Raw genomic sequence first — 46612 nt, 5'->3', positions numbered from 1 at the left:
CGTTGGGGGTGTTTTTTATTGTGTGGACGAAAATAGGTAGTGGGAAATAGATTAAAATAAAGAAAATCTTCTACAAATCTTAATTTATGACTAATGTATATATTATTGGCTCTGGTAAATTAGCGAATGAATTACTCAAAGGACTGGATTTTAATCAAGAATATAAAGTCTTCGCTTGGGCTGATCGAAATAATAATGAAGCTGAGATAGCGATTGTCGTACATGCTGGTTCTGGCAGAGAGCTAAATGAGGCAGTTTCTTATTGTAAACAAACAGGTTCTACTCTTATTGAGCTATCAACGGATATTGATTACAAGCAAGATTATTTGAATATCCCAGTAGTTTTATGCCCAAATACCAATATATTAATGCTTAAATTTATGAAAATGATTGAAAAAAGTGGGAAAAATTTCAGCCAATATCAAATAAGTATCATTGAATCTCATCAAGCCAATAAAACATCTGTACCTGGAACAGCGGTGGCGATGGCCAAGTCACTCAGTATGCAGGATGATGCAATCGAATCCGTACGTGATGTGAAAAGACAGCAATTTGAGCTTGGGATTCCTGAACAAAATCTAGCTCGACATGCATATCATCGTATTCAAATATCAGATGATAAATCGTGTTCAATTGTTTTGGAAACAAAGGTTTTAGGTGATTCACCATATGTAGATGGGGTGAAAGACATTATTTGTGCTGTAGGGAGCAATCACTTAGAAAAACGGTTATATGATGTCATGGAGCTCATTGATAATCATTGGATTTAGATAAGGTCTGAAGAGATCATTTGAGCAATACGACAGTACAAGACGTTCATAAATGAATGAAGGTATTTTTCAAACTTAAAATCTAGCATGCTATAACAAATCGTTTTGCCAATATTTTATGCAAGAAAGACCCTACATTCGAGCTGTGAAGTTTAAAGCACCTGAGTCCTTGGATTGGGCCAGTTATCCTTATGTCGTTCCTGCGGTTAATGATTTAGAAAGTATCGAGTTCCATCCAGAAGTCACTTTTTTTGTCGGGGAGAATGGTTCAGGAAAGTCGACCATTCTTGAAGCTTTAGCACTTGCTTTGGGTTTTTCAGAAGAAGGTGGAACGCGGAATGTACAATTAAATACAGCGACAACAGCTTCTGATTTGCATCAGGCGATTCGAACGATAAAAAGCTATAAGAAGCCCCAAGATTATTACTTTTTACGTGCCGAGAGCTTCTATAACGTTGCAACCTATATGAAGCAAGTAAACTATTTGGTGGAGTATGGGGGAGATATACATTTGCGCTCGCATGGAGAGGCTTTCTTAAAATTATTAACAATGAAATTAAAAGGGAAAGGTTTATATCTTTTAGATGAGCCAGAAGCCGCCCTGTCTCCAACAATGTTGATGACAACCTTATCTGTTTTGGATCGTTTATGCCGGGAGCAATCTCAATTTATTATTGCCACCCATTCTCCCATTTTATTGGCTTATCCAAATGCCAAAATTTATCAATTTTCGGATTCAGGGATTAAAGAAATATCTTATGAAGAAACAGAGCATTTTCGGGTAACAAAGGATTTTTTAAATAATTATCAAAAGAGAATCCAGCAGTTGTTAGAGAAAGAATAGATAAAAAGAAGCCCCATCATCCTGACGGGGCTTCTTCATATTCAGTTTATGTCGTTGATATCCTATTAACGACCACGTCCTGTGTGTTTTATTATTCTCAATGAGACTTCCTGTCTCTCTATGGTTCATATATTAGCGACTAAGTCGAAAGTGGAATAGACGTAAATCTACCTAATCAACGTACGCTTAGGCGTACAACTAAGCGATATGATACTTCTGTAATTTGGCAACGAGTGCTGCTAATCCTTTCACTTCAAATTCGTTGGCGTCAAAATTGTCGTCTTTATTACGTTTAAAGATATCGCGAATTTCAATCACAGCATTCGGATCAATTAGACCTAAGCTTGAGGTTACTTGGCGAATTTGACTGATTGAACGTGAGCCATTGGTTGAACCATAGCCGATAAAGGCTGCAGGTTTGCCTTGCCATTCTTTACCCACATAATCCAAGGCATTCTTCAGTGCTGGACTATAGCCATGATTATATTCAGGGCTAATGAAGATAAATGCCTGTGCCTGCGCAATTTTATCTGCCCATTGCTGTTGTTTAGGCTGATCATAGACGCCTGTTGCTGGTGGATGAGAACCTGCAAATAGCGGTAAGTCCCATTCCTTAAGATCAACAACTTCAGTTTGAATATCTTTTAGCGCGAGTTCAGTCGTTGCTTGTTGTACCCAATTTGCGACTTTGATCGCTGTACGACCTTCCCGAACACTACCAACAATAATATAAATGAGCATGTTTAAATTCCTATGTTATTGCTTTGATTTTAAAAATGAATGCCTTTAAATGATCTTATACTTTTTTTTAGCGATAAAAAAAGCTCTCATTTGAGAGCTTTTTTGTTACATCAATTTGATGCCTTGCTGGCCTGCTGGGGTGACTTTGAAGATTTCTACTTCAAAAGTAATATTTTTGCCTGCCAGTGGATGATTAAAATCGATTTCTGTGGTGTCATCATTGACTGATTTTACAACGCCAAACAGTGTAGCTTTGGCCTTGTCTTCAAACTCAATCATATGACCCACGATTGGGCGTTGTTCAAATTTAACCGTATCAAAGATTTGGATATTTTCGGCATTCCAAGGTCCAAAAGCATCTTCAGATGGTAAATGTACAGTACGACGGTCGCCTGCACGTAAACCAAATAAAGCCTTTTCAAACCCTGGTAACAGGTTGCCATCACCAATCACAAGACTGACTGGTTCTTCACGACCACGGGTATTGTCGATTTCAACACCATTTTCAACCGATACAGAAAAATGTAAGTCGACTTTTGAGCCTTCTTGAATACGGATTTCTTCGTTTGGTTGGATAATTTCGTTCATCTTATGCATCCGCATTTTGGTTGCGTTTCTTCTCTAAGAAGAAAGTATCAATCAGTAGTAAAATCGTGCCTAGGGTAATTGAGCTATCCGCAAGGTTGAAGGCTGGAAAATGGCTGTTTTGATAGTAAACATGAATAAAGTCGACCACATAGCCTAAGCTGACACGGTCAATCAGATTGCCAATTGCTCCACCAAGAATCAATGCAATTGCCATCGGTAATACAATCATTTTCTTAGGCATACGCATCAGCCAGAAAACAAAAATTACCGAAACAAAACCTGCTAATGAGGTAAAGAAGTAGCGTTGCCAGCCACCTGCATCCGACAAAAAGCTGAATGCTGCGCCATAATTATGCAGCAGTGTCCAATTTAAAAACGGCAGGACGGGAACAGGGTCCGCATAGTTTAAATGCGAACTTGCAATCCATTTGGTCCATTGATCCAACACAATGGCAAGGACTGAAAGTCCAAGCCAGAGTACGTTGTGCGGGTAAAATTGGAATAAGCCTTTTTTTGTTGGGCTTGTTTGCACAGAATTATGCATATTTTCTCACTTCGCCACTGCCAGTGACATTGATAATACAACGAGCGCATAAACCAGTATGACCAACGTGTGTATTTACATCAGGCAATACATGCCAGCAACGTACACACTTTTCACCGTCTGCCGCTGAAACTTGCACACGCAGACCTTCGAGGTCTGTGCTTTCGCCTTGTTCAGCATAAGGGTGAACGATGACTTGAGAGGTAATCAAGACAAAACGTAATTCATCAGCCAATTGGTTTAACAATGTTTGTAATGCTTCATCTGCCCAAAGTTCAACTTTAGCAGATAGGTTACTACCGATGAGTTTAGCGTTACGTGCTGCTTCAATCTGTTTATTTACTGCTGATTTTACGCTAATCAATGTTTGCCAATCTGCTTCAGACAGTAAGTTTGCTGTTGATGCAGTTGGGATGTCATACCATTCAGCGGTAAATACATATTTTCCAGTTTGTTCTGGAATCAATGGCCAAGCTTCTTGTGCGGTAAAGCTGAGGATAGGTGACATCCAGCGAACAAAAGCTTGCACGATATGATATAGCGCAGTTTGCGCAGAATGACGTGCCTGTGAATCTGCTTTGGTGGTGTACTGACGATCTTTGATGATGTCGAGGTAGAAACCACCCAAGTCATTAATACAGAAGCTTGTTAGCGCATTGGTTACAATGTGAAAGTTCATCTCTTCATAGGCTTGCTGGATGGTTTTTTGAACCTCAGCAGCACGTTGTAAGATGTATTGATCCAATGCAATCAACTGGTCAACTGGTAACGCATCTGTTGATGGTTTGAAGCCATTCAAGTTTGCCAACAAGAAACGTAAGGTATTACGAATACGACGATAACCATCTGACGCGCGGCTAAAGATTTCTTTACCAGCTGTCATTTCGTAACGGTAGTCAGCAGATGCGATCCAGAAACGTAAGCCATCAGCACCCATATCTTTGATAATATCTTGTGGGGTAATGATGTTGCCTAATGATTTAGACATCTTACGACCTTTCTCATCAACCACGAAACCGTGGGTGAGTAGACCTTTATATGGCGCGCGTTCATTGATCGCAATCGAGGTTAACAACGATGATTGGAACCAGCCACGGTGTTGATCTGAACCTTCAAGATACAAGTCTGCTGGATCTTGTAGATCATCACGTTCACGCAGCACAGCGTAGTGTGTAGTTCCTGAGTCAAACCAAACGTCTAGGGTATCGCGGACCGCATTATATTGTTCTGCATCAGCACCGATGAACTCACTCGCTTCACGGTTATACCAACCATCGATACCTTCTTGCTCGATCAGTTTAGCCACTTCTTCGATCAATTCAGGCGTACGTGGGTGCAATGCATTGGTGTCTTTGTGCACGAAAAATGGAATTGGGACACCCCAAGTACGTTGACGCGAGATACACCAATCTGGACGACCTTCAATCATGGATTGAATACGGCTTTGTCCCCAATCAGGTACAAATTCGATATCATTTTCAATCGCATTCAAGGCATTTTGGCGCAGACCATTGGCATCCATGCTGATGAACCATTGTGGTGTCGCACGGAAGATAATTGGAGTTTTATGGCGCCAGCAGTGCGGATAGCTATGTTTAATTGGCTGATGTGCCCATAAACGACCAACTGCACCCAATGCCTCAATGATTTGAGGATTGGCTTTATAAATATGTTCCCCTGCAAAAATTGGCGATGTTGGTAAATAAACACCATTACCACCGACAGGGTTTTCAACTTTTAATTGATACAGCAAACCGACTTTATAATCGTCTACACCATGGCCGGGTGCAGTATGAACGGCACCTGTACCGCTGGTTGCAATCACGTGTTCGCCTAGAATTACAGGTACTTGACGATCTGCCAACAGTGGATGTTGTAAAAGAAGGTTCTCAATTGCAGCACCTTTGAAATCAGCAAGTACAATTGGGTTTTCCAGTTTGTAACGTTCGATCGCTGATTCAACCAAGTCTTTGGCCAAAATAAAGTTTTGCGTACCACGGTCAGTGGTCACTTGAACCAATTGATAGTCGATATCAGCGTGTAGCGCGACCGCTTGGTTGGCAGGCAAAGTCCATGGTGTAGTGGTCCAGATCACGATATCTGTTGCATCTTGAACATCAACATTCAAACGTGCGCTAAGCTCTTTAAGATCAACAACGGTGAAGCCAACATCAATCGCATCTGATTTTTTATCTTCGTATTCAACTTCAGCTTCAGCTAGTGAAGAACCACAGTCCATACACCAGTTCACAGGTTTTAAACCCGGTTCGATATGACCTGCTTTGGCAATGGCGCCAAGCGCACGAACGATGTCAGCTTCTTGCTTGAAGTTCATGGTGAGGTATGGATTGTCCCAATCACCAAAAACGCCCATACGCACAAAGTCTTTCTTTTGTAATTCGACTTGGGTGTAGGCATATTCACGGCAAGCCTTACGGAAAGTTGAGGCATCAACTTTAACGCCTACTTTACCGACTTTTTCTTCGACTTTTAGTTCGATTGGTAGGCCATGACAGTCCCAACCCGGCACATACGGTGCATCGAAGCCATCTAAAACGCGGCTTTTAATAATGATGTCTTTTAAGACTTTATTGACTGCGTGGCCTAAATGGATTTGACCATTGGCATATGGAGGGCCGTCATGCAGTACATATTTTTTCTTGCCAATACGCGCTTCACGAATCTGCTGATAAATGTTGTCGGCATACCACTCTTCTAACCATTTGGCTTCACGCACAGCCAAGTTTGCCTTCATGGCAAATTCAGTCGCTGGCAAATTGAGTGTGGCTTTATAATCCACTGCATTTTCAGGAGTTTGCTTATCGCTCATGCAAGTTTTCTTCCAGTTTGATCAGTTTGTAAACTGACATGTATTACGTTTTAAATTTAAAAAGGAAATTCTGCTGTGCTGCTACGATAATCTCGTAACTTTTGCACATCATCATTAATTCCGGCTTTGAGGGCTTCAAGCGAAGGGTAATTCAGTTCACCATGCAAATAGTGAAGAAAGGTTACCCGCATCAATAAGCCATACAGATTAGCAGAAACATCAGGGAAATGTACCTCTAATCGCCATTCTGGCTGGTCTTGTTTGATGGCTGGGCGTGTCCCCACATGACCTGCACCAAACAAACTGTCAGCTTGATAGCCTGCAATCCCATTGAGGGCAGGGTCTGAATGTTTTACTTTTCCATTCAATGATGCATTTTCACAGACCACATCCACCGCATAAATCCCGTTTAAACAGGGTTTATGACGGTTTAAACGCACATTAATGGTTGGAAAATCAAGGGTACGACCAATCTGATCGCCATATTGCACTCGGCCTGTGATGCTATAAGGACGGCCCAATAGTTTTGCCGCTAATGCCAGATCACCCTGTTGAAGGACCTGACGAATACGAGTTGAACTGACACGTTCATTATTTAAAGCCACCGTATTTAAATTGGTGACATCAAAACCGTAGTCACGTAAGAATTCACTGTTGCCTTGGCGGTCTTTGCCAAAATGGAAGTCATCGCCCAGCACCAAGCTTTGTGCATTGAGTTTTAATTTGAGTAGGTCGGCAAATTCTGCGGCATTTAGACTTCTAAAATATTGGTCAAATTTCGCAACTGCAATGTAGTCCACACCGAGCTCAGTTAAATATTCTACTTTTTCTCTGAGCGAGCTGATGCGCGGAGGTGCATCATAACCTTTAAAGAATTCAAGTGGTTGTGGCTCAAAAATCATCACCAATGTTTTTAAGCCTTGCGCTTCAGCCAAGCTTTTGAGTTGAGCAATCATCGCTTGATGGCCGAGATGGACACCATCAAAATTGCCAATCGTTACCGCAGTTGGGGGTAACTTAAAATCTGGCGATAATGCGTTGAGACGAAGCAACTTCATGGGCGTTAAATACAGTGATTTTGCAAAGGCTATATATTGCCATATTCTCAGCGTTTCGTCTTGTTGTTGTGTTTTTACACAGAAAAATTTCAATATTTAAAGTCTTTATATCAATAAAATTGATTCATTAAATAAAAATAAATCAATTTTTCTTATTTAAAGATTGACCTAAAATAGCTGCATAGTCGCTTGATATTGAGAAAGAGATGAAAAAGCCGTTTTATCAGCTAGAACAGAGCACCGATGTGATTCGCCATTTTACCCCGAACTGGTTTACTGCAACCATGGGAACAGGTGTGGTGGCGATGATTTTAGCACAGCTGCCTTTCGCTTCATCTGTCTTATTTATGCTTGCGACCAAATTATGGCAATTTAATATTTTGTTATTTAGCACCTTTAGCGTGCTGTATATCTTACGCTGGATTTTATTTCCAACTGAAGCCAAGCAGATTTTTACTCACCCCAACATGAGCTTATTCCTCGGTGCGATTCCGATGGGTTTAGCGACGATTGCCAATGGTTTTCTCAGTTTCGGTACCCATTTATATGGCGATATTGCCGTTCAGATTGCCACTTACCTTTGGTATATCGATGTTGTTCTGGCGGTAGTGATTGCTTGGGTGGTGCCATTCTGTATGTTTAGTTGCCAAGATCATCAATTACATCGTATGACTGCGGTATGGTTACTCCCGATCGTGGCCTGTGAAGTCGCTGCCAGCTCTGCGGGGCTGCTATTACAACATTTAGCTGCCGATCAACATGCATTAACCATCTTGATTATAGGCTATGTGTTGTGGGGTATTTCTGTACTGCCTGCTTTTGCGGTCTTAACGATTTTGATGTTACGTTTAGCTTTACACCAGTTACCTGAAAAAGAAGTCGCGATTTCTAGCTGGTTATGTTTAGGGCCGATTGGAACAGGGGCATTAGCGTTATTATTACTGGGTGAACAAGCGCCACGTATTATGCAGGCGATGGGCTTTGAAGGCTTAGCGACATTACTGCCAGCCTTGGGTATTGTGGCAAGTTTGGTGCTATTAGGTTTTGGTTTATGGTGGTTTGGGATTGCGATTTTGACCACACTGCGCCATATGCGTACTGGCATTCCATTTAACTTGGGTTGGTGGGGACTGACTTTCCCATTCGGTGTCTTTATCTTGGCGATCTTCAACTTGGCGCATCAGTTACATATCGACTTCTTACAGTATGCGGCTGTGGTTTTAAGTGTGTTGTTGGTTGGCCTATGGGCATTGGTGATGAAGAAAACACTGGCAGGGGCGTATAGCGGTCAGTTATTTTTCTCTCCCTGTTTAGTCGCCTTACAGCAGAAGATGCAATAATATCGAGGTGTGCCGAAGCACACCTTTTTGTGTCTCTATTTTGATTTGAATGAGTCTTTTTATGAATGCTGATGTTGCTCTGATTATGGCTTTGCCGAATGAATCTAAAGGCTTGTTTGAGCAAGCAGGGATTGACGTTCATTACAGTGGCATCGGCAAAATTAATGCAGCATTCAAGGCATTTGAAGTGATTCAAAAGACGGGATGCAAAACGCTAATCAATTTAGGCAGTGCAGGCAGTTCACACTTTGATGCACATAGTCTGGTTGAGGTGATCACTTTCGTACAACGTGATATGGATGTGTCTCCTTTAGGTTTCGCAGTTGGGGTCACTCCGATGGATGATGAAATTCCTGCGGAGATCCATACTCAGCCTCATTTTGAGATTTTACCCAAAGGGATCTGCGGCACAGGTGATTCTTTTGAAACAGGGATTCCAAAGGTTAGTTGTAACCTCGTCGATATGGAAGCCTATGCTTTGGCCAAAGTGTGTCAAAAGCTAGGAGTACGTTTGATTTCAGTCAAATATATTACAGATGGTGCCAATGATACTGCGCATCTGGACTGGGAAGAAAATCTGTTGCTTGGTGCACAAAAATTATTGGCGCTGTATCAAGCGCATTTTTAAATGCAAAGATCTAACGCTGTAATGTGTGCGGGTAAGCCATTGAAATAAAAAATTGTTGTTTATTTAACTCATATAAGAGGCCATTATATTCAATGTATTCGATGTTAACTGAGTTTAGCCACACTTTTCTTTTTAAAATCAATATTTAAGAATTTCTTATTTTCAATAATTAGTCATTTTTAAATGGTAAAGTATTAGGTTTCTCCGTACACGGAAGTTGAAATAGTATTATTGAGTGTAGCGATGATTGTTTGCAAACTATTAGAGAAAAAATGGCTTTATAGAAAATTTTTGCTCACCATAGACGGTAATTCTTATCATGTGGAATATCTTGGACGAGGAGCTGGGTATGAATATGTTGTGCTTGATGGAAATGCTGTAGCTGGTGGAACAAGTCAGCCTTGGTTTATTCTATCTTTCTGTTTTGACATTGAACAGTATAAAATTGTGTTAAATGTTCGTGTTTGGCCATGGCTTACGATTAGGAGCTTAAACATTACCGTGGATGGAATAGAAGTTTTTACTATTTAAGCTTAGATCATTAAGTTAGAAAATCTACGATTAACATAATACACCTACACGGAAAACTTGATACTTCCTAAGTATCATCACGTTAAGCTAAGTCATTCTAGGGTTGAGCGTACAAGAATGGTTTTTCATCATGTATTGAATAAAAAAGCGACTAACAAGGTCGCTTTTTAGTATATTTCAATCGCTAAAATTCAGGCTTTTAGAAGAAAAATTAACGTGGCAATACGCCGTATAGCATCACATGGATAGTATGTTCGATGGTACGTTGATACATGCTACGGTTACGTAAGGTTTTACCTGTGACCATTTCGATTTGTGTTGAAAAATCGGCATAGTTTTGCGTGATGGCCCAAATGTTGAGAATTAATAATTCTGGATCGACCTCTGCGGACAATTTACCTTGTTCTTGCCAAGTTTGAATCACTTTGGTTTTACGCTTAAATAGCTTTTTCAAAGGGCCTTTTAATATTGGCAAAATATGCGGCGCACCTTGAATAATCTCAAGAGCAAATAAACGTGACGCTTTCGGTTGATCACGTGAGCTTTCAATTTTTTGAATCAAATAGTGAGTGAGGGCTTCAGTTGGCTCAAGCTCAGACTCTAAGGTTTGTAAGGGTGCAAGCCACTTTTGCAACACAGTGGTAAGCACTTCGACATAAAGCGATTCTTTATTTTCATAGTAATAGAAAATATTCGATTTATGCATATTTGCCAGTTGTGCAATCTCATCGAGGCTGGCACCACTAAACCCATAGACGGAAAAAACATCTAGGGCAGCATTCAGCAGTTGATTGCGCTTTTGTGTACTTTTCTTCTGTTCCATCTGCGAGCTTGATTCAAAAAATGTCATTGACATTGTAAGATAAATTGTCGGATTTGTGCACAATTGCGAAAATTTTTTATCGAAAAAAATATACTTTTTAGGCCAATGCAAACGATGTATTTGATAATTATTGAAATCTAAAAAAATGCATACATATTTTGTAAATAATTTTTTTCTGATCAGAGCAAAAGAGCACTAGGTTTTTATTATTTTGGTCACATTTGAGTGCAAATGAATGCGGCTTTAGGTAGCTAAAACCGCATCGAGGACTTGTTGCTCGAGTTGAGCAAAGGCAATACTCTTTTTTCGTGGGCGCGGTAAGTTGACTTGAAAGCTCTGCGCGATATGCCCTTGATCTAGCAGAATAATCCGATCGGCAAGTTGAACCGCTTCACTGACATCATGCGTAACTAAGATGGCGGTAAAACCTTGTTCTTTCCAAAGGCGTTCAATCAGGTTCTGCATTTCCAAACGGGTTAGTGCATCTAATGCGCCGAGCGGCTCATCTAACAGCAAAATACGAGGTGTATGGGAAAGCGCCCGTGCAAGTGCAGCGCGTTGGCGTTGTCCACCTGAGAGCTGAGCTGGCCATTGCGTGGCTTTGTCTTTTAGCCCGACTTTTTCTAGCAATGCTTCTGCAAGTTGATGCTGATTTTTAGGCAACCCCAATTGTACATTTTGTATAATGCTTTTCCATGGTAACAGGCGTGGATCTTGGAACATGACACGAATATCGTGGTTGGTAATGCCTTCACGGAAATTGCGAGCGGATTGGAACTTGATTTCGCCATAACTGGCTTTTTCGAGTTGGGCAATCAAACGGAGCAGGGTGCTTTTACCACAGCCACTACGACCAACGATGGCAACAAACTCACCCGCTTGAATGTTCAGATCAAGGTCTTCAAGGACTTTGACGTCGCCATAAAATTTATATAACTGCTCAATCAGAATATGAGCGCCATTGTCTGGCGAGCTTACGGTTTCTGGTTCAGCAACGGGCTGAATCAGGTTGTTATCGTAGAAGTTTAAATTTAAGTTACTCATCGTTATGTCCTTATTATTTTTGATAACCTGCATGCCAGCGCAGTAGATAACGTTCCAACACTTGAGCCAATACATCTGCTAATTTTCCGAGTAGGGCATACAGTAAAATCCCGACCAAGACGATATCTGTTTGTAAAAACTCTCGTGCATTCATGGTCATATAGCCAATTCCTGCTTGTGCAGAAATGGTTTCAGCCACGATGAGCAGGACCCAAACCAGACCTAAAGAGAAACGTAGCCCAACTAAAATCGAGGGCATCGCACCAGGTAAAATAATGTCTTTATAAAGTTGCCAACGATTGAGTCCGTAACTTTTTCCCATTTCGATCAGTTGTGGATCAACCGAGCGAATACCGTGATAAGTGTTGATATACATTGGAAAAAATACGCCGACAGCCACTAAAAATAGCTTGGCAGTTTCATCAATCCCAAACCATAAAATCACCAGTGGAATCAGGGCTAGCGCAGGGATATTACGGATCATTTGCAAGGTGGTATCTAGTAAAGTCGATGCGATACGGGACGAACCATTCAATAGCCCCAAAACTAACCCTAAGCCACCACCAATCAATAAGCCGAGTAAGGCACGACCAGCACTCACTTTGACATGCTGCCAAAGTTCACCACTGATCAGTAAGTGCCAGAAGGCACTCACGACAGCAGTTGGAGCTGGCAATACTCTGCTTTGCAATAAGCCAGAGCTTGAAGCTGCTTGCCAAATCAGGATCAGCAGAATTGGGAATAGCCAAGGCAGGAGACCTTTGCCTATTTTTTGTGTTCCACGTGAAACATCATTCAAAAAAGGTTTTGCACTCATGCGTCCTCCTTGATCAAGGTTTTTGGTTCCTTGGTCTCAGGGACATAGTTATTGGCAATGATTTCTCCGAAAGGTCCAGTTAAATGTGGTTGTGCCAGCTTTTCACGGGTTTTGAGTGGCAGTAAAGGGAACACCAGTTCGGCAAAGCGAATTGACTCTTCCAAATGTGGGTAACCTGAGAAAATAAAGGTATCAATACCCAAGTCTGCATATTCTTGAATTCGTGCAGCAACGGTTTCTGGGTCACCCACTAGAGCGGTTCCCGCGCCACCACGGACTAAGCCGATGCCCGCCCATAGGTTCGGTGATACTTCAAGTTGATCTTTACGACCACCATGTAATGCAGCCATACGTTGCTGACCCACTGAATCCATTTGTGCAAATTTTTTCTGTGCTGCGGCAATCGTTGCGTCATCTAAGTATTGAATCAGTTCATCTGCAGCGGCCCAAGCCTGTTCATTGGTTTCGCGCACAATCACGTGTAAGCGAATGCCATAATTCAGGGTACGGCCTTTGGCTGCGGCTTTGGCACGTAAATGCTCAATCTTTTCTTTTACGGCAGCAGGAGGTTCACCCCAAGTCAAATAGGTATCAACTTGCTCAGCAGCAAGCTCGGTTGCAGCTTCCGATGAGCCACCGAACCAAAGCGGTGGATAAGGTTTTTGTATAGGTGGATAGAGCAGTTTGGCATCATCCACGCTGAGACGTTCGCCGTGAAAGCTAAACGGTTCACCCGTATGTGAGCGAGTGAGAATTTCGCGCCAGATTTTGACATATTCAGAGGCAGTTTGATAACGGGTACTGTGATCCTCATAGAGTCCATCACCTTTGAGTTCCTGTTCATCACCACCGGTGACAAGGTTGAGCAGAATACGGCCATTGGAGAGACGATCAAAAGTGGCTGCCATGCGTGCAGCAAGTGCTGGTGTGGTTAGCCCAGGACGAAGTGCGACTAAAAACTTAAGCTGGGTAGTTGCATCAATTAAACTGGCTGCCGTAATCCAAGGATCTTCACAAGAGCGTCCTGTTGGAATGAGTACGCCTGCATAACCCAGATTATCCACGGCAACTGCAATCTGTTTCATATAAGCATGATCGACCTGACGAGCACCCTTGCTGGTGCCTAAATAACGACTGTCACCATGAGTGGGGATAAACCAGAAAATATTCATGTCGATGTTCCTTATGAAAATGAAATCAATGTTTATTGGGCAGACCAGACACTGTGCTGAATATCAATGTGCACAGGAATGAGTTGCTCTTGTTTAAATAAATCGGCGATTTGTTGCTGACTCTTTATGACCTCAGCTGTGAGGATGTGCACAGGAGATGGTTTTGGTCGTTTGTCTAAAACACGTTGCGCCACAGGAAGGCTCAGCCCCGTACTTTGTGCGTAAATCTGTAGCGCCTGATCTTGATGCTGCACAATCCACTGATCCGCGATGTTGATGCTCTTAATCAGCTTTGGCGCAGAATCAGGATGCTTTTGAATAAAATCAGGATTACCAATATAAAAAGAATAAGTGGTTGGAAAAGCAGAGCCATCAACCAAGGTTTTGGTATGGCCTTGCAGTTCTGCTGTACCTAAGTAGGGTTCCCAAATTGCCCACGCATCAACGGCCTGTTTGTCAAAAGCTGCGCGTGCATCGGCAGGAGGTAACCAAATCGGTTGAATGTCTTGCCAAGATAGACCCGCTTTCTGCAAGGTTTTTGCCAAAAGTTCGTGCGCACTGGAGCCCTTTTGAACTGCGACACGTTTGCCTTTTAAGTCTTGCAGGGTGCTGATTTTATCGTTGGTATGTACCAAAATAGCTTGGCCTGTTGGTGCAACTACTTCATAAGCCACATAGCTCAATGGTTTAGCTGCGGCTTGCGCAAAGATGGGTGGGGTATTGCCGACATAACCAAAATCGACTGCACCAACGGCCAGTGCTTCAAGCATTTGTGGACCTGCTGGAAATTCTCGCCATTCAATTTTGGCATTTGGAAATTCTTGCTCAAATAGCTTTTGTTGTTTGGCAACTAACAAATTGAGGGAAGATTTCTGGAAGCCAATGGATAGGGTTTTGACAGCCGTATTTTCAGTTACTGAAGTTGCCTTCTCCGTACTCTGCTCTGGCTTCTGGCAACCACTCAGTGAAAATGTAGAGATTAGCAACCCCAAAACAGAAACTTTAGATAGCAATTTCATGGTGATCCTCAATTATTTAACGTCGTTCTTTAATACGGCATCTTGGATCACAAGCTGCTTCGGAATCAGTTTCTGCGCAAAGAAGGCATCAGCGACATATTGCTGCTCTGTTGCGACTTTGGCAGAGATGGGTTGAACCCCGAAGCCCATGCGCGAAATTGAGCTTTTTAAAACATCAAACTCAAGCCCTGTTGGTTTTTCCAGTAATTTGGCTGCATCATCTGGATGTGCTTTGACCCAATCCGTGGTTTGATTGAGTGTGGTGACCAAGGTCGTTAAAACCTGAGGATGGCTTTCAGCAAATTGGCGGTCGGCCAAATAGAATTGATGATTACTGACTAAGTGTTCACCTGTGGCGATCACACGGGCATGTATTTGGTGTTCAGCTGCGGCGAAGAAAGGATCCCAAATCACCCAAGCATCTACAGCACCTTTTTCAAATGCTGCACGTGCATCTGACGGTGGCAGGTAAACAGGTTGAATATCGTTTAAGCTGAGATTGTTCTCTTCTAATAGTTTGAGTAAGAGGTAATGAACATTTGAGCCTTTATTCAACGCGACGCGTTTACCTTTCAGATCTTGGATCGATTGAATTGGCGAATCTTTTTGTACAATTAACGCTTCTGCTGTCGGTGCAGGTGGTTGGTTGGCGACATACACCAAGTTTGGATTGGCTGCTTGAGCAAAGATTGGCGGTGCTTCACCTGCCTCACCAAAGACCACACTGCCAACATTTAAACCTTCTAACAGCTGTGGGCCTGCAGGGAATTCAACCCACTTAACATTAACACCTTGAGCAGCAAGATTTTTTTCTAATTCACCTTTTGCTTTGAGAATCGGCAGGATGCCATACTTTTGAAAGCCGATATTTAATGTTGTGGTTTCTTGTTTTGTTGTCTCTTGCTGCTCTGGTTTTTTTGCACAACCCGCAACACTCATCAGGCTGGCAAGACTTGCTGCGATGATGCTATATGTTGCCCATGAACGATGGATTGAAATGGTCATGTTGGTTGTGCTCCCCGACAAATCAAAAGATTTAAATAAGATGAGCAACTAAACTAAAACTTTTTTTATTGCATAAAAAATAAGTAATCGGGCTTTGCTTATGCTGAAAAGTGCAAAATAGAAAATTGCATAATCTTATCTATGGATTGAATAAGTGCTGAATGTTTTTATTTTGGTAAGATGTTGTTTTAGTTGAGTTAATTTTTTATTTTATCAATTGGTGAATTTATTCTTCATACTCACTTAAGCAGAGATAATGATGAAGCGGAGATATCTTTATCAAAAATAAAAATATCTCCTTTCGTATGCGTTGCGATGACTACAATGCTTTTTTAAAGACGAGAGAATTACGTTGATAGTTATACAGTGCTTGGCGCGCATTGGGTAAATCATCTACGCTGGCAGGACTAAAGCCTTGCTCTAGGAACCAGTGAGCGGTTCTAGTGGTCAGCACAAACAGTCGCTGAATCCCTTGCTGTTTGGCTCTGCTTTCCAAGAATTGCAAAATTTGGCTACCACGATTGGATTTTCGATAGCTTGAGTCCACTGCGACGCAGGCAATTTCAGCAGAACGAATTTCATCTGTTCCCGCCGGAATTGGATACAGTGCTGCACAAGCCAAAATCATACCGTCGCGTTCAATCACTGCAAAATGTTCAATTTCACTTTCAAGACGTTCGCGAGAGCGATACACCAGAATGCCTTCCTGTTCTAGCGGACGTAGAAGATTAATCAAGCCACCGACATCGTGAATATTGGCAATACGCACTTCTTCATAGTGGGCATCGGTGATCAAGGTACCAATACCATCGCGAGTGAATAGTTCTTCAATCAGTGCGCCGTCATAAGCATATGAAATCAAATGTACGCGATGTACGCCAGATAAAGAGGCTTGCTGCGCTTGTTTGAGGTGTAAGGCAAATTCTGGGTATTGTTGTTGGTTTTGTTGAATATAGGGTTCTAGCTGGCGCGGACTTAATTCACGTAATAACTGTTGCTGTTCATTCATCAAGCCTTGTTTTTCGCCTAAGAAGATCAGTTTATCTGCTTTTAAGGCTGTCGCTGTTTTGGTGGCGACGTCTTCAGCCAGTAAATTAAATACTTCACCTGTGGTTGAATAACCTGTTGGTCCAAGCAAAACAATATTGTGATTGTCTAAATGACGTTGAATGGCATCGGTATCAATCGAACGCACTTCTCCAGTGAGCTGGAAATCAATGCCATCGCGAATCCCATACGGTTTGGCGGTGACAAAATTGCCAGAAACGACATCAATGCGAGCACCATACATTGGTGAATTGGCCAAACCCATGGAGAGGAGGGCTTCAATTTCGAGACGAATAGAACCCACCGCATTCATGACACCGCGTAAAGATTCGCGTGTGGTAATGCGACGGCTTTGATGGAAGGGAGTCTCGATATTGCGTTCAAGCAAATTTTGATTAATTTGCGGACGTGCGCCGTAAACCAAAATTAAACGAATGCCCAAAGAATGTAATAGGGCAATATCGTGGATAATATGTTGGAAATTTTCGTGTTGGACTGCTTCACCAGAGAACATCAAAACGAAAGTTTTATCACGGTGTGCATTGATATAAGGTGCGGAGTGGCGAAACCAATGCACATAATCTTTTGTTGTACTATGTGAATTTTCAGTCATTTGCTTCGCCATGTTGATCTCAGATATACAGCACTTGCTCTGATTCTAACGAAAAAAATCAAAAGATAAATCTATTCCTAAAGCAATGATTCAACTTTAATTCTGACGAACCAGCAAAAAGGACCTAGAAGCCCATGATTCGGATGATACTGTTGTCATCTGAGTTGACTAAAATATAGTCATTATTGATCTTGTACCACTGTTCGTTACGACCTGGGCGTGGCAGATTACTGTCTTTATAGTCGACTTTATAACCGTTACCACGATAGTGCTGCGGCATGACATAGCCTTCCTGCCAACGATGCTGTTTTAAACGCTCGACACCACGCTCTTCACGCATGCGACGTTCACGTTGACGATTTTCACCATCTGGACGATCAAAGCCACGACCATTTTGCCAGCCGCCACCACGCGAATCATCATCGCGATCATGTGGACCTGCAAAAGTCCCCAGACTACTGAACAGGGTTGTCGAACCTAAAACCAAGATAATGAAAAATTTTTTCATGATGCACCTTATGGACTTCGGATGTCTCTCATGTGAACTACTGTACGTTAAAAATGCAGAGAAACTGTGAAGATCGATTCATTATTCCTTTAAAACAATGAAGATTTTTCACACATTTCTCTGAAAAAAGCAGTTTTAACGCCAGTGTCCAATGTTATTTAGAATTATTGTAAGGATGAAATTAAGCTTGAGCGTCAATACTTTGGCCATTCATATCTAAACTGTCATCGCCCATGAGGTACAGATAGGCGGGCATAATGCTGTCAGGTGTTGGCAAGACTTTTGGATCTTCCTCTGGATAGGCTTTGGCACGCATGGCGGTACGAGTCCCACCTGGGTTGATGCAGTTAAAACGAATGTTTGGGTAGGTATTTTCTGCGGCAAAGATTTTGCTCATGGCCTCAGTTGCAACTTTAGACACTGAATAAGCACCCCAAAGCGCACGTACTTCACGGCCGACACTCGAACTGGTAAACACCACTGAGGCATGTTCAGATTTCTCTAGTAAAGGCAACAAGGCTTGAGTGAGGGCAAACGGTGCACGTAAATTTACTGCGAGTACATCATCCCAAACATCGACAGGATAATGTGCCAGTTCAACCCGATCACCGAGCATGCCTGCGTTATGCAAGATACCATCTAAACGACCAAACTGTTGCTCTAGCGTACTGACGAGCAGCTCGTAATCATGTGTTGATGCTGTCGACAGTTGTAGCGGCAAAATTGCAGGTTGTGGTGCGCCTAAGCCTTCAATTTCATCATAAATAACTTCAAGTTTATTTAAGGTGCGACCATGTAATACAACGGTTGCACCATGCAGGGCATAACTCATCGCAGCAGCACGACCAATCCCATCACCAGCGCCTGTGATCAGGATAATACGATCTTTCAATAAATCTGGACGAGGTTGATATTCTGAGTATTTCATTGTTATGCCTCCTATTCTTATCTTAAAAATTTAATTCATCATACCCTGATTTTCTGACAAAACAGTGATTTTCTGTTTGATCAGCTGATGCAGTTCAGGAATGGTTTGAATAATGGCATCGGCTTGCCAAGCGGCAAGATCATCGCGTGATTCGACAGGCAAATAACCGTAAGCAGCCAAAATGGTGTACATGTCGGCATGACGACCTGCGTCAATATCGCGTGGATGATCACCGACATAGATAATCTCTTTCGCATCAAGCTCGAGTTGCTTTGCAGCCAAATACATCGGTTCTGGATCAGGTTTGGTTTTGCTGACATCTTCTGGGCAAACCAAGACAGCACAACGTTCAGTCAGATCCAGTTTTGCCAATAGAGACTCGCTTAGACCACGAGGTTTGTTGGTGACAATGCCCCACGGAATTTGATGTGCTTCCAGTTCTTCAAGTAATGGGTACATGCCGACAAATAGGTCGGTATCGACCACAATATTGTCACCATATACATCTAAAAAGCGTTGGCGATGCGCTAGAAATACAGGGTCTGTGACCTCTAATTCAGGATAAACCAACTTCACCATGGCACGAGCACCTTCCGATACTTGAGTACGAATGGTATCCGCATCAACTACTGGTCGTTGTTCATCGCGGCACATTTGTTGAATGATGCGAATGAAGTCTGCGGCAGTGTCAATTAATGTGCCATCTAGATCAAATAAAACCGCTTTCATTCAGCACCTGTATTGGTGGTATGCACCATGTAATTCACGTCAACATTTGGTGCTAACCAATAGTGTTTGGTAATTGGGTTGTAGTGCAAGCCTATCATTTCTTTCAGCGTTAAACCTGCATTGCGAATATCATGCGCCATTTCTGAAGGACGGATGAATTTATGATAATCATGCGTGCCTTTCGGCAATAAACGCAGCACATATTCCGCGCCAATAATCGCAAATAAATACGATTTAGGATTACGGTTAATGGTCGAGAAGAACACATGACCGCCTGGTTTCACCAAGGTTTGGCAGGCTTTCACGATTGAAGCAGGATCAGGCACGTGTTCCATCATTTCCATACAGGTCACTACATCGTATTGACCTGCTTGCTCGAGTGCCAATTGCTCAACGGGGATTTGGCGATATTCAATGTTTTGTACATTGTCTTGTTGTGCATGCAAACGACCGACAGCAAGGGGTGCTTCGCCCATATCGATACCGAGTACATCTGCTCCGCGACGTGCCATGCTTTCAGCCAAGATGCCACCACCACAGCCGACATCCAGTACTTTTTTGCCAGCCAAACCACCGACACGCTCATCCACCCAGTTTAAACGTAAAGGATTGATTTGATGCAGCGGGCGGAATTCAGAATGTTGATCCCACCATTTGGCAGCCAATGCTTCAAATTTTGCGATTTCTTGTGGGTCAACATTCAATTGCGACATGGAAGTACCTCTATCAATATTTTATGGAGATGTTTTGTTGCTCGAATCCTTAGAATATTAAACTCAGCAGTGTCTTGCTGAGTTCTCATCTCTCTTCAGGATAGACCTTCGGTTCGACCTACTTTTCTTTCGGGAAAAGTAGGCAAAACCATTGTCATCTGCAAAACCTGTTCACTTCTTGCATTTATCCAATCTATTGCAAAAACAATATATTGTAGATAGCCCGCAGGTTGCAGATGACGTTGTCGAGTATCTAGTTTCAGAGAATGTTTTGAGTCTGAATTTAGCCTAGTGTAGCGATTCTGGCAAAAAAAGCGATAAATCCAATAAAAAACTTCACAGAAGCAAAACGAATTGCTCGTGTTTGTTTTATATTTAGCATATAAACTTACGAAAAATGCTTAGAGGAAAAGCAAAGCCAATGAAAAAGTTAGTATTAGGTGGTTTAAGTGCAGTTGCGTTGGCATTCTCAATGAATGCGATGGCAGCAGATTTTGTGGCCGGTAAAGACTATACCGTGATTGCCAACCCAGGCAAAACGTCAGCACCTGCTGGACAACTCGAAGTACGTGAGTTCTTCTGGTATGGCTGCCCGCACTGCTTCAAGCTTGAACCATATATGCAAACATGGTTAAAGCAAATTCCAAAAGACGTTTATTTCTTACGTACCCCTGCGGCGATGAATAAAGTCTGGGAACAAGGTGCACGTGGTTATTACGTCTCAGAAGCACTGGGTGTACGCAAGAAAACCCATATTCCATTGTTCCATGCGATTCATGATGGCGGTCAGCAAATCTTTGACCAAGCCTCTCAAGCAAAATTCTTCGCGCGTTATGGTGTACCTGAGCAGAAATTTAACAGTATGTTTAACTCATTCCCAATTACGGCAAAAATTGCTGAGTCGAATAAATTGGCGCAGCAGTACCAGTTGACGGGTGTTCCTGCCGTAGTCGTGAATGGTAAATATGTGGTTCAAGGTGAAGACGGTAAAGTAACTCAAGTGGTTGATTATTTGCTAGAAAAAGAGCGTAAAGCAAAATAATTTGCGTCGATCTGCAATAAAAAAGGACTGTAGTGACAGTCCTTTTTTCATTTAGTTTTGGTCAATCTGTAAATCTTTTAAATCAATCTGAACTTTCTGTGTTGGTAGAGACAAAGCCTGATTCACATAAAGATTAATCAGCTTCTCACGCGAACCAATCGAGCGCTGGTAATAGCTTGAGTTTAATAATAATGCTGCACCGTAGGTCAAAGACCAGATATAAGACAGATAATCACGAATCGACATATCGTAATTCTGTGATTTTAAATATTTTTCAGTCATATCTTTCAATGAAACAATACGCTGCTGACGAATCGCATACAGCTCATCAAACAAATGTTTTAACTTCGACTCAGTCATGGTCAGATGTTCTTCTAGCTGATGCAGCAGAATGGTACGACTAGGTGAGGTTAGATGATAAAGCATATAACGCGGTGCGTATTCTTTGACATCGGTATTGTATTTATCTGAAATTTTTAAGATTTCTTTTTCATTTTGAATTATCAGTTCCAGCAACAGTTCATTCTTGCTACGGAAATGTTTGTATAGCGTACCTTTGGCAATATCCAGTTCCGCAACCAGTTCATCTAAGGTCATTTCTTGGTTGTTTTCTAATAATAGCTTTTCCGCAACCTGCAAAATTTTTTCTTTACGAATTAAGAACTGAGTATGACGATCAGGATTCATGATGCTTATAAGCTCCTCATAGTGTTCTGGACTGCGTTTGCATTAGTGTCTAATGCATCATAACGCTAAGCAATGCTTTTATATATCAAACTTTGGTTTGGATCAGGTCAAGCGTTTTGTGGTTCCCAGTTAGAAATGCCACTGAAGAGTAAACGGACTTGAGTCGCTGCATTGTCGATAAATAAGTTTTGTTGTTCGAGTAGATGATCAATCGTGAATTGTTTGGGTAAATTGATCCACGTCATTGCCCATGTAAACGACATATTAATCAAAATCGTAGATAAGACTTGCAAGTCTTTGGCTTCTTTAATGTGTTTGAAGGTTTCGAGTTTGCACAGATCAATGGCGAGGTCTTCAATTAGAAACTCAATTTCACGTGCGATCGCAATGCGGACTGTTTCTGAGCCGCCCCAACGTTCTGCAATCATAAACTGCCATTGTTGCGGGCTATGATTCACGGCCTGTACAAAAAGTTCAATACTGGTACGGGTTTTGGCACTGCCACTGTGTTTCAAATAGCTTTGCCCTAATTGATGGATCAAGCTTTTTAGATGTAAAGAAACTTGATCAACCAGTTCTTGGCCGAGTGTGTCCATATCTTGGAAATGACGATAGAACGCTGTTGGGACTAAACCAACCTCGCGAGCAACTTCACGCAAACTAATACTACTAAATGAGCGCCCAGCAGTGCTGAGATGAAGTGCTGCATCTAGTAGAGCCTGCCGACTCTGTTGTTTTCGTTCATCTCTAATCGACATGAATAAGACTCGTTGAAACCGTACAGCAGAGTCTAGCAAAAAAAACAGAAACTTTTTAGTCCTTGTCCATTGCTAAATGCCAATGTTTTTGATCTTTCACTGATCAACGCTTGCTAGATATGAGTTCAAAGCATGCGCAAATTTTAAATTTTTTCCTTATTTTAAATGGCTTATTAAAAAGTATAAAAAATATTCAAAAAATTAGTGAACAAGTGTTGACTCAGTGAACACAAATAAATATAGTGTACACATGTTCACTACACGAACATTTGTTCACTCAAAATAAATAGCCAGATACAAAACGAGGAACGTATGAACGCAGAGTTAAGTTATCAGCCACATTGGATTCGAGAAGATTTCGTTGATTTTATTTTGCAAAAAATAAAGCCAACTTTTGCTTGGAAACGCATTCTTGCAGAAGTGACTGCCGTACAGCCACTCAGCTCGGATATGGTGTTATTGACGATAAAGCCAAATCATAATTTTGATTTTAGCCAAGTCCAAGCAGGTCATAGTGTTTTGATTACCTTGATGATCAATGGGGTATATCAACAACGTAGTTATTCAATTATTGATGTCACGCCACAGGGCGAAATTCGTCTTGGGATTAAAGTCCAAGGTGTGGTATCGAAAGCAGCACAACAATTGTGTGTAGGCGATCGTTTCGAGATCTCACAGGCACAAGGTGACTTCGTCTTACATCAAGGTCAGCAACCTGCATTACTGATTGCTTCAGGTTCAGGTATTACTGCCATTTATTCTTTATTGCAACAAGCACTTCAACAGCAGCTTGAACAGATTCATGTGGTTTATTTTAACCGTGCAGAAGTATTGCATCAGGACATCTTGGCTTTGGCTGAGCAGTATCCACAGTTGAACTATCATTTCTTTAATACCGCAGAGCAAAAACAGCATTTAGATGCAGCATTGTTAGAGAAATTAGTCCCAAATTTTAAAGAGATGCAGGCTTATGCGTGTGGTCACCACAGCATGATGCGCCAAGCACAAGATATTTATACCCAACAGGGTGCAGCGGAAAACTTCCATCAAGAATTTTTCCAACCGATCCAGATTGAGCATTCAAGTGAGGCTCAACCGATTAGTTTCCGTCGTGCGCAACAGAATTTTATTGCAACGACCAATCTATTAAGTAGTGCAGAACAAGCAGGTTTACGTCCACAACATGGTTGCCGTATGGGTGTCTGTAACCGCTGTAGCTGTACCAAAGTCAGTGGTGTGACGCAGAACGTGATCACAGGTGAAATTGATGATCAACCGAATCGTCCAATCAAGTTATGTGTGAGCCAGGCCTTAAGCCCAGTCACGATTGACCTATAAAAACAAAGATATTTGAGGATTAGTACAATGAATATGGCATTAGAATTTAAAACCGTATCAAAGTCAGCGCATTTAACTCCTGAACAAGTCGAAGAGTTTGGCCGCCGTGTCGAGCAAATACGTTTAGATGTGATGCAAAATCTCGGTGAGCAGGATTCAAAATATATCTACAAAGTGCGTAATTTCGTACGTTATACCGAAATCGCATCACGTGGCATGTTGATGTTCGGTGGCTGGATCCCACCCGTATGGTTGCTGGGGACCGCCATGCTGGGTGTGTCTAAAATCGTCGAGAACATGGAGTTGGGCCATAATGTGATGCATGGTCAGTTTGACTGGCTCAATGACCCTAGCTTGCGTGGCGAAGACTACGATTGGGATAATACCTGTTCAGGCAATGACTGGCGCTATACCCATAATTATATGCATCACACTTATACCAATATTGTCGGTAAAGACCATGATGTCGGTTATGGCATTTTACGGGTGACAGAAGACCAAAAATGGGAAGTGCGTCATTTGGCCAATATTCCATTGGCTTTACAGTTGATGTTCTTTTTCCAATGGTATGTCGGGGTACAAAACCTGCATTTGGAAGATGCTTTGGTCTATAAAACCAAAACCTGGAAACAGGTTTGGGCGGATGCATCTGATTTCCGTAAAAAAGCGACGCGTCAGGTGTTAAAGGATTATGTGTTTTTTCCTGCAATTGCAACGATTAACTTTATTCCAGTATTGGCTGGAAATGCAGTTGCAAACATCATGCGTAATTTATGGTCATCAGCGGTGATTTTTAATGGTCACTTTACGGAAGATGCGGAAACCTTTGAAGCAGACAACACTGAGAATGAGACCAAAGCGCAGTGGTATCTGCGTCAGATTCGTGGTTCAAGTAACTTTACTGGTGGTAAATGGATGCACTTTATGAGTGGTAATTTAAGCCATCAAATTGAGCATCATTTATTCCCAGACATGCCTGCCAATCGTTATGAACAAGTTGCACCACAAATCAGAGCTTTATGTGCTGAATATGGCGTGAACTACAACGAAGCTAATTTTATGAAGCAGTTCTGGACGGTTTGGGTGCGTTTAGCAAGATGTTCATTGCCGAATGATATGGCTGTACAAGTGGCTCAAACTTGGACGAATTTCAAATCGAAGTTTAAGTTTGCTTAAGCGATGACTAATTCTGTGAATTGTAACGAATAAGTAAAACTGGAAGCACGTGTAATTGAGATATACTATGGCGCAATGATATTTGTGCCATAGTTTTAAGGAATCGTTATGCGTATTGACCAAAGAACATTAGACCAATTACGTGAGGTCAAAATTACCCGTAACTTTACTCGTTACGCAGAAGGCTCAGTTTTGGTTGAGTTTGGTCATACTAAAGTGTTGTGTACCGCAAGCATTGAGAACTCAGTACCTCGTTTCTTGAAAGGTCAGGGACAAGGTTGGGTGACGGCCGAATATGGCATGTTACCGCGCTCAACCCATACCCGTAGCGATCGTGAAGCAGCACGCGGTAAGCAAACGGGTCGTACCCAAGAAATCCAACGTTTAATTGGTCGTAGCTTACGTGCCATGGTGGATTTGAAGAAATTAGGCGAGAACACCATTACGATTGACTGTGATGTGATTCAAGCGGATGGTGGAACACGTACAGCAGCAATTACAGGCGCAGCAGTGGCTTTGGTTGATGCGATGAATGTATTGCTTAGCAACAAAAAAATTAAACAGGATCCATTAAAAAGCTTAGTCGCAGCAATTTCAGTCGGGATGTATCAAGACGAAGTTTTACTCGATTTATGCTACGAAGAAGATTCAAATTGCCAAACCGATTTAAACGTGGTGATGACACAGGCTGGCGAATTTATTGAAATTCAAGGAACGGCAGAAGACAAGCCGTTTACGCGCCAGCAGTGCAATGCCATGTTAGAGCTTGCAGAAAAAGGAATCGCGGAATTGATTCAGAAGCAACAGCAGGCTCTCGGTTGGTAAGCTCCAGTTGATAGTGCGGGCGGTCTGGTTTTTTTAGACCGCCTTTTTTTTATCCATTTTTTGTCATTGAATTGCGATCAAATCATCATTCAATTGTCATTTAGATTGTATTGACTATCTGCACTGATATTTAACGGATAGTCAAATGCGAAATTTCCTTTTAGCGTTGCTCAGCAGCAGTTGCTTGTTACTCAGTGCCTGTAACGACAGTGATGGTGATAATAATAATCCTACGCCAAGTCCAAAGCCGCCAACATCTACCTGCAAAATTCACTGCGCGCCATAAACAAGAACAATAAGGAAATAAACCAATGAATCGTCGTGATTTTTTATTAAATTCAACCAAAGCCTTGTTTGGTACAGCAGCGCTCACCAGTTTCCCAATGAGTATTCAGAAGGCACTTGCGATTGATGCCAAGGTAGAAACAGGCACCATCAAAGATGTCAAACATGTGGTGATCTTGACCCAAGAGAATCGTTCTTTTGACAACTACTTTGGTACTTTGAAAGGTGTACGTGGTTTTGGTGACCGTTTTACCATTCCTTTAAGCCAAGGTCGTAAAGTCTGGGAACAGTATGATGCCAATAAGAATAAGGTCTATCCATATCACTTAGATAGCAGCCGCGGCAATGCACAGCGTGTCAGCGGTACACCGCACTCATGGACCGATGGACAATATGCTTGGGATCATGGTCGTATGGGCAGTTGGGTACAATACAAACAACCGCAATCGATGGGCTATTACAAGCAACAAGAAGTTGAATTTCAGTTTGCTTTAGCCAATGCCTTCACTCTGTGTGATGCTTACCACTGCGCGATGCATACGGGAACCAACTCAAATCGTATGTTTATCTGGACTGGCACGAATGGTCCAACAGGTGCCAATGTTGCCAGTGTCGTCAATGATTTGGATGCGATTGGCCCATCGACCACAGGTTATGACTGGACCACTTATCCTGAGCGTTTACAGCAAGCAGGTGTCAGTTGGAAAGTGTATCAAAACATGCCTGATAACTTTACTGATAATCCATTAGCAGGATTTAAAAAGTATCGCCGTGCCAATGAGTTATCAGGAAAACCAGTCAATAACAGCACCATTTGCCCAGCTTATGATCCAGCAATTGATGTCAGTCAACCTTTGTATAAAGGCATTGCCAATACCATGCCAGATGGTGGTTTTTTAGGGACATTTAAACAAGACATTGCTAAAGGACAATTACCGCAAGTCAGTTGGTTGGTCGCACCCGCAACTTATAGTGAGCATCCAGGGCCATCAAGCCCAGTGCAGGGAGCATGGTATATCCAAGAGGTTCTCAATGCGCTGACTGAGCGTCCTGAGCTGTGGAGCCAAACCGTTTTCTTGATCAATTTTGACGAAAATGATGGTTTCTTTGACCATGTACCTTCACCAAGCGCACCTTCAATGGATGCATCAGGCACGGTATATGGCAAATCGACGCTCAGCAAAGAACAGATGTCCTATGAGTATGCAACGCATGCCAAGGCTTCGAATGGTCAGCCAAATTTTATCGATCCTAAAGTGAGTAATGGTGTTGGGGTCTATGGGCCGGGGATTCGTGTGCCGATGTATATCATTTCTCCGTGGAGTCGTGGTGGTTGGGTCAATTCCCAAGTGTTTGATCACTCTTCCGTAATCCGATTCTTGGAACAATGTTTTGATGTGAAAGAGCCGAATATCAGTCCTTATCGTCGTGCAGTATGTGGTGATTTAACCTCGGCATTTAATTTTAAAACCCCTAATTTACTCCCTATGCCAGATTTATCTGGGAAAAAGAGCAAAGCTGAGGCCGATGCGATTCGTAAAGCACAGGAGAGTTTATCTCAGGTCAGCCGTCCGCTCAGTCAGACCGATCCAGTTCAGGAGATGGGGATTCGTCCATCACGGGCACTGCCTTATGTCTTGCATAGCAGCGCCAAAGTCGATGTTGTGGCTAAAACCGTGAAATTAATGTTCTCAAATACAGGCACGCATGCGGCCGTCTTCCATGTCTATGACAAATTGAATTTAGAAGCAGTTCCACGCCGTTATATGGTGGAGGCGGGCAAGCAACTGGATGATATTTGGCAGACTAAAGAGAATCGATATGATCTATGGGTATTGGGACCGAATGGTTTTCATCGCAGCTTTACGGGTAACCTAACTCAAACCGTACAAATTCAAGCACTTCCAGAAGTCCGTGTCTGTATGGAGGAGTGTGATCCAAAGATTTTCTTAAAAGTCCGCAATGACGCAGCACAAACAGCAAAACTGGTGGTCAAAGCCAATGCCTACTTACCAAATAAGAGCTGGCAAGTTGAAACGGCAGCGGCTGAAAAAGAACTCAGTTGGGACATGACTGAGTTTGGTGGTTGGTACGATTTTAGCGTCACGATTGAAAATGATCCGAGCTATAGCCGCCGCTTTGCTGGACGTATTGAAATCAATGTGGACTCCATTTCTGACCCTTATATGGGCTTTTCGGGCAGCTAAAGCTTTTAAGACACAAGTTAAATTAGCAGTTTAAGTGAATGCTTAAACTGCTTTTTATAGACTGAAAATTATCGTAGTAAAAACCAGTAGATACACAGAAATATCAATATGAGCAGCGTGATAAAACCGACAACAAATACTTCAGTACTGTCAAAATCCACCCGTTGTCCAAGGCGATAGCAACGAACCACCCCATAGCCAAGACTACGAACCACACCTTCAATAATAATTTCAAAAATCAGGTCAATGATGAGAAAACGAAACAGCTTAAACAGTACATGAAACACAGCTTCGAATACGGTATCCATACTTATTATTTTAATAAATTGAGCTGCTTAGCATTTTAAGCTTACATAGATTGAAATGAAAGTACACACAAATACATCATCGTCAACAAATAGCTCACTGAGCATTTTCATGTTGTAACAAAGCCCTCAGATTTGGCTCATGTTGCTTTGATAGATTGAACACAAATTGAAATTAAGCATTTTTTAGGGGATGACGATGTTACAAGTTTTTCTAGTGTTACTGACCGCAGTGACTTTTGTTTTGATGGCGGCGGATCCACGACCCACTGATTCAACCGAAGCCAAATCAGCGTGGAGTGAACAAATTAAAGCGGCTCAGACATCAACCAAAACAGAGATTCTGGCTGCACAACAGTCTGAGCATCAGGACAATGAGCCTGATCAGACTTAGCCGTTAAAACGCATCGATAAATCAACTGCTCTGACATCTTTGGTTAACACACCCATTGAAATGTAATCGACGCCTGAGGTTGCCACTTCACGTAAATTCTCAATGGTAATATTACCAGAAGCTTCTAATTTACAACGACCTGCCACATGTTTGACCGCATCAATCATCTGCTGTTGGCTAAAATTATCCAGCATCACAATATCAGCACCTGCTTCAAGCGCTTGATTGAGCTCATCCCAAGTTTCCACTTCGACTTCGACCGGCTTACCGGGTGCAATCGTATGTGCCTTGGCAATTGCTTGAGCAATTCCACCCGCAGCCATGATGTGATTTTCTTTAATTAAGAATGCATCAAATAAACCTAAACGATGATTCTGACCACCGCCGAGAGCAACCGCGTATTTTTGTGCAATGCGCAGGCCGGGTAAGGTTTTACGGGTATCGAGTAATTTGGTATGCAAACCCTCGAGTTGTTGAACATAGCTGGCTGTTTTAGTCGCAACCGCAGACAGCGTTTGGACGAAATTCAGTGCAGGACGCTCTACAGTGAGCAAACTACGTGCAGAACCAGCAAGCTTTAAGAAAGCTTCATTTGCCGCAACATGCTCACCTTCTTGTTTTAACCAAGTCACTTGAACTGAGCTGTCATAGGCTTGAATTAATGCATTGACCCAAGGCTGACCCGCCAACACCATCTCTTCACGTGTAATAATGGTTGCAGTGGCTTGTTCATCGGCTGGTGTGAGCATGGCGGTAATATCGCCGTCCCCAATATCTTCTTGTAATGCTTGTTGAATATTGATTTGAATAGATTGTTCAAGCAAAGATTGAGGGATACTCATACCATTTCCAGTATATTTTTGACTAAAAAACTTGTGCGTTATATTAGCACTCTACTCATAAAAAATAAGTATTTCATCTCGATTATTCGTGATAAAGCATGTCAGAATGGGCAAGATAAATATTAAATTGCTGATTCGAGTCACCATGCAACAATCTAGATTTACTCAAGTTCAAGATGGGATATTGGCAGGTGCAACACAAATTTCATCGCCGAATTTTAATGCCCGACCTACAGATACCGATATTCAACTAATTGTTATTCATAATATTAGTTTGCCACCTTCACAGTTTGGTGGGGGCTATATTCAGCAATTTTTTCAGAATCAATTGGATTGGTCATTACACCCTTATTTCCAAACCATTGAAGGGATGAAAGTTTCAGCGCATCTATTGATTTTACGTACAGGCGAAGTGATTCAGTTTGTGAATTTTAATGATCGTTCGTGGCATGCAGGCCGTTCTAGCTATTTAGCCTTGAAAGAATGCAACGATTATTCGATTGGGATTGAGCTAGAAGGGAGTGACGATTTACCTTTTGAGCCTGAACAATATCAGGCATTGGTTGAAGTTGTGAATACTTTAGGTCAAGCTTATCCAAAAATTCAAAATCATATTGCAGGCCACTCTGACATTGCGCCAAAACGTAAAACCGATCCAGGTTTATATTTTGATTGGCAATTATTTCGAAATTTGCTGGCTCAACAAAAATTAGCCGAAAAAACAGCATCGGATTTATAATTTCATAACGAAATCTATTCGGACTTTCATTACAATAACGCTTTTTAAAAGATAAGCCGTAGGTGAATGCGATGGCATTGTGGCGATCGACTGTAATTGTCAGTGCAATGACGATGTTATCTCGAGTGTTGGGGTTGGTACGTGATGTGGTACTGCTCAATGTATTTGGTGCAGGCAAGGACTTCGATACCTTCGTTGTTGCCTTTCGTATTCCCAACTTTTTCCGACGTCTATTTGCGGAAGGGGCTTTTTCTCAGGCTTTCATTCCTGTTCTGACCGAATATAAGACCAGTCGTGCCCATGCCGAAGTCCAGATTCTCATTAGTCGGGTGTTTGGCTGTTTGCTCACGGCCATGTCGTTATTGACCTTTGTCGCTATGGTGGCTGCCCCAGCGATTATTTATCTGTATGCACCTGGTTTCCATAACGATCCTGAAAAATTTGATCTCGCTGTGGATATGTTTCGTCTGACTATTCCATATTTGATGTTTATGTCATTGACGGCTTTTGCCAGCAGTATCTTAAACAGCTATGGTTCATTTGCTTCACCTGCATTTTCTCCAGTATTACTCAATGTGGCAATGATTGCAGGGGCGTGGTGGTTAACGCCGTATATGGCAGAGCCAATTATGGCTTTGGGGTGGGCTGTAGTTGCTGCGGGTGTTTTACAGTTGGCGATCCAGATCCCTGAACTATGGAAAAAGAACTTATTGATTCCACCGAAAGTGGACTTCAAACATGAAGGGGTGGATCGTATTTTAAAACTGATGCTGCCTGCTTTGTTTGGGGTGTCAGTGACTCAGATTAACTTATTGCTCAATACAATCTGGGCGTCATTCATGCAAGATGGTTCAGTATCATGGTTGTATAGTGCTGAACGTATGACTGAGTTACCACTGGGCTTAATTGGTGTCGCGATTGGTACAGTAATTTTACCTTCGCTTTCCGCACGTCATGCAGAGCAAGATCAAGCCAAATTTAGAGGCATGATTGATTGGGCTGCCAAGATTATTATGCTGGTCGGTATTCCCGCAAGTATTGCATTATTTATGCTGTCGACACCGATTATTCAGGCCTTGTTCCAGCGTGGTGAATTTACTGTAGAAGATACGCGAATGACGGCATTGGCACTGCAATGTATGAGTGCAGGGGTCATCTCATTTATGTTGATCAAAGTATTTGCGCCAGGCTTCTATGCACAACAGGATACTAAAACCCCGGTTCGTGTCGGCTTAATGGCAGTGGCAGCCAATGCCATTCTAAACGTAGTCTTTATTGGCTTGTTTAAGTTAATCGATTGGCATGCCGAGCATATGGCGCTCGCACTAGCATCTTCAGGCTCGGCTTTGGTGAATGCGGGTATGCTGTATTTCTATTTGCATAAACGTAATATTTATCGTTTTGGTGCGCATTGGAAAAAACTGGCATTGCAATATGCGGTTGCCAATATCACCATGATTGCTGCGCTTTGGTATGGCTTAACCTGGTACCAAGGCGATATTTCTCAATGGCTGCGTATTGCTGAAGTGATTGGCTTATGTGTCATCGGTGTCGTTGCCTATGCTGTAGCATTGTTGGCTACAGGTTTCCGACCAAGACATTTAAAAGCTTAGAAAAAATCCGGAAGAGTTAAATTATAAAAATGTGTAGAAATGTAGCATTAGACATATTAAAGCTTTGTCTATCTTTTCTTGTTGTCATGCTACATTGCAGCTTATTCAAGAATATTAATGAGGCTTTATATTTTACAACTGTAAATGGAGTATGCAGAATAGCAGTTCCCATTTTTCTTCTTATTACAGGGTATTATTTCTTTTATATTAATAATCTAGAAAAATTAATTAAATGGGGGAAACGGCTTCTTGTTCTTTATTTGATTTGGATGTTAGTTTATTCACCATTTTGGTTTTCTTATTTATCTTTAGTAGAAAATATTAAAAATCTCTTTTGGGGCTATTTTGTACTTTGGTATTTAATCGGAGCCTTCTTTGGTGGGTTATTGCTCTACTGGATTAGAAATTATTCGCTAGCTTTTCAGCTAAGCATAGCAGTCCTATGCTTTCTTACTGGTTATGTGATACAGACTGCTGGAAACTTACATTTATTCCCTAGAGGAACAGATCATCTTCTAAATAATTTTAATAGTTATCGGAATTTTTTGATGATGTGTTTCCCATTTATGATGATTGGCTTTTGGATTAACAAGTATAAGATAGACCATAAAATAAATATTAATTTATATCTGATATCGTTCTTACTGTTATTATTAGTGTTTGAGTCATTTATCCATTATTACTTTGTTAATCATAAAGAATCTCTTGATTTTCTTGTAATGTTATTGCTAATTGCACCAGCAATTTTTATTTATACGCTTAAGCTAGATATTCAGAGTCACAGCAAAAATATTGCAGTACTTTCAACTGCTATTTATCTTATTCACCCAATCATGATGGTTGAATTGGCGAAGAGATTTGATGCAAACAATACGGTGATTTTTACTACATATGTTTTGTTCGCATCAATCACATTGGGATATTTTTTGACTCTTTTAAATAAAAGAGTCAAATATTTACTTTAATGGACTTCGAGTAATTCAATATCGAAAATCAACGTGCTATTAGGGCCAATCGCATCGCCCGAACCGACATCACCATAGGCTAGATTTGCTGGAATAAAGAAACGTGTTTTACCGCCTTCTTTCATCGTTTGAACACCTTCGGTCCAACCCGCAATCACTTGGCTGAGCTTGAACTCAAGAGGATGGTTGCGTGCGATTGAACTGTCGAACACAGTTCCATCGAGCAAGCGTCCTTCATAGTTTACTTTAACCGTTGATGTCGCTTTCGGTGATTTACCTTGGCCCTGTTGTAGTACTTGGTACTGTAGGCCTGATTTCGTGGTCACGATATCTGCTTTCTTGCCATTTTCAGCTAAAAAGGCTTTGCCTGCTTGATCATTTTTTTGAGCTTGTTCTTGAAACTCAATCAGTTGTTTGGCTTCTAGGCGTTTTTTATATTGATTTAGAACGTTGGTCATTTCTTCATCGGTTAATGATGCCGTTTTACCTTGAATAGCTTCTTGTAAGCCTTGTACAAAAGTTTCGATATTTAAGTCTTTTAAGGTTTCGGCATTGCCTCTGCCCATGAGATAACCGTAGCTATATCCGAGTTGATCTTTTTGTGGGCTTTTTTGTGTAATGGGTGCTGCTTGAACCGTTCCGATGGTTGAAGCAATTAAAATGAGACCTAATCTTTTCATTATTTCTTCCAAAAAATAAAGGAGAGCACAGGCTCTCCTTAAGATCATTTACTTAACAGCGATTAATTCTACATCAAAAATTAATGTGCTATTTGGTGGGATCGAACCAGGAACACCTTGTTCACCGTAACCTAAGTTTGCAGGAATATAAAGTGTTGCTTTACCACCTTCTTTCATCAGCTGTAAACCTTCAGTCCAGCCTGGAATCACTTGATTCAGCGGGAACTCAATTGGCTCGCCACGGTCATAAGAGCTATCAAAGACTTTACCATCAGCAAGTTGACCTTTGTAGTGAACTTTCACAACAGAAGTCGCGGCAGGCTGTTTACCTGTACCTTCTTTAGTGATTTTATATTGCAAGCCAGAAGCGGTGGTTTTCACACCTTCTTTTTTCGCATTTTCTGCTAAAAAGCTGTTGTTGGTCGCTTCGACTTTTTTGGTCTCATTCGCTTGCTTTTGTTGTAGTTCTTTTTGGAACTCGACATAAGCCGCTTGTAACTCTTCTTCTGTGTAGGCTGCTGGTTTTTGTGCATGTCCGTCACGGAAGCCAGTAATAAATGCACTGGTTTCTAATTCTGGTGGGGTTTGTTTTGCGACTTCGTAACCTAATGCATAACTGATTTTTGCCACAGGTGCTGCATTTTTGTCAGCCTTGGCGCCAAACTCAGTAGTTGGATTTTTAGTAGCGTAGTAAATAGGAACGAGCGCTGCACCGCCTAAAACAGCTGCGACAACGAAAGGTAAAGCTTTACTCATGAGATGTCCCAAAGCGAGATTTTAATAAAAAATATGCCGTTGATCTTAGCATGTATAGGCTTAGGCATTGAATAATAAACAGCAAAAATGCATGGATTTTTTGTATGAGGATTGAGTCATTTGTGAAATCAATGAGCATTCTTGTTGAAATAAAAAAACCAGAGAATTTATAGCTCTCTGGTTCCTTTTATTCAATATTAGAGCAATTATTTGCTGGTCTGATATTGATACTGATTAATTTGATAGCTCGGGATCTGATCGAGAATAAGACCATCAATCTCAAGTCCAGCATTCACAAAATAAGATTTTGCGAGTTCAATATCTTTCAGTTGTGTCTGACCGTATTGCACTAAACAGAGATTAAAACCTGTAAATTGAGCAAGGTTTAAACTATCAGAGGTTGCAAGTACGGGTGCAGAACTGATTAATATGTAGTCATATTGATTGCTGATCTGTTGCATTAACTGTGCAAAAATTGATTGATGTGAGCTAATAGAAGCTTCATCATTGCTTTGTCCACGCCCAATTAAACTCAAATTTGGAGAACTTGTATTCACGATAATTTGATCTAGGTTGGCTTGTCCGCGTAAATATTCAGCTAGGCCCACTTTTGACGTGCTCTTAAAAAGTTGGTCAAGTTCACCACGATAAAGGTCGCTATCAATGACTAAAACTTTCTGCCCAGCTTGACTGAGATAAAGTGCCAAATGTTGAGCAATCACACCTTGATTTTGATTAGGTGTAACACTTGTTATGAGTGCAACGTTATGTTGTTTTTGCTGTAACTTAAAACGTAAAGTCGGGATAAATGTCTTGAGTGCTGGTAACTCAGGAGCAGTTTTATGTTTCACTTTAGGCAATTCAACATAAGTGTTAATTCCGACAGCCTGTTCAATTTCATCACGGTGACGTACGCCAGTTTGTAACATATTGCGAACTAGAGCAATCATTACACCAATAAATCCACCAATAAAAATTGAGAGGATTAACACGATTAGCTTACGAGGTTTGATTGGTTTCGTTGGTTCTACAGGGTAATCTAAAACGCGAATATTTCCTGTTTCTCCAGCTTTGGCTAAGCTTAAAGACTGGTATGTTCCTAATAAATTAGTATACAACTGCGTTTGTACTTGTACATCGCGATAGTATTGCAAATACTGACTTTGTGTATTTGGCAATTTTTTTAATGCACTATTCAATTCATTAATTTTTTTATTAAAAACACCAATTTGTGCATTAATTTCTTGCATCATTGGATGTTGAGCGGTGTATTGCGCAGCTAATTCGGCTTGCTTTTGTTCCAACTGAATTTTTTGCGTTTCCAGCTCGACACTCTGCTTTAAATAAAGCCCAGCTTCTTGTTGAATATCGATCGTACCATGAGTTTCTCGGAACGTATTAAACTTTTGCTCTGCCTCTGTTAGCTCTTGCTTCAGTTTTGGTAGTTGCTGATTTAAAAATGTTAGAGATTTTTCTTTCTCCGCAGATTTCGTCGCTAAGTTTTGTTCTTGGTAAATCTCTAAAATGTGATTTAATACTTTTATGATATGGGCTTTATCTGTCCCATCATAATTGATTGTGATAATACCTGTTTGCTTGGTAACTTCGGCTGCTTTTAAATTTAATAGAATTGCTTTTACTGCTGCAAGTGTTGATTGTTTTTGAACAATATACTGACCATCTAGAGGATGTTGGCTTGAAATACTAATTTTCCAAGCTGAACCAAGAGGAGTAGAATTTGCTTTTTGATTTAGGGATCCTTTGTATACTTCTAGTCCAGTTTTTTCTGACGTAAGGCTAAAGTTTTGTCCATGGAAGCTTAAAAGCAGGTTTTGATCTAGATATTGTTTTGGAATGTCAAATTGGCGAATAGTGAACTCAGTTTTATGATTTCTAACTTGTACTTGATCCGTAAGATAGTTGGTGTGAAATTGATCTGTGCTTAAAAGCTTCTGAACAAAACCTTGATCTGGTTGGATTTGGATATCTAGATTTAGATCTTGAATAGTTTTTGCTAAAATAGAGCGAGATTGCAAGATTTCGATTTCTGCCTGAATCGATTGTTGACCGCCAAGACCGCCAATATTTACGCCAGCTAAACTACCTAAAGATGCAAGTTGCGAGTTTAGACCCGCTAACCCACTTTGCTTGTTATCAATGATTTGAATTTTTGCATCAACTTCATAAATGTTTTCTGCAGTTTTAAGGTAACCTCCTGCACAGACGAGTGCGAAAGCTGTACAAAAAACAATAAGTTTCCATTGAGCAATGATCGTAAAAAATAATTCTCTGAGATCAATCGTATCATCAGGCAATTGTGTATTTTGATTCATAAGGGAACAACTATTTAAAATTTTGGAAAATGCTTGCAGATTCTTTATGATCTAAATCATTGGATTGAAAAAGTCATATTTATTTACCTAACTGATCAAAACTATAAAGCGCATTCGAGAATGGTATAATTTGGTTGACCATACGTTGCCAGCGCGTAAGACCTGTGGCATCAATATAGACAATATCATTCTTCTGCATAGCAAATTGATTAGCCAAAGCGAGATTACCCAAACTACTTAAATTCAGCTGATAAATAGTTGAATGTCGAGTACTTAAATCAGTCCGCATGACATAGATCCGTGCAGCACTTGCGGTATAGGGGTTAATCCCTTCACTCTCACCAAGTACATCACTTAAAGTCATACCTTGATCTCGAAGTGGTAAAGCTTGGCTTTTACTTGACTCACCCATGACATACAGTTTTTGATTTTGTTTGGTATTCACAAAAATCGTGTCATTGGGCTGAATCAATAATTTATGTAATGAAAAGCCTTTTTTTTCTAAATCTACCAGATTTAAATTATACGTGACACTCTGACGAATGAGTTGTATCGAGGTATTATCGCCTGTTTCAGGATTAATGCCGCCTGCCATCCCCAGTGCTGTATACAGGCTAATTGGTTGGTCATTCAGGGTGTATTGCCCGCTTTTCATGACTTGGCCATTTACAAAATAGCGATTTCCTTCATAGGACAAGACACGAACAATGACATCTGGTGTTTTTAAGTATTTTGCAAATTGGCTGCGTAAGTAACGATTTGTTTCGGCTAGCGTTTTCCCAGAAATATGTACTTGCCCTATTAACGGGAGTTGTAGATTTCCATTACTATCAATAGGATAACCAATCCCTTTGGTATTATTCCCGTCTTGAAGCGGAGGAGTGATTTCAGGGTAGGCCCATAATTGGATAGATAAAACATCGCCTGTATTTAAGCGATATTGGCTATGGGGCTGGCGGAATAATACGGATAGATTATTTTGATTAGAAGCGATCGTAGAGATATTGAGCGATTGTAAACTATCTTGCGTTAATTGCATGACGGTAATGTCTGCGCCTTGTTCTGTTTTATACGTTCCTTCTTCTGGAAGATCATGGGTTTGAAGCCCTGAAGTGATTGCACAACTCGCAGCGCTTATGCTGATCGTAAGAATAGAAAACAGTTGGTAATACTTCACATCAAACCCTTGGATAGTCTTATTTTTCATTGATATCACTTGCCATTTTGAGTAAGTCATTCGGCAAAGAACACTAAAACAAGGCGATTTTATCCCAAAAGATTAAAAAAACATAATAATCTTTTCTGTGGGAGTGTAGGGGAATTTGAGGGATATAGTGTTCTTTATAAAATAATTTGATTTAATTCAGTATTTGATGAAAAGTAATTTGTTGATCGCTTTAAATTAATCGGACAATCATTAAAATAAAAATAGAATGAACTGCTAACAAATTGATGAAATTTGTTATATTATGCCGCATCGTATCCCCTTAACTTGCCTTAAACGTTAAAAAATATTTTTTCTAATTTTTTCAATGAAATAGGAAGAGTATAGCATGGTTATTTTGCAAGCCCAATTATCAGGTTGTTCCAGCGCGTCTTAAGGTGAGTATGAAGATAGAAAGTTTAGATAGAATCTACTCGATGTAGTATAGTGGAAAAATATGAAAATATTATTAACTGGTGGTGCTGGATTTATTGGTTCTGCTGTAGTACGCCATATTATAAAAACAACGAAAGATACCGTTTTAAATATAGATAAATTGACCTATGCTGGAAATTTAGAGTCCTTAAAAGAAATTGATGAGGATCCTCGCTATCAGTTTCAACAAATTGATATTTGTGATGCGTCAAAACTAGAGAAGATTTTCCAACAATTTCAACCTGATGTAGTTATGCATTTAGCGGCTGAGTCGCATGTTGATCGTTCAATCGATGGGCCAAGTGCATTTATTCAGACCAATATTGTAGGAACATATACCTTATTAGAGGTAACACGTAAGTACTGGCAGGTATTAGATAACAATAAAAAAGCAAGCTTTCGTTTTCACCATATTTCAACAGATGAGGTCTATGGTGATCTAGAGGGTACAACAGACTTATTTACTGAAACAACACCTTATGCGCCAAGCTCTCCCTATTCAGCAAGTAAGGCGAGTTCAGATCATTTAGTTCGTGCTTGGCAACGTACCTATGGCTTACCGACCATTGTCACCAATTGTTCGAATAATTATGGTCCTTATCACTTCCCAGAAAAGTTAATTCCTTTAGTCATTTTAAATGCTTTAGATGGCAAAGCATTGCCGATCTATGGAAAGGGTGATCAGATCCGTGATTGGTTGTTCGTTGAAGACCATGCTAGAGCACTGTATCAAGTTGTTACTCAAGGTGTGATTGGTGAAACCTATAATATTGGTGGACATAACGAAAAGCAGAATATTGAAGTAGTTAAAACCATTTGCAAAATTCTAGATGAATTAAAACCACAGGCTAACTCTCAAGCATATGAAAGTTTAATTACTTTTGTAAAGGATCGTCCTGGACATGATCTACGCTATGCGATTGATGCATCAAAAATAGAGCGTGAACTTGGCTGGAAACCTCAGGAAACTTTTGAAACGGGTATCCGTAAAACCGTTGAATGGTATTTAAATAATTTAGAATGGTGTCGCCGTGTACAAGATGGCAGTTATCAAGGTGAAAGATTAGGGGTAAATGTCTAATGTCGACGAAAGGTATTATTCTTGCGGGTGGTTCAGGTACACGCTTATATCCAATTACCAAGGGTGTATCTAAGCAGTTACTGCCGATTTACGATAAACCGATGGTGTATTACCCTTTGTCGGTCTTGATGTTAGCGGGTATCCGCGAAGTTTTAATTATCAGTACCCCAGATGATATTGATGGGTTTAAACGACTATTGGGTGACGGTTCGCAATTTGGTGTTGAGTTGAGTTATGCTGTTCAGCCAAGTCCAGATGGTTTAGCTCAGGCTTTTATTATTGGTGAAGCGTTTATTGGTACAAGTAATGTGTGCTTAGTGCTTGGCGATAATATTTTTTATGGGCAAGGTTTTACACCAATGCTTCGTCAGGCAGTTGCACGCCAAAAAGGGGCAACGGTCTTTGGCTATCAGGTGAAAGATCCAGAGCGTTTTGGTGTGGTTGAGTTTGACGAGCAAAAACGTGCTGTTTCATTAGAAGAAAAGCCGAAAAATCCAAAATCACATTTTGCTGTGACAGGACTTTATTTCTACGACAATGATATTGTTGAAATTGCGAAACAAGTCAAACCATCTGAGCGCGGTGAATTAGAAATCACGACCGTCAATCAAATTTACCTAGAGCGTGGTGACTTAAATGTCGAGTTACTCGGTCGAGGCTTTGCTTGGCTCGACACAGGCACACATGAAAGCTTGCTTGAGGCAGCACAATTTGTAGAAACCATTGAAAAGCGGCAAGGTTATAAGGTGGCTTGTTTAGAAGAAATCGCTTTTAACAATGGCTGGCTAAGCAAAGAACAAGTTTTAGCAATTGGTCAAAGTATGAATAAAAATGATTATGGCCAATATTTGATTTCTTTGGTGAAAGACGTATGAAGACCCCGATTTATGTAACGCAGCCAGTTTTACCTGAATTGGATGAGTTTATTCCTTATTTAAAAGAGATTTGGGACAATAAAATTCTAACGAATTGTGGTCCTCTACACCAGAAATTAGAGCAAGCGTTATGTGAGTATTTGGATGTTCCGTATATTTCATTATTTAATAATGGAACGATAGCGCTTGTTACAGCATTACAAGCTTTGGGCTTAGAGCAAGGTGAAGTTATTACTACGCCTTATACATTTGTTGCAACTGCTCACTCCATTGTTTGGAATAAATTAACCCCTGTTTTTGTTGATATTGATCCAAACACTTCAAATATTGATCCAGAAGCTGTAGAAGCTGCGATTACAGATAAAACAGTCGCAATTTTACCTGTTCATTGTTATGGAATTCCATGTGAGGTTGACGCTTTACAAAAAATTTCTGATCAATATCAATTAAAACTAATTTATGATGCTGCACATGCTTTTGGTATTAAATGCCAAGGACGAAGTATTCTAGATTATGGCGATCTAAGTGTAATTAGCTTTCATGCAACTAAAGTGTTTAACACTTTTGAGGGCGGTGCTATCGTAAGTCATAGTGCTGATATGAAGCAGCGAATTGATCAATTAAGAAATTTTGGTATTGTTAATGAAACAACAATTGATGATATTTCCTTGAATGGCAAATTGAGTGAAGTCCATGCTGCATTAGGCTTATTGCAACTCAAAACGATTGAGGAAACATTACAAGCACGTCAGAATATTGATCAAATATATCGTACCGCTTTAGAGGCAATTGACGGTATTGATTGTCTAAGCCGTCCAGTTTTAGATAAGGATAATTATTCATATTTTCCTATTATTATTTCGGAATCTTACCCGTTAAATCGTGATGAATTATTTGAAAAGTTAAAACAGCATCAGATTTTTGCTCGTAAATACTTTTATCCTTTGATGACGGAACTGAATGTATACCAAGCTTTTTATACCGAGACCCCAAAGGCAAAAAAGCTATCTGAACAAGTACTATGTTTACCAATGTATCCAACCTTATCGATGGATCAATGTAGAACAATTATAAATGTTATCTTGGACAGATAATAAATGAAAGAGATTATCATAATTGGAGCTGGAGGCCATGGAATCGAAATGGCTTTACTTGCACGTAGATGTGGAAGAAAAGTAAGAGGGTTTTTGGATAATACCAATAATAAACAAGGGGAAATTATCTCTCAAGTGCCTGTTTTAGGGAAGATCGAAACTTGCAATAGTTATGTAGATTGCGACTTTTTAATCGCTATAGGTAACCCGCGAGGGCGTGAAAGAGTAATTAGAGATTTTTTTTCGGGATATGAATATCAATTTGCCACTCTAATCGATCCTACTGCAATAATAGGAGAAAATGTTGTTATAGAAGAAGGGTCAATGATTTGTGCAGGAAGTGTATTAACGATAAATATTACGATTGGAAAGCATAGTATTGTTAATATAAATTCAACATTATCACATGGGGTTCAGCTGGGCAGTTTTGTAACTATTGCACCTAATGTTGCAATAGCTGGAGATGTTAAAATTGATGATTTAGTTGAAATTGGCCTCAATGCTTCTTTAAAGGAAAAGTTAGTGGTAGCTCGAGGGGCATTTATTGGAATGGGAGCCGTATTAGTAAAGAGTGTAGAGGAAAATCATGTCATGGTTGGAAATCCAGCAAAATCTTTAAAGATTTTGGATTGATTTTGAGTGTAAATAATTGTCTAAGCTCAAAATAAACATCTTGGCAAGTTATATTAGCCAAATTTATATTATTCTTATTAGTCTTATTATTCTACCTCTTTATATGAAATATATGGGGGCAGAGGCGTATGGCTTGGTTGGCTTTTTTACTATGTTGCAAGGCCTGTTTATGCTACTTGATTTTGGTTTGACTCCAACGATCAGTAGACAAACAGCCCAATACAATGCGGGGGCTTCAACTGCTTTAGCTTTTCGCCAACTATTTCGAGCATTGAGCTTGATTTTTACGGCTATTGCGATTACAGGTGCTGGGCTATTATGGCATCTTGACACTTATATTGCTTTGTTTTGGCTTAAATTACAGCATCTAAATATGGTGGATGTTTTATTTGCACTACAGAGCATGGCAATATGTGTTGCACTTCGTTGGATGACGGGCTTATATAGAGGGGTCATTTCTGGTTTTGAGCAGATTGTTTGGCTGAGTGTAACAAATACATTGGTAGCTACACTTCGATTTCCTGGCGCATTATTATTTATGTATTTTTGGGGATTTGATGTTAAAAGCTTTTTTCTATTTCAGCTTGTTGTTGCAGTGTTTGAGTTTGCTACACTTTTTATAAAAACTTATAGACTATTACCTTCAATACCTATTTCAACCACTATTGGTTGTTCATTGCGTCCTCTTAAGTCTGTTCTTGGTTTTGCATTAACAATTGCATTTACATCGTCAGTATGGGTATTACTTACACAATTAGATAAATTTATTCTATCTGGTGTTTTGACTTTATCCGATTATGGTTATTTTTCTCTAGCAGTTTTGGTTGCTGGTGGTGTATTACAAGTGAGTACACCAGTTAGCTCTGTGATTATGCCGAGACTAGCCTATCTTCATGGCGAACAAAAAATTACTGAAATGAAAGAAGTCTATTTAAATGCTACCCAATTCATTGCTGTAATTGCCGTTTCAGCTGGAATAGTTTTAGCCGCATTAGCAAAACCTATTTTATATGTATGGACAGGCGATGTCATTCTGGCAGAAAAAACAGCTCCAATATTGACACTATACGCATTGGGGAATGCTTTTTTAGCATTAGGTGCTTTCCCTTATTATTTACAATATGCCTATGGAAATTTGAAATATCATTTCTTCGGTAATATTCTCAGCGTTATTCTTTTGATACCTGCTATAATTTGGGCTGCGCGTAACTATGGAGCGATTGGGGCTGGTTGGATTTGGTTTATATTCCAAGTTGTCTATTTACTTGGCTGGGTAAGCTTTGTTCATATGAAAATACAACATGGTATCAACATAAAATGGTTTAAATCTTTTTTGCCAAGTAGTTTATTGGTATCGGGGTTTATCTTTTTTATAGCTTATATCTTCAATTTTTCTAACGTTCGTTTAATTGCTTTTTTTCAAATCACTTTATTTAGTTTGATAGGTCTAGTTATTGCACTTTTGAGTTCGAATTCGGCTAGAAGATTGCTTAAAAATCAATTGTTAAAGAGATTGACATGAGTCATGATGATGTTCAGGTTTCAGTTTGTGTAGTTACTTATAACCAAGAAGACTATATCGCAGAATGCCTAGAAAGTTTAGTTACACAAAAAACAAACTTTAAGTTTGAAATAATTGTTGGTGAAGACTGTTCAACAGATAATACTCGGAAAATTGTACAAGAGTACGCTAAACAATACCCTGATTTAATTGTTCCATTGTTTTACAAGAGTAATGTTGGAGCAATTGAAAATATTAAGCAAGTTTATCAGTTAGCAAGAGGGAAATACATTGCTCATATGGATGGCGATGATCTTGCCTTAGCAAATAAGCTACAAAAACAATATGAAAAAATGGAAGAGGGCTTTGCGATTTGCTCTCATAACGTTTGCTCTATCAATATCGATAATAATATAGATAGTAATTTTTGGAACTTTAATGAAGGTGTATATGATTGGAGGTACTATTTGAAAAACTTACCATTCTTTGCTCATTCATCTAAAATGTTTGTTAGAGAGCATTTGGTAGATTTTCTTCAAAAATTAGAAGGAAATACCTATGATTTTGAGTTGCATTTAGAAAGTGTTAAGCACGGTTTAATCTATCATATAGGCGAGAATTTAGGAATTTATCGTCTTGATGTTGGAATTCTAAAAAATGAAAAAAATATTAAATTAAAAATTATTGATGTAAAAGTTAAAGTTTATAACAAAGCATTTGATTACTTTTCTGACAGTAGTTATATCAAAAAAGTTTATCTCTTTGAGTTGTTGAAAATGATCAGAATATGTGTTTTATATAATGGTTATAGAAAAATACCATTTTTAATAAAACAAATATGCATTTTACTCTTTAATAGAAATTTAGTTTAAGTGGGAAAATAAATGATAAAGCTAAATTTTGTAGTTCATACATATGATAAGCGTGACCGAGGAGGGGTATTACGTGTTGTTAGTGATCTAGCAAATTACTTGAGTTTGGATCAAGATTTCGAGATAAATATTATCAGTGTAGGTGTTATTCATGAGAAGGCTTTTCCAATCAATGAGAATGTTAATCTTATCTCATTGAACTTGGAAAAATATAATACTGGTTTTTATCAAGGTTTTGAAAAAATAAAATGGTTTTACGATACACTTACGATCATGACCAATTTTGTTTCTCTAAAAAATGATAGTAAAACAATTTGGATTACATCTTCGCCACCAATATCTTTGTTATTCTCTATTTTAAAGATTAAATATGAGCTAAAAGTTGTAGGATGTGATCATACATCTACAGCTTATAAAAAGAACAGATTGGTTCAAATTGTCAGAAATAAGCTTTTAACTAAGTTAGATGTAATGGTTGCTTTAACGCCTCAAGATCAAGAATATTATAATCATAATAATATCAACTCAGTTTATATTCCAAATGGAATTGTTACACAGGAAATTAAAAAAACTGAAAGCTCACGTAAATATATTTTATATGTGGGTAGGTTTAATGAAGAGAAGCAACCCCTTGAAGCAATAAGACTCTTTATGGAAAATCAAGTTTATGATTTAGGTTTCAAACTTAGAGTATTTGGTCATGGTGACCAAGAGCAAGAAGTTTTGAATTATATTCAGCTTAAAGGGTACAGTAAGCATGTAGAAGTTATTGTTGGTGAAACTAATCCTGATATTATCTATAAAGATGCTTATGCTTTATTAATGACATCTAAAATTGAGGGCTTTGGCATGGTATTGCTTGAAGCAATTGTAAGAGGAATACCTTGTATTGCTCTCGATTGTCCTTATGGTCCACGGAACATCATAAAAAAACAAATAAATGGTTACTTATTAAATAGTTTGAGTAATCATGATTTTACCGTGGCTATAAAGGCTATTGATACTATTGATGTGTCAAGGATTAGTGAGTCAATTTCACAATATAATATCGAAAATGTTGTCATGGAATGGAAGAAGCTATTTAAAAAGATAGTTTTTTAGTTTTTGATTTGAGAAAATAGTCTATGGTATATGATAGTTTTGATGTAAGAAAAGTAATTGGATATCCATTTATTATTTTTTCTTTAATTGTTTATATTTATTTCTTAAAAATAAATTTCTTTCCTTTTTATCTTATATTACCTTATCTTTTTTTTGGAGTGGTTTTTTTTCTATTCGAAGTCGTGAAAAAAGGTTTGGCTAAAAAGTATTTTTTTTATTTCTTTTTGGTTTTACTCTCTTTGATATGGGCTTCTTTCTCATATATATATAATGTGAATTCAGATCTTTTTTATGTTAAAGAGGAATTGGTTTTAAGTTTGATATTCTTTTTTTCTGCATTCACTATAAAAAAAATATATAAATTTTTTGATGTTGATTTTAATTTTAAAAATATAATTTTTTTTTCAAGTTTAGCATTAGTTTTTCAACTTATTTTTTCTTTAATAGCAAATTTTGTACCAGCAATTTTTAATGTGGTTATCCAACTGGTTAATATTGATGGACTGAGTTCAGATGCACTTCAAAATTTTAGTGAGGCTCGTCTAGTTGGAGTAGGTGCTTCTTTTTTTGCCTCTGGAA

At 40.0% G+C, this 46612-nt stretch carries 46 protein-coding genes (1 of these 46 running past the window's edge); 22 read left to right on the top strand and 24 right to left on the bottom strand.

Annotated features, from left to right (window positions below; translation table 11 throughout):
* Positions 1–86: 86 nt before the first annotated feature.
* Both B2727_RS06100 and B2727_RS06095 read left to right on the top strand, forming a co-directional pair.
* On the top strand, positions 87–770 hold the full coding sequence (locus B2727_RS06100; RefSeq protein ID WP_033133682.1) for a dihydrodipicolinate reductase C-terminal domain-containing protein: 684 nt from the start codon (positions 87–89) through the stop codon (positions 768–770).
* 118 nt (positions 771–888) lie between these two features.
* Positions 889–1614 carry an AAA family ATPase gene (locus B2727_RS06095; protein ID WP_033133683.1) on the top strand — a complete coding sequence of 242 codons (726 nt, stop codon included), beginning with the start codon at positions 889–891 and terminating at the stop codon, positions 1612–1614.
* Between the two features lie 198 nt (positions 1615–1812).
* Here the strand turns inward: B2727_RS06095 and B2727_RS06090 are convergent, their stop codons facing one another.
* The 5 genes from B2727_RS06090 to ribF all read right to left on the bottom strand — a co-directional run bounded on the left by B2727_RS06090 (position 1813) and on the right by ribF (position 7375).
* A complete protein-coding gene (locus tag B2727_RS06090) occupies positions 1813–2355 on the bottom strand; it encodes an NADPH-dependent FMN reductase (RefSeq protein ID WP_033133684.1) in 543 nt (180 codons plus the stop codon).
* Between the two features lie 105 nt (positions 2356–2460).
* Entirely contained in the window at positions 2461–2943 is a 483-nt protein-coding gene (locus tag B2727_RS06085; RefSeq protein ID WP_033133685.1) for an FKBP-type peptidyl-prolyl cis-trans isomerase, read from the bottom strand.
* A gap of 1 nt (position 2944) precedes the next feature.
* The gene (lspA, locus tag B2727_RS06080; protein WP_005186355.1) at positions 2945–3487 is read right to left on the bottom strand and encodes a signal peptidase II; all 543 of its coding nucleotides are present in this window, start codon (positions 3485–3487) and stop codon (positions 2945–2947) included.
* On the bottom strand, positions 3480–6317 hold the full coding sequence (gene ileS / locus B2727_RS06075) for an isoleucine--tRNA ligase (RefSeq protein WP_033133686.1): 2838 nt from the start codon (positions 6315–6317) through the stop codon (positions 3480–3482). Before ileS ends, lspA begins: the two co-directional genes overlap by 8 nt.
* A 56-nt stretch (positions 6318–6373) precedes the next feature.
* Complete coding sequence (gene ribF / locus B2727_RS06070) at positions 6374–7375, bottom strand: riboflavin biosynthesis protein RibF (protein WP_033133687.1); 1002 nt, start codon at positions 7373–7375, stop codon at positions 6374–6376.
* Between the two features lie 206 nt (positions 7376–7581).
* Between ribF and B2727_RS06065 the strand changes: the two genes are divergently transcribed.
* From B2727_RS06065 to B2727_RS06055, 3 genes are all read left to right on the top strand, one after another.
* Entirely contained in the window at positions 7582–8715 is a 1134-nt protein-coding gene (locus tag B2727_RS06065; RefSeq protein ID WP_033133688.1) for a TDT family transporter, read from the top strand.
* A gap of 61 nt (positions 8716–8776) precedes the next feature.
* Positions 8777–9343 (top strand): hypothetical protein, encoded by a 567-nt coding sequence (locus B2727_RS06060; RefSeq protein ID WP_005319999.1) that lies wholly within the window; start codon positions 8777–8779, stop codon positions 9341–9343.
* A 243-nt stretch (positions 9344–9586) separates the two neighbouring features.
* Complete coding sequence (locus B2727_RS06055) at positions 9587–9874, top strand: hypothetical protein (protein WP_033133689.1); 288 nt, start codon at positions 9587–9589, stop codon at positions 9872–9874.
* 211 nt (positions 9875–10085) lie between these two features.
* On the opposite strand, the gene B2727_RS06050 is transcribed toward B2727_RS06055, so the two are convergent.
* The 11 genes from B2727_RS06050 to ubiG form a co-directional block, all read right to left on the bottom strand.
* Positions 10086–10697 (bottom strand): TetR/AcrR family transcriptional regulator, encoded by a 612-nt coding sequence (locus B2727_RS06050; RefSeq protein WP_004801743.1) that lies wholly within the window; start codon positions 10695–10697, stop codon positions 10086–10088.
* Between the two features lie 243 nt (positions 10698–10940).
* Positions 10941–11741 (bottom strand): ATP-binding cassette domain-containing protein, encoded by an 801-nt coding sequence (locus B2727_RS06045; RefSeq protein WP_241345204.1) that lies wholly within the window; start codon positions 11739–11741, stop codon positions 10941–10943.
* A 13-nt stretch (positions 11742–11754) separates the two neighbouring features.
* Positions 11755–12558 (bottom strand): aliphatic sulfonate ABC transporter permease SsuC, encoded by an 804-nt coding sequence (gene ssuC, locus B2727_RS06040; protein WP_005186375.1) that lies wholly within the window; start codon positions 12556–12558, stop codon positions 11755–11757.
* Positions 12555–13730 carry an FMNH2-dependent alkanesulfonate monooxygenase gene (ssuD, locus tag B2727_RS06035; RefSeq protein WP_033133690.1) on the bottom strand — a complete coding sequence of 392 codons (1176 nt, stop codon included), beginning with the start codon at positions 13728–13730 and terminating at the stop codon, positions 12555–12557. The genes ssuC and ssuD overlap by 4 nt, the downstream gene beginning before the upstream one ends.
* 32 nt (positions 13731–13762) lie before the next feature.
* Positions 13763–14749, bottom strand: a complete 987-nt coding sequence (locus B2727_RS06030) for an aliphatic sulfonate ABC transporter substrate-binding protein (protein ID WP_033133691.1) — start codon at positions 14747–14749, stop codon at positions 13763–13765.
* A 12-nt stretch (positions 14750–14761) separates the two neighbouring features.
* Positions 14762–15754, bottom strand: a complete 993-nt coding sequence (locus B2727_RS06025; protein WP_033133692.1) for a sulfonate ABC transporter substrate-binding protein — start codon at positions 15752–15754, stop codon at positions 14762–14764.
* Positions 15755–16073: 319 nt separating this feature from the next.
* Complete coding sequence (gene argA, locus B2727_RS06020) at positions 16074–17426, bottom strand: amino-acid N-acetyltransferase (RefSeq protein WP_005319970.1); 1353 nt, start codon at positions 17424–17426, stop codon at positions 16074–16076.
* A gap of 112 nt (positions 17427–17538) precedes the next feature.
* Positions 17539–17922, bottom strand: coding sequence for an RcnB family protein (locus B2727_RS06015; protein ID WP_004801755.1), 384 nt, complete (start codon positions 17920–17922; stop codon positions 17539–17541).
* A 181-nt stretch (positions 17923–18103) separates the two neighbouring features.
* Positions 18104–18850, bottom strand: coding sequence for a YciK family oxidoreductase (locus B2727_RS06010; RefSeq protein ID WP_033133693.1), 747 nt, complete (start codon positions 18848–18850; stop codon positions 18104–18106).
* A 30-nt stretch (positions 18851–18880) separates the two neighbouring features.
* Positions 18881–19579 (bottom strand): HAD family hydrolase, encoded by a 699-nt coding sequence (locus B2727_RS06005; RefSeq protein ID WP_004801757.1) that lies wholly within the window; start codon positions 19577–19579, stop codon positions 18881–18883.
* Complete coding sequence (ubiG, locus tag B2727_RS06000; protein WP_033133694.1) at positions 19576–20292, bottom strand: bifunctional 2-polyprenyl-6-hydroxyphenol methylase/3-demethylubiquinol 3-O-methyltransferase UbiG; 717 nt, start codon at positions 20290–20292, stop codon at positions 19576–19578. The genes B2727_RS06005 and ubiG overlap by 4 nt, the downstream gene beginning before the upstream one ends.
* A gap of 421 nt (positions 20293–20713) precedes the next feature.
* Here ubiG and B2727_RS05995 point away from each other — a divergent pair, with 421 nt between their 5' ends.
* On the top strand, positions 20714–21334 hold the full coding sequence (locus B2727_RS05995) for a thiol:disulfide interchange protein DsbA/DsbL (protein ID WP_033133695.1): 621 nt from the start codon (positions 20714–20716) through the stop codon (positions 21332–21334).
* A 51-nt stretch (positions 21335–21385) separates the two neighbouring features.
* Here B2727_RS05995 and B2727_RS05990 read toward each other — a convergent pair whose 3' ends face one another.
* Together B2727_RS05990 and B2727_RS05985 are read right to left on the bottom strand one after the other, a co-directional pair.
* Entirely contained in the window at positions 21386–22021 is a 636-nt protein-coding gene (locus B2727_RS05990) for a TetR/AcrR family transcriptional regulator (RefSeq protein WP_004801761.1), read from the bottom strand.
* A gap of 107 nt (positions 22022–22128) precedes the next feature.
* Positions 22129–22779 (bottom strand): TetR family transcriptional regulator, encoded by a 651-nt coding sequence (locus B2727_RS05985; RefSeq protein ID WP_004801762.1) that lies wholly within the window; start codon positions 22777–22779, stop codon positions 22129–22131.
* Between the two features lie 312 nt (positions 22780–23091).
* Between B2727_RS05985 and B2727_RS05980 the strand changes: the two genes are divergently transcribed.
* The 4 genes from B2727_RS05980 (at position 23092) to B2727_RS05965 (ending at position 28610) form a co-directional block, all read left to right on the top strand.
* Positions 23092–24117: a flavin reductase family protein gene (locus B2727_RS05980; RefSeq protein ID WP_005186403.1), complete on the top strand. Its 1026-nt coding sequence runs from the start codon at positions 23092–23094 to the stop codon at positions 24115–24117.
* A gap of 33 nt (positions 24118–24150) precedes the next feature.
* Positions 24151–25293, top strand: coding sequence for a fatty acid desaturase family protein (locus B2727_RS05975; protein ID WP_241345270.1), 1143 nt, complete (start codon positions 24151–24153; stop codon positions 25291–25293).
* Between the two features lie 108 nt (positions 25294–25401).
* Entirely contained in the window at positions 25402–26118 is a 717-nt protein-coding gene (rph, locus tag B2727_RS05970; RefSeq protein WP_004801766.1) for a ribonuclease PH, read from the top strand.
* Positions 26119–26429: 311 nt separating this feature from the next.
* Positions 26430–28610, top strand: a complete 2181-nt coding sequence (locus tag B2727_RS05965) for a phosphocholine-specific phospholipase C (RefSeq protein WP_241345205.1) — start codon at positions 26430–26432, stop codon at positions 28608–28610.
* 68 nt (positions 28611–28678) lie between these two features.
* Here the strand turns inward: B2727_RS05965 and B2727_RS05960 are convergent, their stop codons facing one another.
* On the bottom strand, positions 28679–28918 hold the full coding sequence (locus B2727_RS05960) for a hypothetical protein (RefSeq protein WP_241345206.1): 240 nt from the start codon (positions 28916–28918) through the stop codon (positions 28679–28681).
* A gap of 196 nt (positions 28919–29114) precedes the next feature.
* Here B2727_RS05960 and B2727_RS05955 point away from each other — a divergent pair, with 196 nt between their 5' ends.
* Complete coding sequence (locus B2727_RS05955) at positions 29115–29309, top strand: hypothetical protein (protein ID WP_241345207.1); 195 nt, start codon at positions 29115–29117, stop codon at positions 29307–29309.
* Here B2727_RS05955 and nadC read toward each other — a convergent pair.
* A complete protein-coding gene (nadC, locus tag B2727_RS05950; RefSeq protein WP_241345208.1) occupies positions 29306–30151 on the bottom strand; it encodes a carboxylating nicotinate-nucleotide diphosphorylase in 846 nt (281 codons plus the stop codon). The genes B2727_RS05955 and nadC overlap by 4 nt on opposite strands.
* Positions 30152–30296: 145 nt before the next feature.
* Here nadC and ampD point away from each other — a divergent pair, with 145 nt between their 5' ends.
* From ampD to B2727_RS05935, 3 genes are all read left to right on the top strand, one after another.
* A complete protein-coding gene (gene ampD / locus B2727_RS05945) occupies positions 30297–30890 on the top strand; it encodes a 1,6-anhydro-N-acetylmuramyl-L-alanine amidase AmpD (RefSeq protein ID WP_241345271.1) in 594 nt (197 codons plus the stop codon).
* Between the two features lie 62 nt (positions 30891–30952).
* On the top strand, positions 30953–32503 hold the full coding sequence (gene murJ / locus B2727_RS05940; protein ID WP_241345209.1) for a murein biosynthesis integral membrane protein MurJ: 1551 nt from the start codon (positions 30953–30955) through the stop codon (positions 32501–32503).
* 29 nt (positions 32504–32532) lie between these two features.
* A complete protein-coding gene (locus tag B2727_RS05935) occupies positions 32533–33468 on the top strand; it encodes an acyltransferase family protein (protein WP_241345210.1) in 936 nt (311 codons plus the stop codon).
* Here the strand turns inward: B2727_RS05935 and B2727_RS05930 are convergent.
* From B2727_RS05930 to B2727_RS05915, 4 genes are all read right to left on the bottom strand, one after another.
* On the bottom strand, positions 33465–34148 hold the full coding sequence (locus tag B2727_RS05930; protein ID WP_241345211.1) for an FKBP-type peptidyl-prolyl cis-trans isomerase: 684 nt from the start codon (positions 34146–34148) through the stop codon (positions 33465–33467). The two genes, B2727_RS05935 and B2727_RS05930, sit on opposite strands and share 4 nt — an antisense overlap.
* Before the next feature lie 48 nt (positions 34149–34196).
* Positions 34197–34904 (bottom strand): FKBP-type peptidyl-prolyl cis-trans isomerase, encoded by a 708-nt coding sequence (locus tag B2727_RS05925; protein WP_004801786.1) that lies wholly within the window; start codon positions 34902–34904, stop codon positions 34197–34199.
* A gap of 206 nt (positions 34905–35110) precedes the next feature.
* Positions 35111–37237 carry a GNVR domain-containing protein gene (locus B2727_RS05920; protein WP_241345212.1) on the bottom strand — a complete coding sequence of 709 codons (2127 nt, stop codon included), beginning with the start codon at positions 37235–37237 and terminating at the stop codon, positions 35111–35113.
* Between the two features lie 79 nt (positions 37238–37316).
* Positions 37317–38444 (bottom strand): polysaccharide biosynthesis/export family protein, encoded by a 1128-nt coding sequence (locus B2727_RS05915; protein ID WP_241345213.1) that lies wholly within the window; start codon positions 38442–38444, stop codon positions 37317–37319.
* Between the two features lie 454 nt (positions 38445–38898).
* On the opposite strand from B2727_RS05915, the gene rfbB reads away from it, so the two are divergent.
* The 8 genes in view from rfbB to B2727_RS05875 are tightly spaced (at most 23 nt apart) and all read left to right on the top strand, a layout consistent with a single transcriptional unit that may run on beyond the window.
* Positions 38899–39957: a dTDP-glucose 4,6-dehydratase gene (gene rfbB, locus B2727_RS05910; RefSeq protein WP_241345214.1), complete on the top strand. Its 1059-nt coding sequence runs from the start codon at positions 38899–38901 to the stop codon at positions 39955–39957.
* Positions 39957–40832 carry a glucose-1-phosphate thymidylyltransferase RfbA gene (gene rfbA, locus B2727_RS05905; protein ID WP_241345215.1) on the top strand — a complete coding sequence of 292 codons (876 nt, stop codon included), beginning with the start codon at positions 39957–39959 and terminating at the stop codon, positions 40830–40832. The genes rfbB and rfbA overlap by 1 nt, the downstream gene beginning before the upstream one ends.
* Positions 40829–41926: a DegT/DnrJ/EryC1/StrS family aminotransferase gene (locus B2727_RS05900; RefSeq protein ID WP_241345216.1), complete on the top strand. Its 1098-nt coding sequence runs from the start codon at positions 40829–40831 to the stop codon at positions 41924–41926. Before rfbA ends, B2727_RS05900 begins: the two co-directional genes overlap by 4 nt.
* A gap of 3 nt (positions 41927–41929) precedes the next feature.
* On the top strand, positions 41930–42559 hold the full coding sequence (locus B2727_RS05895; RefSeq protein ID WP_241345217.1) for a NeuD/PglB/VioB family sugar acetyltransferase: 630 nt from the start codon (positions 41930–41932) through the stop codon (positions 42557–42559).
* 16 nt (positions 42560–42575) lie between these two features.
* The gene (locus B2727_RS05890; protein ID WP_241345218.1) at positions 42576–44081 is read left to right on the top strand and encodes an oligosaccharide flippase family protein; all 1506 of its coding nucleotides are present in this window, start codon (positions 42576–42578) and stop codon (positions 44079–44081) included.
* Positions 44078–44932 (top strand): glycosyltransferase family 2 protein, encoded by an 855-nt coding sequence (locus tag B2727_RS05885; RefSeq protein ID WP_241345219.1) that lies wholly within the window; start codon positions 44078–44080, stop codon positions 44930–44932. The genes B2727_RS05890 and B2727_RS05885 overlap by 4 nt, the downstream gene beginning before the upstream one ends.
* Before the next feature lie 12 nt (positions 44933–44944).
* Positions 44945–46033, top strand: a complete 1089-nt coding sequence (locus B2727_RS05880) for a glycosyltransferase (protein ID WP_241345220.1) — start codon at positions 44945–44947, stop codon at positions 46031–46033.
* Positions 46034–46056: 23 nt separating this feature from the next.
* On the top strand, positions 46057–46612 hold the 5' end (the start) of the coding sequence (locus B2727_RS05875) for a hypothetical protein (RefSeq protein WP_241345221.1). It continues 695 nt past the right edge of the window; only the first 556 of its 1251 coding nucleotides appear in the window; it begins with the start codon at positions 46057–46059; its stop codon lies beyond the right edge, outside the window.

It is taken from the genome of Acinetobacter sp. UBA991, from assembly GCF_002292065.1.
In the GTDB taxonomy this organism is placed as follows: domain Bacteria; phylum Pseudomonadota; class Gammaproteobacteria; order Pseudomonadales; family Moraxellaceae; genus Acinetobacter; species Acinetobacter higginsii.
Note: the sequence above shows the minus strand (reverse complement) of the source record. Positions and strands in the feature narration are given on the sequence as shown.

Excerpts from the sequence above, each read along its gene's own strand:
- B2727_RS06100 (WP_033133682.1), top strand. The coding sequence starts at position 87 with ATGACTAATGTATATATTATTGGCTCTGGTAAATTAGCGAATGAATTA.
- B2727_RS06095 (WP_033133683.1), top strand. The coding sequence starts at position 889 with ATGCAAGAAAGACCCTACATTCGAGCTGTGAAGTTTAAAGCACCTGAG.
- B2727_RS06090 (WP_033133684.1), bottom strand. The coding sequence starts at position 2,355 with ATGCTCATTTATATTATTGTTGGTAGTGTTCGGGAAGGTCGTACAGCG.
- B2727_RS06085 (WP_033133685.1), bottom strand. The coding sequence starts at position 2,943 with ATGAACGAAATTATCCAACCAAACGAAGAAATCCGTATTCAAGAAGGC.
- lspA (WP_005186355.1), bottom strand. The coding sequence starts at position 3,487 with ATGCATAATTCTGTGCAAACAAGCCCAACAAAAAAAGGCTTATTCCAA.
- ileS (WP_033133686.1), bottom strand. The coding sequence starts at position 6,317 with ATGAGCGATAAGCAAACTCCTGAAAATGCAGTGGATTATAAAGCCACA.
- ribF (WP_033133687.1), bottom strand. The coding sequence starts at position 7,375 with ATGAAGTTGCTTCGTCTCAACGCATTATCGCCAGATTTTAAGTTACCC.
- B2727_RS06065 (WP_033133688.1), top strand. The coding sequence starts at position 7,582 with ATGAAAAAGCCGTTTTATCAGCTAGAACAGAGCACCGATGTGATTCGC.
- B2727_RS06060 (WP_005319999.1), top strand. The coding sequence starts at position 8,777 with ATGAATGCTGATGTTGCTCTGATTATGGCTTTGCCGAATGAATCTAAA.
- B2727_RS06055 (WP_033133689.1), top strand. The coding sequence starts at position 9,587 with ATGATTGTTTGCAAACTATTAGAGAAAAAATGGCTTTATAGAAAATTT.
- B2727_RS06050 (WP_004801743.1), bottom strand. The coding sequence starts at position 10,697 with ATGGAACAGAAGAAAAGTACACAAAAGCGCAATCAACTGCTGAATGCT.
- B2727_RS06045 (WP_241345204.1), bottom strand. The coding sequence starts at position 11,741 with ATGAGTAACTTAAATTTAAACTTCTACGATAACAACCTGATTCAGCCC.
- ssuC (WP_005186375.1), bottom strand. The coding sequence starts at position 12,558 with ATGAGTGCAAAACCTTTTTTGAATGATGTTTCACGTGGAACACAAAAA.
- ssuD (WP_033133690.1), bottom strand. The coding sequence starts at position 13,730 with ATGAATATTTTCTGGTTTATCCCCACTCATGGTGACAGTCGTTATTTA.
- B2727_RS06030 (WP_033133691.1), bottom strand. The coding sequence starts at position 14,749 with ATGAAATTGCTATCTAAAGTTTCTGTTTTGGGGTTGCTAATCTCTACA.
- B2727_RS06025 (WP_033133692.1), bottom strand. The coding sequence starts at position 15,754 with ATGACCATTTCAATCCATCGTTCATGGGCAACATATAGCATCATCGCA.
- argA (WP_005319970.1), bottom strand. The coding sequence starts at position 17,426 with ATGGCGAAGCAAATGACTGAAAATTCACATAGTACAACAAAAGATTAT.
- B2727_RS06015 (WP_004801755.1), bottom strand. The coding sequence starts at position 17,922 with ATGAAAAAATTTTTCATTATCTTGGTTTTAGGTTCGACAACCCTGTTC.
- B2727_RS06010 (WP_033133693.1), bottom strand. The coding sequence starts at position 18,850 with ATGAAATACTCAGAATATCAACCTCGTCCAGATTTATTGAAAGATCGT.
- B2727_RS06005 (WP_004801757.1), bottom strand. The coding sequence starts at position 19,579 with ATGAAAGCGGTTTTATTTGATCTAGATGGCACATTAATTGACACTGCC.
- ubiG (WP_033133694.1), bottom strand. The coding sequence starts at position 20,292 with ATGTCGCAATTGAATGTTGACCCACAAGAAATCGCAAAATTTGAAGCA.
- B2727_RS05995 (WP_033133695.1), top strand. The coding sequence starts at position 20,714 with ATGAAAAAGTTAGTATTAGGTGGTTTAAGTGCAGTTGCGTTGGCATTC.
- B2727_RS05990 (WP_004801761.1), bottom strand. The coding sequence starts at position 22,021 with ATGAATCCTGATCGTCATACTCAGTTCTTAATTCGTAAAGAAAAAATT.
- B2727_RS05985 (WP_004801762.1), bottom strand. The coding sequence starts at position 22,779 with ATGTCGATTAGAGATGAACGAAAACAACAGAGTCGGCAGGCTCTACTA.
- B2727_RS05980 (WP_005186403.1), top strand. The coding sequence starts at position 23,092 with ATGAACGCAGAGTTAAGTTATCAGCCACATTGGATTCGAGAAGATTTC.
- B2727_RS05975 (WP_241345270.1), top strand. The coding sequence starts at position 24,151 with ATGGCATTAGAATTTAAAACCGTATCAAAGTCAGCGCATTTAACTCCT.
- rph (WP_004801766.1), top strand. The coding sequence starts at position 25,402 with ATGCGTATTGACCAAAGAACATTAGACCAATTACGTGAGGTCAAAATT.
- B2727_RS05965 (WP_241345205.1), top strand. The coding sequence starts at position 26,430 with ATGAATCGTCGTGATTTTTTATTAAATTCAACCAAAGCCTTGTTTGGT.
- B2727_RS05960 (WP_241345206.1), bottom strand. The coding sequence starts at position 28,918 with ATGGATACCGTATTCGAAGCTGTGTTTCATGTACTGTTTAAGCTGTTT.
- B2727_RS05955 (WP_241345207.1), top strand. The coding sequence starts at position 29,115 with ATGTTACAAGTTTTTCTAGTGTTACTGACCGCAGTGACTTTTGTTTTG.
- nadC (WP_241345208.1), bottom strand. The coding sequence starts at position 30,151 with ATGAGTATCCCTCAATCTTTGCTTGAACAATCTATTCAAATCAATATT.
- ampD (WP_241345271.1), top strand. The coding sequence starts at position 30,297 with ATGCAACAATCTAGATTTACTCAAGTTCAAGATGGGATATTGGCAGGT.
- B2727_RS05935 (WP_241345210.1), top strand. The coding sequence starts at position 32,533 with ATGTGTAGAAATGTAGCATTAGACATATTAAAGCTTTGTCTATCTTTT.
- B2727_RS05930 (WP_241345211.1), bottom strand. The coding sequence starts at position 34,148 with ATGAAAAGATTAGGTCTCATTTTAATTGCTTCAACCATCGGAACGGTT.
- B2727_RS05925 (WP_004801786.1), bottom strand. The coding sequence starts at position 34,904 with ATGAGTAAAGCTTTACCTTTCGTTGTCGCAGCTGTTTTAGGCGGTGCA.
- B2727_RS05920 (WP_241345212.1), bottom strand. The coding sequence starts at position 37,237 with ATGAATCAAAATACACAATTGCCTGATGATACGATTGATCTCAGAGAA.
- B2727_RS05915 (WP_241345213.1), bottom strand. The coding sequence starts at position 38,444 with ATGAAAAATAAGACTATCCAAGGGTTTGATGTGAAGTATTACCAACTG.
- rfbB (WP_241345214.1), top strand. The coding sequence starts at position 38,899 with ATGAAAATATTATTAACTGGTGGTGCTGGATTTATTGGTTCTGCTGTA.
- rfbA (WP_241345215.1), top strand. The coding sequence starts at position 39,957 with ATGTCGACGAAAGGTATTATTCTTGCGGGTGGTTCAGGTACACGCTTA.
- B2727_RS05900 (WP_241345216.1), top strand. The coding sequence starts at position 40,829 with ATGAAGACCCCGATTTATGTAACGCAGCCAGTTTTACCTGAATTGGAT.
- B2727_RS05895 (WP_241345217.1), top strand. The coding sequence starts at position 41,930 with ATGAAAGAGATTATCATAATTGGAGCTGGAGGCCATGGAATCGAAATG.
- B2727_RS05885 (WP_241345219.1), top strand. The coding sequence starts at position 44,078 with ATGAGTCATGATGATGTTCAGGTTTCAGTTTGTGTAGTTACTTATAAC.
- B2727_RS05880 (WP_241345220.1), top strand. The coding sequence starts at position 44,945 with ATGATAAAGCTAAATTTTGTAGTTCATACATATGATAAGCGTGACCGA.